Source organism: Streptomyces sp. CNX435 (assembly GCF_059570575.1).
The window spans coordinates 1-56326 of the sequence record NZ_JCANTA010000032.1; the positions used below are offsets into that span (position 1 = coordinate 1).

Sequence of the window (56326 nt, forward strand, 5' to 3'; positions counted from 1 at the left end):
CTGCGGCTGGTAAGTGCGAGCAGCCGCCGCAGTCCCCTGCCAGTGGTGAGGATGCCGAAGCCCCCCGGCATACCCCTGGTGACCGTGCGCCGCGCCTTCTGGCTGCGGCTGGTCAGCGTGAGCGACCGCCGCAGTCTCCCGCTGGCCGTAGCCGGACGGACCGCCAGCGCCATCGGCCGCGGGGGCCGTCCGGGACTCCCGGGAGCCAAGCGGGATTCGTACTTGCGCGATCCGCCCCGTACGGTACCGGTGATCGTCAAGGGCCTTTCGTTCACCGTCGGTTAGCCCCTGGCGCGCCTCAGGATAGCTTTTTCCGGCTGCCCAATCTTGGAATGTTCTTTGAGGGACGGAGTCGGGCCGGCTTTCTGCGAACTGTCCTATTGATGTGTCGTGGGCGGCGGCGGCCTCGATATAATCCCGCAGATGCTGCTGAATCCGGGCGATTTTTTCTGGGTGGCTAGGCAATGTTTGTGCATCTCCTTAGCTTGTGTCTTTTGTAGGGTTTTGCCCTGTTTCGGCGTACCGGTGTTCCCAAGCGAACTGAGGCCGGGTATCTGCAGGAGCCATGACACCCTCCACCGTGTTCTGGGCCTGACGCCGGGAAACCGGCCTCTTGCTCCGGTACTACGTGCTGCCCCTCCTCCCGGTTCAACCGGGACCGCAGGCGCTGCGCGGCACGGCTACGGCGGCGCACGCGGCGGGCGGCCACGACCCGTCGTGAGCTTCCTCCTTCCCCCCTGCGGCCGGACGTCAGCACGGGCAGCACGCCGCGTGCGGTCCGTGCCGCACGCCGGCCCGTGGCCTGTCTCCAAGTCTCGATCCGGGTGAGGGCGACCCCGCCGGCTGCGCGCCGTCTGGCTCGCGCCACAGCGGCAGACCAACGCCGCCGACGCGAGCGGCTCCGCCACGATGTGCAGGGGCCCGGAAGCTCCGGAGCCGGGGAGAGCGGCAGGCGACCGGCCGCACGATGGCGCAATGCCCGCGTTCCTCGGTCACGGTCAAGACAGATGACGTGACCAACGCGCCCGTTCCGGCGGACGGGATCGAGGACCGGCCGGAACCTCCCGAAAACGATACGGCGCCGGGGCAGTCCACGGCACCGACGGCGGCCCCTTCTGCACGGGTACGGACCGGGACCCCGGCCCGTACCCGCGGGGAACTCAGAGGTTGAAGACCTCGGCGAGCAGCTGGGCGTGCTCCGCCTGATGGCGCTTGGCCGAGCCGACCGCCGGCGAGGACGACGACGGGCGCGAGACCCGGCGCAGCCGGTCGGCGTTCGGCACCGGCCCGGAGCCGATGATCAGGTCCAGGTGGTCGACCAGGTTGAGCGCGATGAACGGCCACGCGCCCTGGTTGGCCGGTTCCTCCTGGGCCCAGACGAACTTCTCGGCGCGGGAGTACTTCGCCAGCTTCTCCTGGATCTCCGCGCCCGGCAGCGGGTACAGCCGCTCCAGCCGCACGATCGCGGTGTCCTGGACGCCGCGCTTCTGTCGCTCGGCGTCGAGGTCGTAGTAGACCTTGCCGGAGCAGAAGACGACCTTGCGGACCGCGGCCGGGTCGACGGAGCCGTCGCCGATGACCGGCCGGAAGCCGCCCGTGGTGAACTCGTCCGTCCGCGACGCCGCCGCCTTCAGCCGCAGCATCGACTTCGGGGTGAAGACCACCAGCGGCTTGTGGTGCGGGTTGTGGACCTGCCAGCGCAGCAGGTGGAAGTAGTTCGACGGCAGCGTGGGCATCGCGACGGTCATGTTGTTCTGCGCGGAGAGCTGCATGAACCGCTCGATACGGGCCGAGGAGTGGTCCGGGCCCTGGCCCTCGTAGCCGTGCGGCAGCAGCAGCACGACGCCGGACGTCTGGCCCCACTTCTGCTCGGCCGAGGAGATGAACTCGTCGACGACGGTCTGCGCGCCGTTGACGAAGTCGCCGAACTGCGCCTCCCAGAGCACCAGGGAGTCCGGGCGGGCCAGCGAGTAGCCGTATTCGAAGCCCATCGCCGCGTACTCGCTGAGCAGCGAGTCGTAGACGTTGTAGCGGGCCTGGTCCGGGGCGAGGTAGTTCAGCGGGGTGTAGTCCTCGCCGGTCTTCTGGTCGACGAGCACCGCGTGCCGGTGGCCGAACGTGCCGCGCCGGGAGTCCTGGCCGGCGAGCCGGACCGGGGTGCCCTCCATCAGCAGCGAGCCGAACGCCAGCGTCTCGCCCATGCCCCAGTCGATCGTGTCCTCCTCGACCATCGTGACCCGGCGCTGCAGCTGCGGCAGCAGCCGCGGGTGCACCGAGACCTGGTCGGGCAGGCTGACCTGGGAGTCGGCGATCCGCTTGACGACCTCCTCGGAGATGGCCGTGTCCATGGCGACCGGGAAGCCGGGCAGCGCGTGCGGCGGCACCTCGGCCGGGGCGGGCGTCTCGGTGGCGTCCCGTACCTCGGTGAAGACCTTCTCCAGCTGGCCCTGGAAGTCCTGCAGCGCCTGCTCGGCCTCTTCCATGGTGATGTCGCCGCGGCCGATCAGCGACTCGGTGTAGAGCTTGCGCACCGAGCGCTTCTTGTCGATCAGCTCGACCATCTGGGGGTTGGTGAACTGCGGGTTGTCGCCCTCGTTGTGCCCGCGGCGGCGGTAGCAGATGAGGTCGATGACCACGTCCTTGTTGAACGCCTGGCGGTACTCGAAGGCCAGCCGGGCGACGCGCACGACGGCCTCGGGGTCGTCGCCGTTGACGTGGAAGATCGGCGCCTCGATCATGCGGGCCACGTCCGTGGCGTACATCGAGGAGCGTGCGGACTCCGGCGGGGCGGTGAAGCCGACCTGGTTGTTGATGACGACGTGCACGGTGCCGCCGCAGCGGTAGCCGCGCAGCTGCGACATGTTGAGCGTCTCGGCCACCACGCCCTGGCCGGCGAACGCGGCGTCGCCGTGCAGCGCGAGCGGCAGCACGGTGAAGTCCGTGCCGCCCTTGCCGATGATGTCCTGCTTGGCGCGGACCACGCCCTCCAGCACCGGGTCGACGGCCTCCAGGTGGGAGGGGTTGGCGGTGAGCGAGACCTTGATCTGCTCGCCGTCCAGTCCGGTGAAGGTGCCCTCCGTGCCCAGGTGGTACTTCACGTCGCCGGAGCCGTGCATCGACTTCGGGTCGAGGTTGCCCTCGAACTCGCGGAAGATCTGCGCGTACGACTTGCCGACGATGTTCGCCAGGACGTTGAGCCGGCCGCGGTGCGCCATGCCGATGACGACCTCGTCGAGGCGGGACTCGGCGGCGGCGTCGATGACCGCGTCCAGCAGCGGGATGACGGACTCGCCGCCCTCCAGCGAGAAGCGCTTCTGGCCGACGTACTTCGTCTGCAGGAACGTCTCGAACGCCTCCGCGGCGTTCAGCCGGCGCAGGATGCGCAGCTGCTCCTCGCGCTCCGGGGTGTCATGCGGGCGCTCCACCCGCTCCTGGATCCACTTGCGCTCCTTGGGATCCTGGATGTGCATGTACTCGATGCCGGTGGTGCGGCAGTACGAGTCGCGCAGCACGCCGAGGATGTCGCGGAGCTTCATCATCGACTTGCCGGAGAAGCCGCCGACCGCGAACTCCCGCTCCAGGTCCCAGAGCGTCAGGCCGTGCTCGGTGACGTCGAGGTCGGGGTGCTTGCGCTGCTTGTACTCCAGCGGGTCGGTGTCGGCCATCACGTGGCCGCGGACCCGGTAGGAGTGGATCAGGTCGAAGACCCGGGCGGCCTTGGTGACGTCGTCGTCGTGGCTGGCGTCGATGTCGCGGAGCCAGCGGACGGGCTCGTACGGGATGCGCAGGGACTTGAAGACCTCGTCGAAGAAGTCGTTCTCGCCCAGCAGCAGCTGGTGCATGATCCGCAGGAACTCGCCGGAGGCGGCGCCCTGGATGACGCGGTGGTCGTACGTCGACGTCAGCGTCATCACCTTGGAGACGCCCAGCTTGTTCAGGGTGTCCTGGGAGGTGCCCTGGAACTCGGCGGGGTAGTCCATCGCGCCGACGCCGAGGATCATGGACTGGCCGGGCATCAGCCGCGGCACGGAGTGGACGGTGCCGATGCCGCCGGGGTTGGTGAGCGAGCACGTCACACCGGTGAAGTCGTCCATGGTCAGCTTGTTGGACCGGGCGCGGCGGACGATGTCCTCGTACGCCTGCCAGAACTCGAAGAAGTTGAGCGTCTCGGCCTTCCTGATGGCCGCGACGACGAGCTGGCGGTCGCCGTTGGGCTTGACCAGGTCGATGGCCAGGCCGAGGTTGACGTGCTCGGGCTTGACCAGGGTGGGCTTGCCGTCCTTCTCCGCGAAGGAGTGGTTCATCGACGGCATCAGCTTCATCGCCTGGACCATCGCGTACCCGATGAGGTGCGTGAAGGAGACCTTCCCGCCGCGGGCGCGCTTCAGGTGGTTGTTGATGACGATGCGGTTGTCGAAGAGGAGCTTCACCGGGACCGCGCGGACGGAGGTGGCCGTCGGCAGCTCCAGCGAGGCGTTCATGTTCTTGGCGACGGCGGCGGCCGGGCCCCGCAGGGTGACCAGCTCGGGGCCGGCGGCCGGGGCGGCGGCGGGCTTCGCGGCCGGCCGGGCCGGCTTGGCCGCCGGCGGGGCGGGTGCGGCAGTCGCGGGCTTGGCCTGCGGCGGCGCCACGGGCCGGCCGTCGGCGACGGGCGTCGTCGGCGCGGGGGCCGTCGGGGCGGGGGCCTGCTGCGGCGGCGCTGCGGGGGCCGCCGGCGCGGGCTGCGCCTGGGCCGGCGCGGCGGACTGCGCGCCGTCCGGCGACGGGGGCGCGGCGGGGGCGGGGGGCGCCGCCTCGGTCGCTGCCCCCTGCTTCCCGGCGGCGACGCCGGGCTTGTAGTCGGCGAAGAAGTCCCACCAGGCCCGGTCCACGGAGTTCGGATCCTGTTGGTACTGCTGATAGATCTCGTCGACGAGCCACTCGTTGGGACCGAACGCCGCGGCAGGGTCCCGGCCCTGGCTCGGCTCTTCGGTACGGACGCTCGACGAGCTGCTCTTAGGGGACTGTGACGACACGGCGGCAACCGCCCTCTTCCGCTTCACAAGGTGATGGACAGCGGAAAACAAGGCTACGCCCACTGAGCTGGTACGTGCAGGCCGCACCCGCTCGGGGTCGCGCAAGTCACAATGCGAACGTGGTTTGGGTCCGGGATTTGGCGGGAAAAGGTGAAAGTTTGGCCGCGCCCGGCATGCCAAGACCACTGCGGTGGTGCCGCGTCCCGCCGTCGTACGGGGCCGTTCACCGGCCGCTCTGTGCCCGCTCTGGGCCCGCTCTGTGCCCGCTCTGTGCTCTGCCGTGTCCCCACGCTCCGACAAGGTGAAGTGTAGGTCAAGTCACGAACGAGCGTTAACCCGGAAGGGTGAGCCTGATCCGGCAGCCGCGGGGCGATTCGGCCACACCGATCCGGCCGCCGTGCAGATCCACCGCCCAGCGCGCGATGGCCAGCCCCAGCCCGGTGCCGCCGCCGTCCGCTCCGTGGCCGAGCACCCCGGTCTCCCGGCCGCGGTTGAAGCGCTCGAAGACCCGGTGCCGCTCGGCGGCGGGGATGCCGGGGCCCTCGTCGAGCACCTCCACCTCCAGCGCGTCGGGCTCCGTGCCGGAGCGGGCCCGCACGGTGACCCGGCCGCCGGGCGGGCTGTGCTTCACGGCGTTGTCGATGAGGTTCGCCATCACCTGGTGCAGGCGCTCGGCGTCGGCCCGTACGACCAGCTCGGGCGGCCAGACGTCCAGGTGCAGCCGGACGTCGCCGCGCCCCGCGGGGCCGGGGGCGTCGGCGCTCGCCTCCGGGGCGTCGGCCGCGCCGTGGGCGCCGCTGCCGAAGTGCGCCTCCTTCAGCACCCCCGCGAGGTACGGCTCCACCGAGAAGCGCCGCAGCCGCAGCGGCACCACCCCGCTGTCGATCCGCGACAGGTCGAGCAGCTGCTCCACCAGCCGGCCCAGCCGCTCGGTCTGGCGCAGCGCCGTGCGCATCGTGTCCGGGTCGGCCTCGGAGACGCCGTCCACCACGTTCTCCAGCACGGCGCGCAGGGCGGCGATCGGGGTGCGCAGCTCGTGCGAGACGTTGGCGACCAGCTCCTTGCGGTGCCGGTCGACGGACTGGAGGTCGGCCGCCATGCGGTTGAAGGTCTGCGCCAGCTCGCCGAACTCGTCGCGGCGGCGGGTGGCCAGCCGGGCGGTGTAGTCGCCGTGCGCCATGGCGCGGGTGACGGCCGTCATCTGCCCCAGCGGCGACGTCAGCCGCTGGCCCACGAACTGGGTGATCAGCAGCGCGGCGATGAGTGAGAAGACCGTGATCAGCCGGACCTCGGTGGAGGAGCGGATCGCCACCCACACCAGCCCGGTGGCGATCACCACCGAGCCGATGACGAGGGCGCCCAGCGCGGCGTTCACCGACCGCATCGGGTCCAGCGGGCGCAGCGCGTCCCACACCCGGCGCCAGAAGCCGGGCTCCGTGCCGCTGTCCGCGGTCGTCATGTGGCCGGGGTCTCCAGCGCGTATCCCACGCCGTGGACCGTACGGATCCGCTCCGCGCCTATCTTGCGGCGCAGCGCCTTGATGTGGCTGTCGACGGTCCGCGTCCCCGAGGCGTCCTCCCACTCCCAGACCTCCACCAGGAGCTGCTCCCGGGAGAGCACCGCCCGCGGCTGGTTCGCCAGACACGCCAGCAGCTCGAACTCCGTCGGCGTCAGGTGTACGTCGTCCCCGCCGACCCGTACCCGCCGCTCGGTGTGGTCGATCTCCAGCTCGCCCAGGCGCAGCGTGTCGTCCCGGACGGTGCCCGCCGCCAGCGTGGCGCGCTCCACGCGGCGCAGGAGCACGTGCACCCGCGCGGCCAGCTCGCGCATGGAGAAGGGCTTGGTCATGTAGTCGTCGGCGCCGACGCCGAGACCGACGAGCATGTCCGTCTCGTCGTCCCGCGCGGTGAGCATCAGCACCGGCACGAGCCGCTCGGCTTGGACCCGGCGGCACACCTCCAGCCCGTCGAAGCCGGGCAGCATCACGTCGAGCACGAGCAGGTCGGGCCCCCACTCCGCGGCGGTGGCCACCGCCGCCGGGCCGTCGCCGGCCGTGCGTATCTGGAAGCCTTCGGCGCGCAGCCGCGCCGATATGGCCTGGCCGATGGTCGGGTCGTCTTCGACGACCAGCACCCTGCGCTGGGCACCGGGCGTCACCGTGGCCGCGTGGTCAGCGCGGCCGTTCAGGTGTCTGTCTGCCATTGGTTCGTGGCCCTCGCGTCTCTTCCCCGTAGGCCCTCCGGTTCTGCTAGCAGCGTATGGGGAGGTGACGCGACTCGGCTATGGGGAACGGACAGCCCCGCGGTGCGTTGTGTGCGCGGCGTTCGGTGGACGGACGGCGAGGTGGACGGCGTCGGGGGCGCCGCGGCGTACCGGGATCTCCTCGGTGCGTACGCCGGTGAAGCCGGCGGCGCGGAGGGCGTCCTCGAACTCGGGGGAGGGGCGGGCCGACCAGACGGCGAGGACGCCGCCGGGGGTGAGGCGGTCGCGGCAGGCGGCGAGGCCGGCGGGGGCGTAGAGGCCCGCGTTGCCGTCGGTGACGGTCCAGTCGGGGCCGTTGTCGATGTCGAGGCAGATCGCGTCGTAGGAGTGGCGGTAGGAGTGGCGGTGGGGGTGGGGGGCGGTGGTGAGGTGGTCGAGGAGGTCGGCTTCGACGAGTTCGACGCGGGGGTCGGCGAGGGCGGGGCCGCTGAGGCGGGCGAGGGGTGCGGAGCGTACGGCGGCCCCGGGTGCGGGGGCGTCGGGTGAGGGGGCCCTGGCTGAGGGGGCGTCGGGTGCGGGGGCGTTGGGCTCGTCGGCCGCGGGCGGGGCGGGCTCGCGCCCGGCGGTCGCGGGGTCCGTATGCCACTCGATGACCGCCGGCTCGCGCTCGACCACCGTGATCCGCCCCCAGCGCGGGTCCGCCGCCGCCTCGGCGAGCGAGAAGCCCACCCCGAGCCCGCCGATCAGCACGGCCGGGGCCCGGCCGGCGCTCCGCACGGCCTCCGCCGCGGCCCGGATCAGCAGTCGCTCGGAGCGGCCGTCCGAGGTGTCCATGAGGAAGACGCCGTTCGCGATGATCTCGTGGTGCGCGCCGCGCCGCCGCAGCACGACCTCCCCGTACGGGCCGGACCTGCGGTCGACCGTCGTCGCGTCGTCGTCGCTGCTCATGGCCCTATCCTGCACGATCGCTCACAGCGAACAGACGGCCGGGAACATCACGACCCCCCTTCGGGTTGAGCCCCTGTAACTCAACTTGCATGCCGAAGGGGAGATCAATGGCTACTGAGTCCGGCTCGAACACGCCGCTGGCCCTGCCCGTACTGCCGCTCGATTCCGCCGACCAGGACGTCGTGCTCCCCGGCATGGTCGTGCCGCTCGACCTCTCGGACCGCGAGGTGCGGGCCGCGGTCGAGGCCGCACAGGCCGCGGCACGCGGCAGCGGACACAAACCCCGGGTGCTGCTCGTTCCACGGGTCGACGGCACGTACGTGGGCACGGGTGTCCTCGGCCGTGTCGAGCAGGTCGGCCGGCTGGCCGACGGCGACCCGGGCGCGCTGATCCGCGGCGTCGCCCGGATCCGCATCGGCGCCGGCACCACTGGCCCCGGGGCCGCGCTGTGGGTGGAGGGCACCGAGATCGAGGAGTCCGTCCCCGATCCGGTTCCCGGCGCCGTCGCGGAGCTGATGAAGGAGTACAAGGCGGTCGCGACCGACTGGCTGCGCAAGCGCGGCGCCTGGCAGGTCGTGGACCGCGTACAGCAGATCGACGACGTCGGCCAGCTCGCCGACAACGCCGGCTACTCGCCGTTCCTCACCGCCGAGCAGCGCGTGGAGCTGCTGGAGACCACGGACCCGGTGGCCCGGCTCAAGCTGGCCACGCAGTGGCTGAAGGACCACCTGGCCGAGCAGGACGTCGCCGAGTCCATCGCCAAGGACGTCCAGGAGGGCGTCGACAAGCAGCAGCGCGAGTTCCTGCTGCGGCGTCAGCTGGAGGCCGTGCGCAAGGAGCTGCGCGAGCTGAACGGCGAGCCCGACGGCGAGGAGTCCGACGACTACCGTACCCGGGTCGAGGCCGCCGACCTGCCCGAGAAGGTCCGCGAGGCGGCCCTGAAGGAGGTCGACAAGCTGGAGCGCAGCTCCGACGCCTCGCCCGAGGGCGGCTGGATAAGGACGTGGCTCGACACGGTCCTGGAGATGCCGTGGCACGAGCGCACGGAGGACGCGTACGACATCACCGGCGCCAGGGAGATCCTGGACGCCGACCACGCGGGCCTGGAGGACGTCAAGGAGCGCATCACCGAGTACCTGGCGGTGCGCAAGCGCCGCGCCGACCGGGGCCTGGGCCTCGTCGGCGGCCGGCGCGGCGGCGCCGTGCTCGCGCTCGTCGGCCCGCCCGGCGTCGGCAAGACGTCGCTGGGCGAGTCCGTGGCGCGGGCCATGGGCCGCAAGTTCGTCCGGGTCGCGCTGGGCGGCGTACGGGACGAGGCGGAGATCCGCGGCCACCGGCGTACGTACGTCGGCGCGCTGCCCGGCCGCGTCGTACGGGCCGTCAAGGAGGCCGGGTCGATGAACCCGGTCGTGCTGCTGGACGAGATCGACAAGGTCGGCTCCGACTTCCGCGGCGACCCGGCCGCGGCCCTGCTGGAGGTCCTGGACCCGGCGCAGAACCACACGTTCCGCGACCACTACCTGGAAGTCGAACTGGACCTGTCCGACGTGGTCTTCCTCGCCACCGCCAACGTCCTCGAAGCCATCCCCGAGGCGCTGCTGGACCGGATGGAACTGGTCCGTCTCGACGGCTACACCGAGGACGAGAAGGTCACCATCGCCCGCGACCACCTGCTGCCGCGGCAGCTGGAGCGCGCGGGTCTGGAGGCCGGCGAGGTCGCCGTCGAGGACGACGCGCTGCGGAAGCTGGCCGGCGAGTACACCCGCGAGGCGGGCGTACGGAACCTGGAGCGCGCCCTCGCCCGGCTGCTCCGCAAGATCGCGGCGCAGCACGAACTGGGCGAGGCGAAGCTGCCGTACACCGTCGGCGTAGACCGGCTCCGCCCGCTCATCGGCCGCCCGCACCACACCCCGGAGTCCGCCACCGACCCGGCCGAGCGCCGCACGGCGGTCCCCGGCGTGGCGACGGGCCTGGCGGTGACGGGCGCCGGCGGCGACGTGCTGTACATCGAAGCGTCGCTGGCCGACCCCGAGTCGGGCGCGTCCGGGCTGACCCTGACGGGGCAGCTGGGCGACGTGATGAAGGAGTCGGCGCACATCGCGCTCTCCTTCCTGCGCTCGCGCGGGGCGGAGCTGGAGCTGCCGGTGGGGGACCTCAAGGACCGGGGTATCCACCTGCACGTACCGGCGGGCGCGGTCCCGAAGGACGGCCCGAGCGCGGGCGTCACCATGACGACGGCGCTGGCGTCGCTGCTGAGCGGACGGCAGGTGCGGACGGACGTGGCGATGACCGGTGAGGTGTCGCTGACGGGCCGGGTGCTGCCGATCGGCGGCGTGAAGCAGAAGCTGCTGGCGGCGCACCGGGCGGGGGTCAGCACGGTGATCATCCCGAAGCGGAACGAGCCGGACCTGGACGACGTGCCGGCGGAGGTGCTGGAGAAGCTGGAGGTCCACCCGGTCTCCGACGTCCGCCACGTCCTGGACCTGGCCCTGACCCCGGCCGACGCCACCGCCCCGGCCGACCGCGACCGCCCGGAGATCCCGCTGGCGGCCTGACCCCCCGTCTCCCGTCCCGCTCGCCCGGCCCAGCCCGGCCACAGGCACGGCCCCTCCCGACCACCCACCCGGGAGGGGCCGTTCGGCGTGGGCGCGGCGCGCAGGGCCGAGGTGACGGAACTGTCCGAGCGGTTGGTAGCGTCCTGTCATTCGACGTCCCCGAATCGCCACAGGAGCCGACGTGGTCCGCCCCCTCCGTTCAGCCACCCTCGCGGCGGTCGCTGCCGCGGCCCTGCTGGTCTCCGCGTGCGGGGGCGACGACTCCGGGTCGTCGGACGACAAGATCGAGGGCGCGGCGAAGAGCAGCCCGGCGACGTCGCCGTCCGCGGCTGAGGGCGATGCGGACGCGCCGGAGATCAAGCTGCCGGCCAGCGTGGAACTGGTCTTCGAGGGCTGGGAGTCGGAGGACCCGGAGGAGCAGGCGGTCCTGGACTCCGGAGCGCAGCGGCAGCGGGCCACGTACGAGGCGATCACCCAGGACCCGCCCAACCCGGACTCCGAGTACATCGCGCTCTACAACATGAAGGGCACCGGTGCGTGGACGTCGCTGCAGGACTGGGTCGGCGAGTTCAAGGACGCCAACGCCACCGTGGAGGGCACGTTCCGCTTCTTCGCCCCGGAGGTGAAGGTCGCCGACGACGGCGCCACCGCCACGCTCCGGTTCTGCTCCGACGAGCGCGACGTGGACCAGAAGAGCCGTGAAACCGGCAAGGTCCTGACCCAGTCGGACCCGTACGAATTCGTCGAGTACCGCACGACGCTGCAGAAGGGCGACGAGGGCGCGTGGCTGACGGCCGACGTCACCAACCACCGGGACGTGTGCGATGCGGGAGGGCTGTCGCAGTGAGGATCCGCAGACTCGCCACTCTCGCAGCCGCCGCGACTCTCCTGCTTTTGCCGCTGACGCAGGACGCCCTCGCCCAGGACGGCATCGGCTTGGAAGGTGACTCGGATCCCGACGACGGCACCATCAGCGCCACCGCCACCCAGGTCGTCGTCGAGCAGACCGGGGGCGGGGGGCAGGGCGGGCAGCCCATCAGCGCCGTGGACACGAACTGGACGCCGCCCGCCTGCTGGCACGAGCCCGTCGCCACTCCGCGGGAGCTGGAGCAGGCGGTGGAGGCCATCGAGAACGGCAACCTCGTGCCCGTCAGCTCCAGCCTGAACTGGGGCACCGACCTCATGCTCGAGCACTACCGCGACGGCGGCGACGGAAATCCCGAGAACTACGCCCTGGACCAGCAGGGCGAAGGGATGTGGTGGCGCGCAGTGCGCAACCCCAACCGGGAGGACGACTTCGAGTCGCGCGAATGCGACCAGCAACTGATGTTCTGGGCTGACGACGAAACCGCTCCCGACGTGCCCACGGCCATCACCCCCGAGATGCTCGCCGAGTACGCCTACGACTCCGTCAAGGTGCCCGACACCGAGATCGAGATGCAGCCCGGCGACGACCGGCTGAAGGTGAACCTGCCCACCTGGATCTGGCAGGAGCCCGCGGCGTTCGACGAGGTTTCGGTCAGGGCTTCGCTGCCCGGCACCGACCTGTGGGCCGAGACCACCGCCACGCCCACGAGCCTGCGGCTCGACCCGGGAACGGACGACGCCGTCGTCCACCCGGAGGGCGGGGAGTGCGCGATCGACGACGACGGCAGCGTCGGCACGAAGTACAGCGGCGACGCCGAGGCGGTCCCGGCGTGCGGGATCACGTACCACCGCTCCAGCGAGGCGGCCGGCGGCTCGTTCGAGCTGAAGGCGTCGATCACCTGGGAGGTCGACTGGACCGGCTCGGGCAATACGGGCGGTGACCTGCCGGACGGCGTCTTCGAGACGACGTACGACGTGACCGTGCAGGAGATCCAGACCGTGGTGCGCTGATCGTAGGGCTTCCGACCCAGCTCACTCGTCGGTGAAGACGAAGGCGCGGCCACCCCGGCCGCCATGGTCGTCGATCTGCGGCAGGTCCTCGTTGATGCCGGTTGTCTGCCGGCCGGGGCGGAGTGACCGCCGGTCTCTCCGGAGGAGCAGCTCTGGAGAGACCGGCGGGGGTTGGGGGCTGACGGGGGGTCAGCCGTTGGCCAGGGCCTTGAGGCGGTCCAGGGCGCCGTTGAACTTGTTGTGGTCGCCCACCGTGGGGCCGGTCGAGGTGTACTGCCAGAAGGTGTAGAAGCCCCAGCCGGACGGAAGGGTGCCCGGCGAGGAGGCGTAGCGGGCGATCCAGAGCGGGTGGTTGTTCGCGTAGCCGCCGTAGTTGCCCGTGCACTGGGTCCACCAGTTGGTGGTCGTGTAGATCACCGCGTAGCGGCCGGTGCGCTCGCGGTAGCGGTTGAGGAAGGAGGTGATCCAGCTCCGCATCGAGGACTGGCTGAGGCCGTAGCACGTGGAGCCGTAGGGGTTGTACTCGATGTCGAGTACGCCCGGCAGCGTCTTGCCGTCGCGGGACCAGCCGCCGCCGTTGCTGGCGAAGTAGTCGGCCTGGGCGGCGCCGCTGGAGGAGTTGGGCAGCGCGAAGTGGTAGGCGCCGCGGATCATCCCGATGTTGTACGAGCCGTTGTACTGCTGGGCGAAGTACGGGTTCTTGTAGCTCGTGCCCTCGGTGGCCTTGACGTACGCGAAGCGGTTGCCGGCGTTCCAGAGGGTGGACCAGTTGACGTTGCCCTGGTGGCTGGAGACGTCGACGCCCTCGACGGTCGCGAGCGGCCCCGCGTCTTCGCCGCCGGCGCCGCCCGCGTCGCCGGTGCCTTCGTGGAGGCGTACGCCCGCGCCCATGTACGCCTCGCCGCGTTCGATGTCGCGCGGGTCCGGGTTGAGCCGGTCGCCGCCGGCCGCGGCGGCGGGGGTGGTGAGGCCGGCGACGAGGGCGAGCGAGGTGGCGGTGGTGGCGAGGGCGGCGGCGAGGGAGCGGCGCGCGGTGCGCGGGCGGATACGGACTCGGGATGACATGGGTTCCTCCGGGTGTGGGGGTTCCTCGGTGATGCCGGTGGTTCCGGTGTGCCGGTGGTTCCGGTGTGCCGGTGGTGCCGGTGGTGCCGGTGGTGCCGGTGGTGCCGGTGTTCCGGTGGTGCCGTGGTTCCGGTGTGCCGGTGGTGCCGGTGGGCAGAGGTGTGGAAATGCGGCGGTGCTGAGGTGCCGGGCGTGCGGTGGTGTCGGCTCGGGGTGCGGCGGGAGCGGCGGGGCGGCGGTGGCCCGTCCTCGTACGCCGGCCGGGCCCTGGGCCCGGTGCTTGGTGTGACCATGTCACTACGTGCTGCGCCGACCGTAAGCGCAGAGCGTGAGCGAGCGAAAGAGGGCCCGGCGGGTGCCTTTGGTCTACGCCTGCGAAATACTGGGGGAGCTGCGGCTTCTGCCGCTTCTGAAGAAATCTTTCAGCCCGCGGAAAGCCGGAAAGGCCCCTGACGTGCACAAGGCCGAAACTCCCGGAGGCAAGCAGGAAAACGAGGAGAATGGTGTGGACCACGTCTTCCTCGATCTGGAGCGGGAGCTGGCGGTCTTCTACCGCCGGGCCCGCGGCATCGCGGCGGAAATGGCCCGCCAGGTGGACCCCGGGCTCGAACCCGGCGCGTACGCGATGCTGGCCCAACTGGAGGCCGACGGGCGGCGCGCCAGCGAACTCGCCGACTACTTCAGCATTGGCAAGGCGACCGTGAGCCGGCAGCTGCACGCTCTCGAAGAGCTGGGCCTCGTCGACCGCGAGCCCGACCCCGCCGACGGCCGGGCGGTGCTCGTACGGCTGACGGAAGAGGGACGGCGGCGGCTGCTGCGCGTACGCGAGGCACGGCACGCCGAGTACGTGCAGAGGCTGGCCGGCTGGGACCGCGACGAGGTCGCCGAACTGGCGCGGCTGCTGGGGCGCTTCAACGAGCTGGGGCGGTAGGGAGACCCGCGACCGGTCCCCCGTGCCCCGGCCGCGTCACCGCGTCACCGCGTCACCGCGTGACCCGTTCCCCGTCCCGGCCCCGGCGGCCGTCACGGGCTCCGGGCTGCCGGCTACAGCTCAACCAGCACCGCCGACGCGTCGTCGTGCACCTTCCCCCTGCGGTACCGGCTGCGGTCCGCGTCCGCGGCCTCCGCCGCCCGTACCTCGTCCACCACCCCCTGCGGGCCCGCCTTCCGCAGCCGGCCCAGCAGCGCCGCCCAGTCGCCGAGGCCGAACACCTCCGTCCAGCGCGTCACCCCGTCCGTCAGCGCCGCCAGCGCCGCCACCTCCGTACGCGGCACGCTGCCGACGACCGCACGGGCGGCGACCTCCGGGTCGGCGGCGGCGGTGAAGAAGCCGCCCTCGCGGTTGCGCATCTCCTCCGCCGGCCGGTCCCGCGGCAGCCGCGACAGCCGCAGGTCGAGCACCGGCCGCACCGCGCCGTCCGGACCCTCCAGCAGCAGCGCGGCGTCGCAGAGCACCAGGTGCTCCACCGTCTCGCCGTCCCAGCGCGCCGCCGCCACCGTGGCCTGCGGCGTGCGCCGGTGGGTCAGGTCGCAGGCCGGGCCGTGGGCCGCGGCGGTGCGGCGGACGGCGTCCGCCAGGCAGTCCGCGAGCGGGGCCGCGCGGGCGCCGGCCAGCTCCAGGAACGCGCCGCCGAGCCGCGCCACGAACCACGGCACCCCGTGGACGCAGCCGGTGTCCCCGTCCCGCGGCGGCGTCACGCCGTCCAGCACCACCAGCGCCCCGCCGGCGCCGGAGGCGGGGAGGGCCACGGCGGCGTAGTCCTCGTTCGGGGCGGGGGGAGCGGCGGGGTCGGTGGCCAGTTCGATGCGCATGATCCCAGTCTGCCCGTACGGGCCGTCCGCCCCCGACGCCGCGGGGGCGGCCCGGCGGCCCGCCGGCAAACAATCCTCACTCTTTCGGGTGAGCGCCGGGGCAAAGTCCGCATGCGCGGGACCCCTGCTGCGAAGGTCAACCAGCGAGACCGAGGCGCTATCGGACTCGATCGGAAACAGTCCGAAATGCAGGGACATGGCGACTCGGGCAAAGAGCTGAGGGAGGGCGATTGCGGACCCCCGTGGAGCCGTATCGGCAGGAGGGCAGGGGCGCCCGGCGGCACGGTGCGCGCACCGCGGCGCGTACGCCGTCGCACAAGCCGTTGTGTACGTCGCCGCGCGCCAGGGCCGCGTACCTCGTCGTCGGCGCCGCGGTGCTCGCGGCGGGCGCGCCCGGCCTGGCCGGCGCGGTCCGCGGCGTCCGCGCCCCGGATCCGGACCCGGAGCGGCGGGCGCAGGCGGCGAGCACGCTGCAACTGCACGGCGCGCTGCTGGCGTTGTGCGCGCTGCTGGCCGTGGGCGTCGTCGTCTACGCCGCCCGCGGCGGACGCGGCGCGGAAGGAGCGGGCGCGGAGGGCGCGGGCGCGGACGGCGGCGGCGCGGAGGGCGGCGGCGCGGGACGTACCAAGGCCGCGGCGGGCGCCGAGGCCGAACTCGCCGCCGTACGCGCGGAGCTGGCCGCGGCCAGGGAGCGCCACGTCGTCGAGCGCGACTCGCTGCTGCGCGAACGGGCGGCGCTCGCCGAGCGCATCGGCGGGCTGCAGGCCGGCGTGCAGGGGACGTTCGTCGGGCTGTCGCGCCGCACCCTGGGCCTGGTCGAGCGCCAGCTGTCGTTCATCGACGAGCTGGAGGCGCACGAGCAGGAGCCCGGCACGCTGGAGACCCTGTTCCGGCTCGACCACCTCGCGGCCTGCATGCGCCGGCACAGCGAGAACCAGCTCGTGCTCGCCGGCGCCGACCACCGCGGCACGCGGCGCGCGGACGTCCCGCTGATCGACGTGCTGCGCGCGGCGGTCGGCGAGATCGAGTCGTACCAGCGGGTGGTGCTCTCCCCGGACCTCCCGCAGCTGCACGTCACGGGCTTCGCCTCCGCCGACGCGAGCCACCTGCTCGCCGAACTGCTGGAGAACGCCATGACCTGCTCCCCGCCGGAATCCGACGTGCTGCTCACCGGGCGGCTACTGGGGACGGGCGACCTGCTGCTGATCGTACGGGACGAGGGCATCGGCATCAGCCCGCCGGGGCGGCTCGACGACCTCAACGCCCGGCTCGCCGACGCCGACCCGGGGCCGGCGCCGGGGGAGTCGCTGGGGCTGGGGCTGTACGTGGTCGCGCGGCTGGCGGCGCGGCACGGGGTGGGCGTGGAGCTGCGGCGCCGGGAGCGCGGGCTGGACGCGGAGGTGCGGCTGCCGGCGCGGCTGTTGGCGGACGCGGCGGGGGGCGGGGGCGGGGGAAGTGCGGGTGGCGCCGTGGGGGACGGGGCTGCGGCTGCGGCGGAGGGTGCGGGAGAAGGTGCCGGGTCGGTGGGTCGCGGCGGTGCGGTCGGGACGGCGGCGGGCGCGCCGGCCGGGGACGGCGGTACGGGGTACGCCGCGCCGTACCGCGGGGTGGCCGGAGCGGACGGCGGCCGGCCGGGCGGCAACGCCGGCGGGTGGCCGGGCGGCGGGTCGGGCGGCGGGTCGGGCGGCGGGTCGGGCGGCGGGTCGGGCGGAGGAGAGCCGGGTGCGCGCCCGGGTGCGGCCTCCGAAGGAGTACGGGACGGCGGCGGCGAGGGCGCGCACGGCCTGGCACTCGCGCCGGACGGCGACACCGGGGATGCCGCGCGTGGCATGGCACCTGTACGGGACGGCGGGCACGAAGGCGCGCATGAGGGCGCACCGGTACGGGACGACGACGGCGGCGCGGACGGGCGTGGCGCGTTGGCCGTACGGCTCGGGCCGCAGCGCTCAGCGCCGCCCGACGACGGCGGTGCACCGACGCTGGCGCAGCCGTACGCGGCGGCCCGGCCCGTGGCGACCCCGGGGACCGGGGGGTGGGTGCGCGCCGAGGCCGGGATGCTGCCGCGGCGGAAGCCCGGCGGGACGATGTCCGGCGGTGCGGCCCCGACCGGCGGCACGGCGGCGCGGCACGCTACGGCGGTGGGCGGCGGGGAGCCGTCGTGGGGCGCGGCGGAGCGCGGAGCGGCGAGGGGCCATGCGGCGCCCGGCGATGCGGCGCACGGCCGTACGCCGCCCGGCGATGCGGTGTCCGGCGATGCGGTATCCGGCCGTGCGGCGGCCGGTCCTGCCGAGCACGGTGCGTTGGCGCTCGGAGGTCCGGGGTCCGGCTCCGCCGCGTCCGGCCATGCGGTGCTCGGCGACCAGGCGGCCGGCGACGCGGCACCCGGCCACCCCGTGTCCGGCCACCCCGCGCCAGGCCACCCGGCGATCGGCGACCGGGCGGCCGGCGACCCGGCGCCCCGCCTACCGACACCCGCCCCTGCCGCGCCCGGCCGCGCGCCCATCAGCGATGTGCCGACCGGCACTTCGCCCGCCGTCCGCGGCGCTGGGCGGCGCGGCGCGCAGTCCTCCGGCAGCACCCCCGCCGCCGGCGCCCGGACCATGACCGCCGTGCCACCCGCGCCCTCCGGGTCTGCGGTGTCCGCCGTCCCCGCCATGCGCGCGCAGCCGTCGCGGCGGGCCGTCGACGCCCGCGAGGTGCGGCGGCTGCTCGGCGGGCTGCAGCAGGGCTCCCGGGACGGGCGGCGCGCCGCCGCCGCGGAGGCCGCGACGTGGGAACCGGGAGCGAGCACGTGAACAGCACAGAGGACAACCGGGCCACCATCAGCGGCCTGCGGTGGATGCTCGACAACTTCACCGCGGAGGTGCCCGGCGTACGGTCCGTGGTCGTCGTCTCCGTCGACGGGCTCCCCCTGCTCGCCGCCCCGCCGCAGTCCGCCGCGGACGGCGAGCAGTTGGCGACCGTGGTCTCCGGTATCGGTGGCCTCACCAACGGGGCCGCGGACGTCATGGACGGCGGCGGGGTGAAGCAGACCATGGTGGCGATGGAGGACGGCTGCCTGGTGGTGATGCAGGCGGGCGACGGCTCGTTGCTCGGCGTGCTGACCGAGCCGGACTGCGACCTGAGCGTCGCCGCCTACCACATGGAGCTGTTCGTCGGGCGCGTCGGCCACGCCCTCACCTCGGGGCTGCGCGGCGAGCTGACCGGCTGAGCGGGGGAGGGCGGGACGGAGGGGCTCAGCCGGGGCGTACGGCGCCGCGCAGGGGGCGGATGGTGACGGGTACGGCCCGTACCCGCTGGCCCGTGCGCGGCGCCTCCACCACCCGGCCGCTCCCCAGGTACAGCGCCACGTGCGAGGCGTCCCGGTGGTACACCACGACGTCCCCCGGCCGCATCTCGGCCGGCGGCACCCGGCGCAGCTCCCGCCACTGGCCCCGCGCCGTACGCGGAATGCGGACGCCCGCCCGCCGCCAGGCGCGCTGCGTGAGCCCGGAGGAGTCGAAGGCGCGGGGTCCGCCGGCGCCCGCGCGGTACGGCTTGCCGACCTGGTCGAGGGCGTGCGAGACGGCCCGTTGCCCGGCGGGGGATGGCTCCCGTTCGGTGGTGCCCCACGCGCCCGGCCGCCGGGCCCGTTCCGTACCGCCGGAAGACTCCCGGCCCTTCCCGCCCGACTTGCCGTCCGACGTGCCGCCCACCGACTCCGCACCCCGCGCCCCGCCCCCCGGCTCGCGCCCGCCCGGCCGGCCGTCGTCCGGGGCACCCGCACCGCCCGGCCCCATCAGCTCCCGCCGCTGGGCCTCCGCCCCCCGCACCTCCAGCCGGTCCAGCGCCGCCGACTGCCCCGGCGTCAGCTCCGCCAGCGCGTCCGCCACCTCCGCCAGCCGGTCGTCCACCCGGTCCCGGCGCCGCTTGCGCTCGCCGGCCAGCTCCCGCTGCCGCGCCAGCGCCTCCCGCGAGGAGCCCGTCAGCGCGTCGAGCCGCTTGGCGCCGGCCTCCAGCCGGGTCACGACGGCGGCCTGGTTGCCGACGGCGCGGCTGATGATCTGCTTCTGGTCGAGCGCGGTCTCGGTGTCGCGCGCGACGAGCAACTGGAGGTACGGGGCGAGTCCGGGACCCCGGTACTGGGCGCGCGCGATCAGCGCCGCCCGGCGGCGTGCGGTGGCCAGGTCGGCGCGGGTGCCGGCCAGGTCGCCGGCCAGCTCGGCGGTCTCGGCGCGCAGGTCCTTCAGGTCCTCCGCGGTGGCGTGGTACGCCTCGGTGGCGCGCTCGGCCTGCCCGTGGAGGGTCTGCATCCGGGTGAGCAGCTCGCCGAGCGGGGCGCCGGCGGGCGCGTCGGCGGGGTCGTCCGCGCCGTCCGCGCCCTCGACCGCGTTCGCGTTCGCGTCCGCGTCGCCCGGCTCACCGGCCTCTCCCACCTCGCCCGCCTCGGCGGCGTCCGGCCCCTCCGGGCCGTCCGGCACCGGGACCGCCTCGGCGGGCAGGGTCAGCACGGCGGCGAGGAGCACGGCGGAGGCGGCGGAGAGCGCGGAGCGGAGGGTGCGCGACATGTACGGAAGGCTGCCACCGCGATCGCCGCATTCCCCGTATAACCCTCAAAGCTGGGCGAAACCGAGTAATATCATCACCCGAGAGGATTGACGCCCCGTCAGCGCGACCACGGCCACTTGCGCCGCTCCGGCACGCCTTCCGGGTCGTACGTGTACACCCACCCCCGCGGCAGCTTCAGCCGCGGGCTGAGGTCGGCCGGCTCCAGCCGGTAGACGTACACCGCCGGCGGGCCGCCCGCGGGGTCCGGCACCGGCACCTCGTACACCTTCGGCGGCCGGCCCGTCGCGCCGACGTGCACGGCCAGCGTGCGGCCGTCCAGCGGGCCGCCGACGAAGGCGGTGTCCTCGGTGCGCACGGCGGTCAGCCCTCGCCGAGCAGATGACCGGCGTCGGGCAGGAACTGCGCGACGCGGCGGACGAGGTCGCCCGCCGGGCCGTCCGCGGTCTCCAGCTCCAGCGCCCTGCGCAGCACCCGGCCGCACTCCTCGTCGCCCGCGGCGGTGGCGACCAGCAGCGCGACGAAGTGGTCGACGAGCCAGCCGCGCAGCTCGGGCAGCGGCGGTCGCTTGCCCTCGTCGAGCCATATCAGCGACGCGCCCTCGACCGCGGTGATCCACGTGCGGATCATCATCAGCAGCCGGTGGCCCGGCTCGGGCACGCCGATGTGCAGCAGGATCTGCTCGGCGGCGGAGCGGCGGACCTCGTCCACGATGGCGGTGGTGCGGCTGGTCTGGACGACGCTCCCGCCCTGCAGCAGCGCCTTGAAGCCGGCGTCGTGCTCGTCGACGAACCCGAGGTAGCTGTCCAGGGCGCGGGTGAGGCGCCGGGTGAGGGGGCCGTGCTGGGGCTGGCGGAAGCACAGTTCCAGCTCGTCGGCCGCGCTGCGCAGGGCGGCCTCGTAGAGCTGCTGCTTGCCGCCCGGGAAGTAGCGGTAGACCAACGGGCGGGAGACCTCCGCGGCGGCGGCGACGTCGTCGAGCGAGACGTCCTCCGGGGCCCGGTGGGCGAAGAGGCCGAGGGCGGCCTCGATCAGCTGGCTGCGGCGCTGGGAGACGCTCAGCCTGCGGTACGCGACCGCCGGCTGGGGCGCGGCGGGCCGGGCTCCCCGGTCGGACGCGGTGCTCATGTCCGGCAGCGTAGCTGCCCGGGCGGGGCTCCGGCGGCCCTGCCCCGGGTGGGGGCCGTACGGGCCCTGTACGAGCCCCGTACGGCCTGCTCGTCCTGCTCGTCCTGCTCGATCCGTTCCATCCGCTCCGTCGAGCAGTCCTCTCCGACTTCGTACGCCCGCTCAGGCCAGCAGCCCCGAGCTTCGCCACAGCCGCCGTCCGACACCGCGCAGCACGCCGACGTCGTCGAGGAAGTCCGTCAGCCGCTTCGCCCCCGTCTGCATCACCTCGCGCCGGTGCGGGCTGGCCTTCACCTGCGCGACGGCCGCCGCGCGGTCGAGGCCCGCGTCCGCGTACACCTGCGGGTTGACGAAGGAGACGGAGAAGACCCGGGCGGCCTCACCGGAGGTGAGCCGGGTGACGTTCCGTTCCCAGCGCGGCGCGGTGAGCATCTGCCGGCGCAGCTCCTCGCGCGCGTACCGCACGTGCCGCGCCTCCTCCACGACGTGGATCCGGGTCACGCCGCGCACCAGTGTCTGGACCCGCTCGTCGGGGAAGACCAGCCGCTGCATCCAGTCGAGGATCTCCTCGCCGAGCAGGGTCGCGGTGAAGGAACCGGGGGTGGTGGAGACGGTCTTGAGGACGCGGGCGAGGTTGTGGTGGAAGCGGGAGACCGGGTACGGCTCGGCGCCGCCCTTGGTGATCATCCGCGCGAACATCATCGAGTGCCGGCACTCGTCGGCTATCTCGGTGAGTGCGTAGCGCACGTGGTTGCTCGTGACCGGCTTGTCGTAGATGTGCCGGACGAGCAGCTGCATGAGGATGATCTCGAACCAGATGCCCAGCGAGGCCAGCGACGCCGCCTCCAGCCGGGCCAGCTCCATCCGCTGCTCCTCCGGCATCCGCCGCCACATCGGGGTGTCGTAGAGGGAGACCAGCTCGGGCGGCCAGAACCACTTGCCCTCTTCGATCGGGGCGTCCCAGTCCAGCTCCTTGTCCGGGTCGAAGGAGTGCTTCTCCGACGCGGCGAGGAGCCGTTCCGCCACCTTCTCGCGGTCCTTGAGCGGGCCGAGGGCGTCCGTCAGCGCGAGGTGCCCCGTCGTCGTGGTCATCGCGTCTCCTGGGAGAGTTGCCGGCGGTCACCTCTTATGAGACTGCTTGTCAGCAAGCCTCGTCAATGCCCCGGACGCGTTCGGCCGACGCGTGGGTAACGTGAGCAACTGCGGGGCGACGGGCGTCACTCGACGGTGACGATGCACGTGATCTGGCCGTTGGAGCGCTCGGCCTGCTCCTCGCACTTCTCGCGGTTGGCGTCGCTGCTGGAGGCCAGGAGCCAGACCACGGCGCCGCCGACGAGCAGGAATATGAAGCCGATGACGATGCCGACCAGGATGTCCTTCACGCGGGACATCGTAGGAGCGCGCCCGGGGAGCGGTCCCGGTTCCCGTACGGAAGGCTGGGCGGGCGGCGTCAGCGCAGCGCCGCCCGCATGACCCCGCGGGCGATCGGGGCCGCGCTGCCGCCGCCGCTGATGTCCGCGCGGTCCGCGTCCGCGTCCTCGACGACCACCGCCACCGCCACCTCCGGCACCGCAGTGCCCGGCCGCTGCGCCCAGGAGATGAACCAGGCGTACGGGCTCTCCGAGTTGTCCACCCCGTGCTGCGCCGTGCCCGTCTTGCCGCCGACCGTCACGCCGTCGATCGCCGCCAGGCCGCCGGTGCCGTCCGTGACCGCGTCGATCATCATCTGCCGCAGCAGCGCCGCGGTGCCCGGGCTCATCGCCGGCTCCCCGGCCTCCGGCCGCGTCCGCGCCACCGTCCCGCCGTCGGCGTCGGCCAGCCGGTCCACCAGGTGCGGGCGCATCGACCGGCCGCCGCCCGCCACCGTCGCCGCGACCCGGGCCATCTGCAGCGGCGTCGCCCGCGTGTCGTACTGCCCGATGGCGGAGAGCGCGACCTGCGCCGGGTCCATCCGCGTGTCGACGTGGCTCGGCAGCACGGGGGAGGGGATCTCCAGCCCGTCCTCGTTGAAGCCGAACGCCTCCGCGGTCGCCACGATCTGCTCGGTGCCGACCGTCGCGCCGAGCTTCGCGAACACGGTGTTGCAGGACTCCGCGAACGCCTCCCGCAGCGGTGCGTCGGCGCAGCCGCTCGACTCGTTGCGCAGCAGGGTGGTGCTGCCGATGAGGCGGTACGGGCTCGGGGTGCGGGTCGGCGCGTCGATGTCGGTGACGATGCCGGAGTCCAGCGCCGCCGCCGCCGTGATCACCTTGAACGTGGAGCCGGGCGGATACGTCTGCCGGATCGCGCGGTTGAGAAGGGGCTGGGCGGGGTCGGAGGTGAGTCGGTCCCAGGCGAGCGCGGTGGCGGGGGAGTTGCCGGAGAGCAGCGCGGGGTCGTAGCCGGGGCTGCTGACGAGGGCGAGGATGCGGCCGGTGGCGGGTTCGAGCGCGACGACGGCGCCCTTGCGGCCGCGCAGCCCGCGGAACGCGGCTTTCTGGACGGCCGGTACGACGGTGGTGTGTACCTGGCCGCCGGGCTGGCGGCTGCGGGTGAGGTCGCCCCAGAGGGGCAGCGGGGCGAGCCGGGCGTCGGTGCCGGCGAGGATGCGGTCCTCGGCGTCTTCGAGGAGGGTGGCGCCGTAGAGCTGGGAGGCGAAGCCGGTGACGGGGGCGTAGGGGCGGCCCCGGGTGTAGGAGCGCTCGTAGCGCAGGTCCTGGCGGGTGTCGGCGGAGCCGGTGAGGCGGCGGCCGGCGGCGTAGATGTCGCCGCGGGGCTGGGCGTAGCGGTCGAGGGCGTGGCGGCGGTTGGCCGGGTTGGCGTCGTACTCGGGGGCGTTGAGGATCTGGACGCGGGCGGCGCCGAGGAGGAGGACGGAGAAGAGGAGGAGGCTGCAGGCGGCGGCGATGCGGGTGTTGCGGATCACGGGACGCCGCCGTCCGGGGCCGGGGCCGGGGTGTCGTTCGCGTTCGCGTTCGCTACGGGGACGGAGGCGGAGCCGGCGCCGGGTGCGGGGTCACGCCCGGGCGGTGCCGGTGCGGATGCGGGGTCCGGTGCGGGTGTCGGTTCCGTTGCCGTTGCCGTTTCCGTCGCCGTTGCCGTTTCCGTCGCCGTTGCCGGGGTCCCGGCCGGGCGGGGTGCCTCCGGTGGCGTACGTGCCTCGTCGCTGAGCCGTACGAGCAGCGCGACGATCACCCAGTTCGTCACCACCGACGACCCGCCCTGCGCCAGGAACGGCGTGACCATCCCCGTCAGCGGGATCAGCCCCAGCACCCCGCCGGCGATCACCACCACCTGGAGCGTGATGATCGCCGCGAGGCCGGCGGCGAGCAGCGCGCCGAACGGCTCGCCGATGGCGATCGCCGTGCGGTAGCCGCGGGCGACGAAGATCGCGTAGAGCAGGAACAGCGCGGTCAGCCCGGTGATCCCCAGTTCCTCGCCCGCGGTGGCCAGGATGAAGTCCGACTTGCCGGCGAAGCCGATGAGCAGCGAGTGTCCCTGCCCGAGGCCCGCGCCCAGCGCCCCGCCCGCCGCGAACGCGAACAGCGACTGCGCCAGCTGCCCCGGCCCGTGGCCCTCCTCGATCGCCCGAAACGGCGACAGCCAGTCCGCCACCCGCGTGTGCACGTGCGGCTCCAGCGCCCCCACCGCCGCCGCCCCCGCCGCGGCCAGCAGCAGCCCGATGGCCAGCCACCCGGCCCGCCCCGTGGCCACGTACAGCATCGCCACGAACAGGCTGAAGAACAGCAGCGAGGCGCCGATGTCCCGCTCCAGGATCAGCAGGACCAGGCTGACGCCCCAGACCGCGACGATCGGCCCGAGCACCCGCCACGGCGGCAGCAGCAGCCGGCGGATGCGCGGGCCGCTGGTGAAGGTGAGCGCGTGGCGGTTGGCGGCCAGGTACGAGGCGAAGAAGATCGCGAGCAGCACCTTCGCGAACTCGCTGGGTTGGAGGGACAGGCCGCCGATCCGGATCCAGATCCTGGCGCCGTTGACGGGATGGAAGAGGATCGGCGCGGCCATCAGGCACAGCGCGGTGAAGGCGTAGTTCCCGGCGCGGGGGCGCAGGTCGCGGTGGTCGCGCAGGAGGACGAGGACGGCGGCGAAGAGGACGACGCCCAGGGTGGACCAGAGGAGTTGGGTGGGCGCGGCGCGGTCGCCGGGGGTGCCCTGGTCGAGGCGGTGGATGAGGACCAGGCCGAGGCCGTTGAGCAGCAGCGCCACGGGCAGCAGCACGGGATCCGCGCACGGGGCGCGGAGCCGGACGACGACGTGCGCCGCCAGCGCGAGCGCGGCGAGGCCGCCGAGGTGGGTGGTCAGGTCGGCGGGCAGGGCGCCGGAGGTGGCGTGGCCGACGGCGGCGTACCCGTAGGCGATGACGGCGACGGCGCAGGTCAGCAGCCCGAGTTCGGCGCCGCGGCGGCGGGGGCGGGGCACCGGGGGCGGCGGTGTGGCCAGCCGCCGGGCACGGCCCGGCGGGCGGAGGGCCTGGGCCGGGTCGGTGGCGGTGGTCATGCGGGCAACGTAGCAAGCGGTGGGCGTTATGCCGGGTATGTCAGGCGAGGTGGAGGGGGACGGGTTGCGTGAGGTGCCGTTCCGGTGGGGCTCACCGGCGACGGACGTACCCCGGCGTCACATGACCTCGCGTGCTGCTCGGATCTGGCCGAGCCACTCCCTGCCCAGCCGGAGCCCGTCGGGGAGCTGGTCGCCTCGATCCCAGCGCCATGTGGTGATCATCGCCAGCATGAGGATCCGGCAGTCGCGCAGCACGTCTTGATCGACCCCCGGATAGTGCTCGCCGACCTCTTCGGGCGCATGGGCGAGGTCGAATTCGACGGGCCCACGGCAACACGTCTCAAGGTCTATGAACAGCGGCCCGTTCGCCGTGGTGAGCAGGTTGCCCGGGTGCGGCTCGCCGTGCAGCAGCTGCTCGGCGCCGCCGCGCTCGGCCACCGTTCGGCGCAGACTCCGCAACGTGTCGTCGAGCAGCTCCCGGTCCGCGTCGGCGAGCGCCGGAGTGCGGTCGCGGTTGGCCACGAGGTGCTGCGCCTGTTCGACCCGCTCGGTGAAGTGCGGCGCCGGGACGTCGAGCGTGCGCATGCCGGCGTGCAGCCGCTCAAGCGCGTGAGCGTAGTCGGCCGGTGAGACGTCGCGAGGCGTCAGCGGGTCGTAGTAGGTCCACAGCGTGACCACGAAGCCGTCACGTTCATGGACGCGTGGCTCCACACGTGGATCGAGGGCGGCCACGGGGCATCCGGCTTCGGCGAGCCGCTGAGCGAGCTCGACCTCGAACTGCGCGATCTGATCCGCCACAGGTGCCACCCGGGCCAGGACGTCGCACGGCAGCAGCCGCAGTGTGAGCTTGTTCGAGTCCTGGAGAACGATCGCGTCGTCGACCGCCAGGCCGAGTGACGAGGCGGTCGACGTGGCCGCGGCCACCGCACGCGGGACCTCTGACACCTGCATCGTCGCCCGGCCCCTCCCCTCGCTTGAGCACTGTTCCGGCTCTCCCAGCGGCGCAACCCGCGCACCCTACCCCTACCAAGGTGCCGAGGGAGAGCCGCGGTGTCGTGACGGGCAGGGCGCCTGCCCTCAGCCGTGCGCCTTGACCACCTGGGCGAAGCGGTGGGCGACCTGCCGCCAGACCGCTGCCGACTCCGGCTCGTCGCGGTCCGCCTCGGTACGGAGCCGGGCCGGGTCGAAGCCGCCGGCGCGGATGGACTCGTCGCTCCACGCCCGTACGCGGTCGGCGCCGGCCTCCGGGTGGAACTGCACGCCCCACGCGCGGGCGCCGTAGCGGAACGCCTGGTGCGGGCAGCGCTCGCTCTCCGCGAGCCACGCCGCGCCCGGCGGCAGCTCCGTGACGGCGTCGACGTGCCGCTGGACGGCCGTCACGTGCTGCGGGAGCCCGGCGAAGAGCGGGTCGGCCGCCGCCTCCGGGCGCAGTGTGATCCGCGTGCTGCCCAGCTCGGGCTCGCCGTGCGCGGCGGTGACCCGGCCGCCGGCGACGTGGGCGAGGAGCTGGCCGCCCTGGCAGACGCCGAAGACCGGGATCTCCCGCTCCAGCGCCTCGGCGACCAGCTCGCGCACGGCCGCCAGCCACGGCATCGCCACGTCGTCGTCGGGCATGGGGCCGCCGCCGAGCGGGAGGATCGCGGCGTGGCCGAGGCGCCGGGGCAGGGGCGCGCCGGCGTAGGCGTGGACGACGTCGAGGGTGAGACCCTGCTGTTCCAGCCACGCGCCGAAGCGCCGCGGGCCGCCGCCGGGGCCGTTCTGCACCACGAGAACCTTTGTCATGCGTGCGATTCTCCGACGGCTACGGGCGCGCGGCGCCGGCGGCGTCGGCGGGGGTGGTGGCGGGAGGGACCGCGTCGGCCGGTACGGCGTCGGCGGGTTCCGCGTCGGCGGGTTCCGCGTCGGCGGGTTCCGCGTCGCGTACCGCGTCGGCCGGGACCGCGTCCTCCGGCTCCGCGCCCGGCGCCGCCGTCTCGCCGAGAGCGATGACGACCTTGCCCGACGTGAGGTCTATCGGCCCGCGGGACGGGTCGCCAGAGCCGACGTCGTCCACGACCAGCTCCATCCGCTCCCGCTCCCGCCGCGCGTGCGCGGCGCCGGGCGCGAACAGTTCCTCGACGATGTTCATCCCCGCGCCTCCCGCGAGTCGGCTCCTTCCCTCAACGCCGCGGGTCGCCGAACCGTTCCCTCGTTCCCTCAGGCCGTCAGCCAGCCGCCCGACACGTCAACGTCCGTGCCCACGACCGGCGCAGCGGCGGACGAGCCCAGCCACATCATCACCGCGGCCATCTCCTCGGCCCGTACGATGCGCCGGATCGGGTAGTCCTGCGCGATCTCCTCGTACGTCACGCCGAAAGCCTCGGCAGCCCGGCGCAGCATCGGGGTGTCCACCGCCCCCGGCGCGAACGCCGTCACGCGCACGCCCTCCGGCGCGTACTCCAGCGCCGCCACCTTGGTCAGCGACGCCACCGCGTGCTTGCTGGCGTTGTACGGGGAGATGGTCGCGAAGCCGACCTCCGCGGAGATCGACGCGGTGTTGACGACCACGCCGCCGCCCTGCGCGAGCATCTGCGGGATCTCGTACTTCATACAGAGGAACGTCCCGGCGGCATTGGTGCGCCACACGTCTTCCATGTCGGCGAGCGTCTGCTCGTGCAGCGGCGCCGCGCGCGGGCTCTCGATGCCCGCGTTGTTGTACGCGACGTCGATGCGCCCGTACCGCCGCACGCAGCCGCGCACGAAGTCCCGTACCTGCTCCTCGTGGCGCACGTCGGTGCGCATGTACGTGGCCTCCCCGCCCGCGCGGCGGATGTCCGCCTCGATCTCGCGGCCGAGGTGGGCCCGCCGCCCGCAGAAGAAGACCCGGGCGCCGCGGCCGGCCAGCGCGCGGGCGGCGGCCTCGCCCATGCCGGAGGTGGCGCCGGTGACGAGTGCCACCTTGCCGTCGAACTCGTCGTCACCGGCGCGCTGTCCGCGGCCGGCGGCCGGCGCCGCGGCCCGCGCGGTACCGGCCCCCGCGGCTCCGGCGGCGAGTCCCGCGGCCAGGCCGGCGGTGCCGGTCCGGAGCAGGGCGCGTCTGGAGGCGGCGCGGCCGGACGCGGCGGCTGCGGTGCCGGATGTGGTGTCGGCTGCGGTACCGGATGTGGTGTCGGGTGCGGTCATGGGTGGGCTCCTCTCCGCGGTGCGGGCGGGGCCGCGTGGCCGTGCCCGCACCGGCCGGTGTTCCGGTCGGGATCCACCGAAACACCGGACTTCGGGGCGGGTCCAATGCCTGCACCCATACGCTTCGGGCATGGACGTGCGGCGGATGACCGGGGGCGCGGCCCCGGATGTGGACACGCGCGTGCTGCGCTACTTCCTCGCCGTCGCCGAGCAGCTGAGCTTCACCACCGCCGCCCGCGAGCTGTACGTCACCCAGCCCTCGCTGAGCCGGCAGATCCGCCGGCTGGAGGAGGACCTGGGCGCCGACCTGTTCGAACGCACCGGGCGCGAGGTGAGGTTGACCGCGGCCGGCGAGGCGCTGGTGCCGGCGGCGCGCCGGATCGCCGGCGACTGGGCGCGGGCCGTGCGCGAGGTCCGCACGGCCGCGGCTGCCGCCCGCAACGTGCTGCGGCTCGGCTTCGTCGCCACCGGCGCGGGGCCGCTGGGCCTCAGGGCGCGGGCGGCCTTCGCCGCGCGGCGGCCCCAGGCGGTGCTGGAGCTGAAGCGGTTCGACTGGGGCGGTGAGGCCGAGGGCCTGCGCCGGGGGCTCGCGGACGTGGCGTTCGTCTGGCTGCCCGCCGACCTGACGGGGCTGCGTGCGCGCACCGTCGCCACCGAGCGCCGCTGGGTCGCGCTCCCGCGCGCGCACCGGCTGGCCGCGCAGCCGGACGTGGGCATCGCGGACCTGGCCGACCAGCGACTGATGTGGACGCGCAGGGCGCCGCGGGCGTGGGTCGACTGGTGGGCGGTCAACCCGCGGCCCGACGGCTCGGAGCCGCTGTGGGGGCCGGAGAACGACAACGTCGAGGAGATGCTGGAGCACGTGGCGACGGGCGGAGCGGTGTGTCTCGCGGCGGAGTCGATGACCACGTACTACGCGCACCCGGAGCTGGTCTGGCGGCCGGTGCGCGACATCGAGCCGCTGCGGATCGCGGTGGCGTGGCCGCGGGAGCGGACGAGCCCGCCGGTGGCGGACTTCCTGGCGGCGGTACGGGAGTGCGTGCGCGACCCGGAGGCGTACGCGTAAGACCTCAGCCCGCCCGCGCCCCCCTGTGCAAGAAGGGCCGGATCACACCTGGACCCCTTGCGTGCCACCTCACCACCATGACCCCATGGCATCCCCCTGGGTCGGCAGCCGGGTACGCCTGCGCGCCGTGGAGCCGGGCGACTGGACAGCGCTCAGGCGCTTCTACGAGGACCACGACTACGAGCGGTCGATGAACATGCTGGAACCGCCCCGGCCCGCCGAGGAGTTCCGCGCTCTCGCGACCCGGCCGACCGGCACCGCGGCGGACGGCGGATCGTTCCAGCTGGCGATCGAGGCACTCGACACCGAGGAGATGGTCGGTACGGTCACCGTCCACAGCACGGACTCACGTGCGGGGCGGTTCGGCTTCGGCGTCGCGCTCGGTGCCGACCACCGGCGCCGTGGCTATGCCACGGAAGCCGGGCGGATCCTCCTGGGGTTCATGTTCACCGAACGGCGCCAGCACCGCTGTGAGGCGAGGCTCTTCGCGTGCAATCACGCGTCGCTCGCCCTCCTGCGCGGGCTCGGATTCGTCGCGGAAGGCCGCCTGCGGGACTTCGCGTTTATCTCCGGTCGGTACCGCGATCTCCTGGTGATGAGCCTGCTCGAAGACGAGTTCGCCGCGATGCACGCCACCCAAGGAGACTGACGCTCACCGCGGCCGGCCCGCGGTCCGGCTCAGCCCTGGCCCCCGAGTCGCGCCCTGATGCCGTCGCGCAGCGCGACCGTCCGCTCGTCGTCGTAGTCGGCGAGCAGAGCGAGGGACGTCTCCCAATGGTGGCGTGCCCGGTCCGGATCGCGTTCCCGGACCGCCGCGGCCAGGCCGCTGAGGGCGAGGGCCTCGTGCCAGGAGTCGCCGGTCTCGTGGAAACGAGAGGCGGCCTGGCGGTGGAACGCCGCCGCCTCGTCGTCGCGTTCGAGCGCCCGGTAGGTCTCACCGGTGCGGTGCCAGGCGAGCGCTTCACGGTTGCGGTCGCCGACACGGCGCTGGAGGACCACCGACCGGTGGTAGGTGGCCAGGGCCTCGCCGAACAGCCCGTTGGCCTGCTGGGCGGCTCCCAGGACCAGCAGGCGAAGGCCCTCCGACACGGACTGGCGGCGCTGGACGGCGATGTCCACGGCGCGCTGCGCCGACGCCAGGGCCGCGGCGGGCTGCCCACGCTCACGCTGAATGTTGCTCAGGCTGCGCAGTACGCTTCCCTCGCCGAGTTCGTCTCCCAGGTCCCGGTAGGCGGCGAGGGCTTCTTGAGCGCACTCGTCCGCACGTGCGAGGGATCCCGCCTCGTAGTGAGTGGTGGCGAGGTTGGACAGTTCGACGGCCGTCCATCGGGGCACGCCCAGCTCCCGGAAGAGTTCCAGCGCCTGATCGAAGTGGCTGACGGCGGCGCCGAGTCGCCTCCTGGCCAGAAAGACGAGGCCGAGCGAGTTCAGCGCGGTCGCCTCGCCCGTCCGGTCTCCCAGCTCACGGCGGATGGCGAGAACCTGGCGATGGCATTCCTCCCCTTCCACGAGACGGCTGTTGCGGACGTGCGCCTCGCCCAGGCACCGCAGCATCCATGCCTCGGCGAACCGGTCGTGAAGGGCGCGACTCGACGCCAGCCCGAGGCCGGCCGTCTCGGACCATTCCGCGGTGGGTGTGGAGTGGTTCGAACTGCGCCACTGCACGACGGGAAGCAGCCAGGCGATGTCGTCGAGCCCCGCCCCCGCCGCCGCCCGGGTGGCGGCGTAGATGTTGAGACGCTCGCGTTCGATCCAGTCCACGGCCGCGTCGTGGTCCGTGAAGGACAGGGGGGACGCGCCGTCGTCGGGCGTCGGGACAGGCAGCTCGATCCCGTCGGGACGGACCCACTGCCGCGCCGACTCGGTGGTCAGCAGGTACCACGTCAGCACCCGCCTGAGCGCGGCATCCCGATCGTCCTGTGCCACCTCCGCGTGCGCCTGGTCGGTGGCGTACGCACGCAGCAGATCGTGGAACTCGAACCGGTCGGGAGCGGTCTGCTCCAGCAGATGGACGCCGACGAGGGTGTCGAGAAGCTGCCGGGTCCTGCTCACGGAGTCGGCGGCCAGCACGGAGACCGCCGCGAGGCTGAAATCCGGCCCCGGGTGCAGGCCGAGAAGCCGGAACAGCCGGGCCTCCGGCTCCGGCAGCGCGCGGTAGGACCAGGCGAAGACCGTACGCACGCCATCGACATCCTCGTCGTCTCCCATACTCAGGGCTTGCCACAGCGACGACCTGTCCCGCAAGTCGTCGATCAGATCGCCGAGGCGCAGGTGCGGACGGCTGACCACCCGCTCCGCCGCGACCCGGAGAGCGAGCGGGAGGCTGGCGCAGAGCCGTGCGAGTTCCGTCAGCTCGGGCGGGTCGTCCTCGACGCGACGCCCCGCCGTGGCGGCGCGAAGCAGCGCGACCGCATCGGGCTCGGACAGGGGGCGCACGGTGAGTTGGTACGCGCCGTCGCGTACGGCCAGGCTGCCGAGCCGCCTCCGGCTGGTGACGAGGGTCAGGCAGTCTCCGCCCGCGGACTGCAGGGGGCGGACCTGCGCGGCGGAGGCCGCGTTGTCCAGCACGATCAGCACCCGGCGGCCGACGAGATGGGAGCGGTACAGCGCCCCCGCGGCGTCCGGGTCTGCGGGGATCGCCTGGGCGGGGACGCCGAGGGCGGTGAGCATCCGGTGCAGCACTTCGCCGGGCTGCAGCGGCAGGCCGGGGTCGTAGCCGCGGAGGTTGACGTAGAGCTGCCCGTCCGGGAAGCGTGCCGCGATCCGGTGGGCCCAGCACAGGGCGAGAGTGGTCTTGCCGACACCGGCCGTACCGGCGATGACGATCAGGGGGTGCTCGGGCGGTGCCTCCTCCGTGCTGCCGAGAATGCCGTCCAGTTCCCGCAGCTGCCCGGTCCGGCCGACGAAGACACGGGGTGCGACCGGCAGTTGGCGGGGAACCGGAACTCCGCTATCGGACGATCGGGAGTCCGCCTGATGGAAGTGCACACCGCCGGTCACGTCCCGGGCCTGGAGCACGGCGCCGGCGCTTCCGGACATCTCGGACCTCGTGTTGCCCGAGCGATCGCCCGCGTCCGACGGGTCGTCGTCCCGCGGCGCCTGTCCTGCCGGGGAGTTCACGTCGGCACGTGCCCCTCGGCCGGCGCGCCTGGTCGACGCACCCGACGTTCACGTGTCATGCGTCGGGTATGCCCTGCTTCGCCGACCGGAGGGTGACGCCGGGGATGACGACGAGGCGTTCCCCGGGGGCCAGCCTGACGTCGTCGGGCAGGCGCCGGCGGTATGCCTCGGTCAGGTCCTGCCCGATGACCGCCACGTCGCCGTTGTCCAGAAGCCACATGTCCGGGCAGTGGTCCGGCGCGGAGGAGACGTCGAGTTCCTTGGGGGACTTCCCGGGGCGGCGGGCGAAGCCCGCGGCCGGATCCGCCTTCCAGTCCTGGCTCATGCACTTCCCTCACGCTCGAAGGGTGATGCCTTGAAGGTTGATGGCTTCGAGCGTGAAGGTGTCAAGCGAGCTTGGCCAGGCCGAATCCAGCCTTTTGGGGCTCGTCCGCGGCGACGGACAGCGGGCGCGAGGCTCCGTCCCTTCCGGCGCGCCTCCGGCCGGTGTCTTGCCCTGCCGCGTCACGGCGGGGCCAGGACGCAGAACTCGTGGGCGTCCGGGTCGGTCAGGCACGTCCACGGGACGTCGCCCTGGCCGAGGTCGAGGTCCGTCGCGCCGAGGGCGCGCAGCCGGGCGACCTCCGCCGCCTGGTCGTCGCCGGGGTACGGCAGCAGGTCGAGGTGGACGCGGTCCGGGACGGTCTTCGCGCCGGGGACGCGGAGGAATTCGAGGTACGGGCCCGTGCCCGCGGGGGAGCGCAGCGACGCCTGGGCGGCGGTCGCCTCGTGCACCGTCCAGTCCGTCGCCCCGCCCCAGAACCGGGCCATGGCGCGGGGGTCCGCGCAGTCGACCACGACCGCGGCGACCGGCCCGGCGTCCCGGTAGACCTCCCGCGGCTCCAGCACGCAGAACTCGTTGCCCTCGGGGTCGGCGAGGACCGTCCACGGCACCGCGCCCTGGCCCACGTCGGCGGGCGTCGCGCCGAGCGCACGGAGGCGGGCGACCAGCTCCGCCTGGTGGGCCGCGGAGGTGGTGGCCAGGTCGAGGTGCACGCGGTTCTTCGTCGGGGTCTTGGGTTCCGGGACGGGGACGACGTCGATGCCGAGGACGGCCGGGTCCGGCCAGACGAGACCGCCGGCGGGGCCGACGTAGACGGTCGCGCCGGGCGCGTAGGCGCGCCAGCCGAGCGCCTCCGCCCAGAACCGGCCGACCGCCGGGGCGTCGAGGGCCTTGATGTTCACCTGGACGGGTCGCAGCGCCATGCGGCGATCCTATGCACCCCGGTTGCGCGTCGATGCTCGCTTCTCGAAATCGAACACACGTATGATAGCGAGGGTGAGCGACTACGAGTTTCCGGAGGAGTTGCTGCGGGCGAAGCGGGAGTGGTTCGCCGTCGCGCAGCGGTTGGAGGAGTTCCCACTGCGCCCGTATACGGACAGTGCGGGCGTCGAGCACCGGGCGGACAGCGGTTGGACGCCGGAGCTGGACCGGCAGGAGACGGTGCTGCGCAAGAGGTTCCGCGAGCTGTCCATCGAGATATCGATCCACCCGTTCTGGGAGACGTTGAACGGCGGCGCGGTCGCGGCGCGGATGGCGCTGCGCGAGGCGGCCCGGCGGTCGGGTGGCTGAGGTGCGGGTGGCTGGGGTGCGGGCGGCGCGCCGGGCGGCGGTGATCCGGGTGCGGACAGCGGTCCGGGGCGGGCGGTGGGACCGCCCACCCCGGGGGTGGTTCGACCGGTTACGTGTGCCGGGGCCGGGTCAGCCGCGTACCGGCCCCGGCGTGAGTGACGTGTTCCCGTCGGTCGCGGTCGCGGTGGCGTCCACTGACACCGGCTCGTTCGCCGGCTCGGCCCCCTGCTCGTCCGCTGGCTCCTGCGGTGCCTTGCCCGTGGGCGGGACGTGTTTCAGGAGACGGACCGCCAGGACCGCCACCCCCGCCAGCAGCACCGCCGCGATCACCGCCGCCACGTGCATCCCGCCGACGTACGCCTCCCGCGCCGGCGCCAGCAGCGCGTCCCCCGCCCGGGCCGGCAGGTCCGCCGCCGCCGTCGCCGCGCCGGTGATGCCCTCGCGGGCGCTGTCCGCCGCGGGGCCCGGGGTGCCCGCCGGGACGGCGTCCTCCATCCGGCCGCGGTAGACGAGCGCGCCGATGCTGCCGAGGGCCGCGATGCCCAGCGCGTAGCCGAACTCGCCGCTGGTCTCGTTCAGCGCCGCCGCCGAGCCGGCCTTCTCCGGCGGCGCGGAGCTGACGACCAGGTCGGTGCCGAGCGTCACCAGCGGCCCCGCCCCCAGGTTGATGAGCGCGAACCCGGTGACGACGTACGGCAGCCCGCCGTCGGCGTCGGCGAGCACGAGCAGCAGCAGGCCGGCGACCGAGACGCACAGCCCGCCGCCGATCAGCCGGGCCGGGCGGACCGATCGGGCCGCGACGGGGGCGAAACCGAAGCTGATGCCCGAGGCCGCCACCGCGGGCAGCATCCACAGGCCCGCCTTGAGCGGGGTGAGCCCCTGCACCAGCTGCAGGTACTGCGTGATGAACAGCATCAGTGCGCCCATCAGGAACGTGCCGGCGAACATCCCGCCGAGCGCGGTGCAGAAGGCCCGGTTGCGGAACAGCCGCAGGTCCATCAGCGGGTGCTCCAGCCGCTGCTGGCGGCGTACGAAGACCGTCCCGAACGCCCCGCCCGCCGCGAGCGCGGCCAGCGGCACCGGCGCCCAGCCGTCCTTCGCCAGCTCCTTCAGCGCGTACACCAGCGGCAGCACCGCCGCCAGCGACAGGCCCACGCTGGCCAGGTCCAGCCTGCCGGCCCCGGTGTCGCGGTACTCGGGCAGCACGATCGGGCCCAGGACCAGCAGCAGCACCATCGCGGGCACCCCGAGCAGGAACGCCGAGCCCCACCAGAAGTGCTCCAGCATCGCCCCGCCGACCAGCGGGCCGATCGCCGCGCCGCCCATGAAGCACATGAACCAGATGCCGATGGCCGCCGACCGCTGCCGGGGGTCCCTGAACATGTTGGTGATCAGCGCCAGCGTCGACGGCGCCAGCGTCGCCCCCGCGATGCCGAGCAGCGCCCGGGAGGCGATCAGCATCTCCGGGCCGGTGGAGTACGCGGCGACCACCGAGGCGACGCTGAACGCCGCCGCGCCGGTGAGCAGCAGCCGGCGGCGGCCGATGCGGTCGCCGAGGGTGCCCATCGTGACGAGGAAGCCGGAGAGCATGAAGCCGTAGATGTCCATGATCCACAGCTGCTCGGAGCTGCTCGCGCCCAGGTCGGCGCTGAGGTGCGGGAGGGCGAGCAGCAGGACGAAGACGTCGATGGAGATGAGCAGAACGGGCAGCGCGAGCACCGCGAGCCCGATCCACTCCCGCCGCCCGGCCCGGGTCGCGATGTCGGTAGCCATGGGATGTGCTCCTTGTCGGAAACAACGTCCGGCGCCCCCTTGGGCGCCTCTCACCCGTGCGTCGAGCGGGCGGGACGGATTTCGACACCGGAGCGGAAGAAATCCTCGATGTGACACGTGTCACATGAGACGGTGGCCCCTCAGAGGCGTACCGCCGCGCCCGTGACGTGGACCCGGGGGTCGTCCGCGCGCAGCTCGACCTCCAGCAGCGAGGGGCGGCCCATGTCGTGCCCCTGGTGGAGGGTGAGCCGGGCGCTCGCGGCGGCGAGGCCGAGTTCGCGGGCGTACGCGCCGAAGGCAGCCGCCGCCGCACCGGTGGCCGCGTCCTCCACGACGCCGCCGACCGGGAACGGGTCGCGCACGTGGAAGACGTCGGGGGACTCGCGCCAGACGAGCTGGACGGTGGTGAGGTCCAGCCGCTCCATGAGCGCGCGCAGCCGCTCGAAGTCGTAGTCGAGGTCGGCGAGACGGGCGCGGGTGGCGGCGGCGAGGACGAGGTGGTGCGCGCCGGCGAAGGCGATGCGCGGGGGGAGGGCGGGGTCGAGGTCGGCGGCGGGCCAGCGCAGGGCGGCCAGGGCTTCCGCGACGTCGGCGTCCGCGGCCTCGCGGACGGACGGCTCGACGCTGCTGAGCGTCGCCTTCAGCACGCCGTCCGCCTCGGCCACCGCGACCGGCACCCGGCCGGGCGGGGTGTGCAGGGCGAAGCCGCCGGGGCCGAGCCGCTCGGCGAGCGCGACGGCGGTCGCGACGGTGGCGTGGCCGCAGAAGGGGACCTCGGCGGCGGGGCTGAAGTAGCGGGCGGTGAACGACCGCCCGGCGCCGGCCTCGTCCGCCGGGCCGGGGGTGAGGAAGGCGGTCTCGGAGTAGCCCACCTCGGCCGCGATGGCGGCCATCCGCTCGTCGGTCAGGCCGGCGGCGTCGAGGACGACCCCGGCCCGGTTTCCGCCGGCGGGGTCGGTGGTGAAGGCGGTGTAGCGCAGCACGTCGGTCATGCGGGGTGAACCCGCGAGGCCGTGTTCGATGTTCCCGCAGGTACGCGGCGGTCGGCCCGCGTCACCACTTCGCGACGACCGGCGGGCCCGGTTCGTGCCGCCGCCAGGCATCGGCCAGACGGGTGAGGCGGACGGGGGCGGCGATGCCGCGCACCAGCGCGATCTTTCCGCCGGCGAGGTCGAACGTCACGGCGCCGACGACCTCGTCGCCGACCACGAAGACGAGGGCGGGGGCGCCGTTGAGGAGCGCGTAGTGGACGGCGGGCGTGTCGCCGGCGAACTGCTGTTTCACGCGTGTGGAGGTGAAGCCGGTCCGGGCGATCGCGGCGATGCGCGGCGGGGTGTCGTACCGCAACATCGTCCTCGTCAGGCCGGCGCCGTCGGAGATCGCGGTCGCGTCGTCGGTGAGCAGGGCCACCAGCCGTTCCGTACGGCCCGAGGCGGCGGCGGTGAAGAACTCCTCGACGATCCTGCGGGCGGACGCCGGATCGACCTCGCCGCCGCGGCGCCGCGCGGCGGTGATGCGGCGGCGGGCCCGGCGGAAGTGCTGCTGGCTCGCGGATTCGGTGATGCCGAGGATCCCGGCGATCTCCGCGTGGCCGTAGGAGAACGTCTCGCGCAGGAGATAGACGGCCCGCTCGACGGGTGACAGTCGCTCCATGAGGGTCAGCACGGCCAGGGACACCGATTCGCGCTGCTCGAACGTGTCGGCCGGGCCGAGCATCGGGTCGCCGTCCAGGAGAGGTTCGGGCAGCCAGGCGCCGACGGTGCGTTCGCGACGGGCGTGTGCCGAGCGGAGCCGGTCGAGGCACAGGTTGGTGACGACCCTGGTCAGCCAGGCTTCCGGCACCTCGATCCGGCGCCGGTCGGCGGCCTGCCAGCGCAGGTACGCATCCTGCACGGCGTCCTCGGCGTCGGCGGCTGAGCCCAGCATCCGGTACGCCAGCGAGGCCAGCCGGTTCCGGCTGGCCTCGAACAGCGCGGTGTCGAAGCGATCGGTGGCGGTCCCGTCCACGTGAACGACTCTAGGCGGCGGATGTCGTCCCGTCGGACACCTCCCACGAGGGACCAGGCGCGGCCTCCGGCCCGCCCTCCGGCCCGGCGGCCAGGCGGCGCCTGAGCCTGGGCAGGCCGTAGGCCGGGTGCGCGGTGGCCCACAACGACCCCCAGACGATGCCCGCCTTGACCCGTGCGGCCGTCCGGCCGCCCACGTACCGGGGCCTCGCCCGCGCCTCGTCGTCGACCCACTGCAGGAGCCCGTCCCGCCGCCCGAGGCTGATGTGGTTGAACGTGTAGACCAGCTTGGTGTAGCCGATCCTGCGGCCGGTCAGGCGTCCCACGACGGCGTCGATCGCCTGCCTGCCGGTGTAGCCGGCCGAGCCGCAGGACATCGGCAGCTGCCTGCCGTTGTCGCCGATGGCGCAGACGCTGTCGCCGACTGCGTAGACGTCCGGGTGCGAGACCGACCGCATGGTGCGGTCGACGGCCAGCTGCCCGTTCTCGGTGACCTCCAGCCCGGCGGCGGCGGCGAGCGGGTCGACTACGAACCCCGCCGCCCACACGGTCGCGTCGGACGCCGGGGCGGTGCCGTCGTCGCACCGCACCCGCGTCGCCTCCACGGCTTCCATGCAGGTGTGCTCCAGGACGTCGATGCCCAGCCGTTCGCAGGCCCGGCGCAGGTGGGCGCGGGCGCCGGCGGAGAGCCGGGCGCCCAGCTCGCCGCGGGCGACCAGCGTCACCGACAAGCGGGGCCGGGCCTCGGCGATCTCGGCGGCGGTCTCGATGCCGGTCAGCCCGTCGCCGACGACCGTCACGCGCCCGCCGCCCCGCACGTCCAGACGGTCCAGGCGCTCGCGCAGGCGCAGCGCGGCGGGCCGGGCGGTGACGTGGAAGGCGTGCTCGGCCGCCCCGGGGACGCCGTGGTCGGCGACGCGGCTGCCGAGCGCGTAGACGAGCGTGTCGTAGCCCAGCTCGCCGCCCCCGTCGGCGTCGGCTACGGCGACGATCCGGCTCTCCGGGGCGACGGCCGTGACCCGGGCCACGCGCAGCCTGATCCCCGTGCCCGCGAAGACGTCGGCGAGCCGTGGGGCGGCGATCTCCCCGCCGGCCGCGAGCCGGTGCAGCCGCAGCCGCTGGACGAAGTCCGGCACCGCGTTGACCACGGTGATCTCGGTGTCCGCCGGGGACAGCCGGCGGGCCAGGTTCCCGGCCGTGTAGGCCCCGGCGTAGCCGGCGCCGAGGACGACGATGCGGTGCTTCATGGCTGCTCCTGTCGTTTGCTCGCTCTCGATGACTGAGCGGGGCAGCGGCCCGATTGCTGACAGGAAGTGCACGTGACGTGGGTCACAGGGCTACGGGAGCGGGGGCGCCGCGGTTTGCGGTCGGGTTCGCCGGCGCCGAAGATCCTAGGGCTCGACCCCGCCCCGGTCCTCCGCCCGGCCGCGCAGCCGCTCCATCTCGCGCCGGTCCCGCTTCGTCGGCCGGCCCGTGCCGCGGTCGCGGCGGGCGACCGGGGCGGCCATCTCGCGCGGCGGCGGGGGCGGGCTGTGGTCGGCGTAGCACTCGACGGCGACCGGCGCGCCCACCCGCTTGCGCAGCAGCCGCTTGACCACGACGATCCGGTCCCGCCCGGCCAGGCGCACCCGCACCTCGTCGCCGACCCGCAGCGCCTGCGCCGGCTTCACCCGGTCGCCGTTGACCCGGACGTGCCCCGCCTTGCAGGCGGCAGCCGCCGCGGAGCGGGTCTTGGTGAGCCGTACGGACCAGATCCAGCTGTCGACCCGAACGGTCCCGTCCTCTCCAGCCATGTCACCGACTCTACGGGCCCGCGCGGAGGAATAATCCCCTCGGACCGACCTTGGAAGGGGATCATGAAAGCGATCGTCACGGACGGCTACGGCGGAGCGGACAACCTGCGGCTCCTTGAGGTGCCCAAGCCCAAGGTGGGCCCCGACCAGGTGCTGGTGCGGGTGAAGGCGGCCGGGGTCAACCCCGTCGACTGGAAGGTCGCGGCGGGCGGGCTCGATTCCATGATGCACGTCCACTTTCCCCTCATCCCCGGCTGGGACGCGGCCGGGGTGGTGGAGGAGCTGGGCGCGGACACCCCGGAGTTCGCCGTGGGCGACGAGGTGCTGGGGTACGTGCGCCGCGACGAGGTCGGGCACGGCACGTACGCGGAGTACGTCGCCGCGCCCGTACGGACCCTCACCCGCAAGCCCGCCGAGCTGAGCTGGCAGCAGGCCGCGGCGCTGCCGCTGGCCGGGCTCACGGCGCTGCGCGCCATGGACCGCGTGGGCCTCGGGGGCGGCGAGACGGTGCTCATCCACGGCGGCGCGGGCGGGGTCGGCTCGTTCGGCGTGCAGCTGGCGGCCGGGCGCGGGGCGCGCGTCATCGCCACCGCGAGCGAGCGCAACCACGAGTTCCTGCGCTCGCTGGGCGCCGAGCCCGTGACGTACGGCGACGGCCTGGCCGGCCGGGTGCGGGAGATCGCGCCGGACGGGGTGGACGCGGCACTGGACTTCGCCGGGGGCGGGGCGGTGCACGTCTCGCGCGAGGTGCTGAAGGACGCGGCGCGGTCGGCGTCGGTCGCGGACGGGGACGTGAAGAAGCTCGGCGGGCAGGTCGTGTGGGTACGCCCGGACGCCGAGGGGCTGGCGCTGCTGGCGGCGCTCGTGGCGGCGGGGGAGCTGACGGTGCACGTGGCGGCGGTGCTGCCGCTGGCGGAGGCGGCGGAGGCGTTCCGGCGCAGCGAGTCGGGGCGTACGCGCGGGAAGCTGGTGCTGGACGTGTCGTAGCGGGCCGCCTCCGGCGGGGCGGCGGAGCGCGGCGCGTCGGCGTACGACCGGCGTGTACGTACCGCGTTGCCTCTGCCACCAGCCGCAGCGCCACCGCGCCACCGCGGCTCCGCCCCGTGCGTCGCCCCGCGTGCCCGGGCGGCAACCCCCGCCCCGCACACGGGGGTTGCCGCCCGGGTAGACCGCTCAGCGCGAGCCGACGTCCGCCGTCGCCTCCGGCGGCCGCGTGTCCTTCGACGCCGCCGCGGATTCCGCGCCCTCCGCCGGGCCCTCCGGGTCCGAGCCCAGCGACTCGATCAGCGCGTCCTGCTCCGCCCCGCCCTCGGGCCGGAGCAGCCCGATGCCCACGTACAGCGTCAGCGACGTAAGCAGCGGCAGCCCCACGAGCGCCGCCTGCGAGGTGTCGTCCAGACCCCAGTGCAGCACCGCCCACAGCCCCAGGCCGCCGGCCCACGACACGATCGCGGCCGTCGGCCCGCAGCGCCGGAACCACGGCAGCATGCCCAGCATCAGCGGGATCGAGATCGGCCCCATGGTCGCCGCCACCAGGTCCACGACCACGTCGAGGACGAAGCCCTCACCCCCGGTCGCGATGGCGATGATCATGCTGACCGACACGAACGACACCGTCGTCACCCGGGCGAACGTCAGCTGCGCCCGGTCGGTCAGCCGCCGTACCCGCGGCACCAGCACGGGCGCCATGTCCCGGGTGATGACCGCCGAGATGACGTTGGAGTCCGAGGCGACCATCGCCATCGTGTGGCAGAAGAACCCGGCCAGCACCAGGCCCGTCAGCCCGGCCGGCATCAGCTCCTTGGACAGCTCGATGTACGACTCCTCGCTGTTCTCCAGCCCCGGCACGATCAGCGGCGCGGCGAACATCGGCAGGAAGAGGATGAACGGCCACACCAGCCACAGCCCGCTGGACAGCAGCGCCGAGCGCTTCGCGGCGGAGCCGGACGGCGCGGCCATGTAGCGCTGCGCCAGGTTCCACATGCCGCCGTTGTACTCGAAGGTCTTCACCAGCAGGAACGCCAGCACCAGCGTTGTCGTCACCGGCCCCGTGACCGGGTCGTGGTGGCTGTCCGGCAGGTCGTCCCACATCGTCCACAGCGAGTCGATGCCGCCCAGCTCCGCCATTACCGCCACGAACATCACGACGCCCGCGAGCAGTTGGATGAGGAACTGGCTGAAGTCCGTGAGCACGTCCGCCCACAGCCCGCCGACCGCCATGTACGCCATGGTGGCCACGCCGGTGAAGAGGATCCCCCACTCCAGCGGCACGTCCGCGAACCCCTGCAGCAGCACGGAGATCGCCACCCACTTGGCCGCGATGTCGACGACCTTCAGCAGCGCGCCGCTGTACGCCAGCACCTGCTGGGTCGGCAGGTTGTACCGCTTCGCCAGGTACTCCAGCGGCGAGGCCACGTCGTGCTTCGCCCGCAGCCGCGCCCAGCGGGGCGCGAAGAGGAACGCGCCGACCCCGATGCCGAGGCCGATGGTCAGCGCCCACCACACGTACACCGTCAGCCCGTGGTCGTAGGCGACGGCGGCGAACGCGACGAACATTACCGCGCTGTAGCCGGACATGTGGTGCGAGATGCCGGACAGCCACCACGGTATGCGGCCGCCGGTGGTGAAGAAGTCCTTGACGGTGTGGATGCGGTTCTTCGACCACCAGCCGATGCCTACCATCACGCAGAAGTAGGCACCGACCATGATCCAGTCAGCGATGGCCATAGCGGCTCCTGCACATGTCGGGTGTTGGGGGACGTGGGGGGTGGTGCACGTGCCGCGTGCGCTGCGCTCACCAACGGGCCCGCGCGGGGGAGCAGCCGGGGCGGAAGCGGCGCAGGTACGCGGTGTCGGCGCGGCGCCGAACGCCGCGCGTCTCGTACTGCTCGTACTGCTCGTGCGGTACGGCCGGCGCGTCGCGGTCCAGCTCGACGCCCGGGCCGGGCCCCGGCGGCAGGGGTACGGCGCCGCCGCCGGCGAAGGTGAGGGCCCCGGGGGTGATCACGTTCTGGCCGTCGTCGGTGACGGTGATCTCGCGGATCCGCGGCGCCGGGGTCATCGCGCCGCCCCGGCGATCTCCAGGCCCGCGGAGACGAGCAGCTCCAGCTCCGCCAGGTGCTTGGGGTGCGGGTCCACCAGCGGTGGCCGTACGCCGCCCACATCCCGGCCGCGCAGCCGGACGCCGGCCTTGACCAGCGACACCGCATACCCGGGGACCTCGTTGCGCAACTGCACGAGGGGAATGTAGAAGCCGCTCAGCAGCCGCCGTACGCGCTCGTCGTCGCCCTCGGCGAGCGCGCGGTTGAAGGCGAGCGCCACCTCGGGGACGAAGCAGAAGACCGCGGACGAGTACAGCCGGGCGCCCACGGCCGCGTACGCCCGGACCGAGACCTCGGCGGTGGGCAGGCCGTTGAAGAAGGTGAAGTCCTCGGCCGTCCCGCCCTGTTCGCCGAGGACGGTGTGCACGGCGGGGATGATGCGCTGCATCAGCTCGACGTCGCCGAGACCGTCCTTGAAGCCCGTGACGGCGGGGATCCGGGCGAGTTCGGCGGCGCCCGCGGGGGTGAAGCGGGCGTTGTCGCGCTGGTAGACGACCAGCGGCAGGCCGGTCGCGGCGGCGACCTCGCGCACGTACGCGATGAGCCCCGCCTCCGGCGCGGCCACCAGGTACGGCGGCATCAGCAGCACCCCGTCGGCCCCGGCCTCGGCGGCGGCCCGGGCGCACGCGACGGCGTGCGGCAGCGGGCCGCCGGCGCCGGCGAGCACCGGCACCCGGCCGGCCGCGGCGGCCACGGCGGTACGGACCACGCGGCGGTGCTCGGCGCCGTCGAGGGCGTGGAACTCGCCGGTGCCGCAGGCGGCGAAGACCGCGCCCGCGCCGTGCGCGACGCCGTCGGCGACGTGGGCGGCGAGCACGTCCTCGGGCACCGAACCGCCGCCGTCGAAGGGGGTGATGGGGAAGAAGAGGACGCCGTCGAGCCGCACCGGAACCTCGATTCATGTATCTGAACAAGAGATATGAATCTGAATTCGTGCCGGAAACGTAGAACCGGGGGCGAGGGCCGTCAAGGGGGTGCGCGCGGTTTCGGGCGGCGGCGGTCGCGGCGGCGAACGGCGGTGTCAGTGCGGCCAGATGGGCGGGTCGGTGCAGAACGGGCCGCCCAGGTTCGCCTGGTCCGGCGCGTCCGGGTCGTCGGGCCCCAGCTCGGCGAGCAGCTTGTCCGCGTAACGCTCGGAGTCGTCCTGCGGGTCGTAGCCGAGTGCCCGCGCCGTGCCGAGGTCCCACCACACGCGGGTGTTGGCGGAGCTGCCGTAGACGACGGTGTGGCCGACGTCCGGGGCGGTCAGCGCGGCGTGGAAGAGCCGGGCGCCGTCGGCCGGGCTGAGCCAGAGGGAGAGCATGCGCACGCTGGTCGGCTCGGGGAAGCAGGAGCCGATGCGGACGGAGACGGTCTCGATGCCGTGCCGGTCCCAGTAGAGCTGCGCCAGGTCCTCGCCGAAGCACTTGGACAGGCCGTAGAACGTGTCCGGGCGGTGCGCGGCGCCGACGCCGATCAGCTCGCCGGCGGGGACGCGGCGGGCGTGGCGGGGGCGCGGGTGGTAGCCGACGGCGTGGTTGCTGGAGGCGAAGACGACGCGCGGGACGCCCTCGGCGCGTACGGCCTCGTAGAGGTGGTACGTACCCTCGACGTTGGCCCGCAGCACCTTCTCGAACGTCGACTCCACCGAGATCCCGGCGAGGTGGATGACCGCGTCGACGCCGCGGACCGCCTCGCGCAGCGCTTCGCTGTCGGCGGAGTCGGCGAGGTCGGCGGTGAACACCCGCTCGGGGCCGGGGTCGACGGCGACGCGGTCGAGCAGGCGCAGCTCGTAGCCGTGGGCGGGCAGCAGGCCGCGCATCAGGGTGCCGACGCCGCCGGCGGCGCCGGTGAGCAGGACGGTGCGCGGGGGGTGGTGGGTAGACATCGTGGGTGGCTCCTCGGTGGTTCGGGGGTGTTCGGGCGCGTGGGTCGGGCGGCGGGGACGCGGTCTTGACGGTGCGTCGGGGCGGCTCTAGCGTGCCTGTTCACCAATATGGACGCCGGGCAGAAATGTGTACACCCTGATGATGACACCTCGTGCTTCGGTCTTTCTGTATCCGTGGGACGTCATCGGCGACCCCGCCGCGCCGGGCCGCCTCAAGGAGTTGGGCGTACGGCTGGTGACGCTCGCCGCCGCGTACCACTCCGTCCGCGCCGTGACCCCGCGCCACCCCCGCCACCGCATCGTCACCGCCCGGCACTCCGCCGTGCTCTACCCGCCGGACGAGCGCAGGTGGGCCGGGCAGGCGCTGCGCCCGTACGCCCAGGACTGGGTCGACGCCGCCGACCCCTTCGGCGTGGCGGCGGAGGCGCTGGCCGGGGCGGGGGTGGAGGTGCACAGCTGGGTGGTGCTCGCGCACAACTCCCGCCTGGGCGCCGAACATCCGGACACGTCGGTGGTCAACGCGCACGGCGACCGCTACCCGTGGGCGCCGTGCATCGGCCGCCCCGAGGTGCGCGACTACCTCGTCCGGCTCGCCGCGGAGGCCGCGACCCGGCCGGGCGCGCGGGGGTGCGAGCTGGAGTCCTGCGGGTGGTACGGGCTGGCGCACCTGCACGCGCACGACAAGATCGCCGGGGTGGCGCTGGACGCGGCGGGGCAGTTGCTCATGTCGCTGTGCTTCTGCGACCGCTGCCGCGACGGCTACGCGGCGTACGGCGCGGAACCGGAGGACCTGCGGGCGGCGGTCACGGCGGCGCTGGAGCCGTACTGGGACGGGGCGCAGGCGGCGGACGCGGCGTCGGCGGAGGCGGCGGCGTCGGCGGGGACCTGGGCCCGGATCGCCGGGCTGCTGGGCGCCGAGCGGGCGGCGGCGGTGCTGGGCTGGCGGCGCGCGGCGGCGACCCGGCTGCAGCGCGAGGCGGTCGCGGCGGTACGGGCGGAGGCGCCGGACTCGGCGTTCCGCGTGCTGCTGCACGCCAGCCCGGAGCCGTACGCCTGCGGCGCGAACGCGGGGGTGGACCCGGCGGAGGTGCTGACGTTCGCCGACGGCCTGGTGCTGCCCTGCACCGGAGGCCCCGCGGCCCGCACCGCCGCCCTGGAACCCTGCGTTCCGCACCGCCGCCCGCACACGACGCTGGCCGCGAACCTCACGGTGGTCTCCGGCATGGGCGGCAGCCCGGCGACGCTCGCGGAGGACGCCGCCCACGCGGCGGAACTGGGCGCGGACGAACTGCGCCTGTACCACGGAGGGCTGGCGTCGGCGGCGGACCTGGCGAAGGTGGCGGAGGCGCTGGGGGCCTGAGCGAGACCTCGTGTTGACGGGTGAGTCACAGCACGGGTGCCCGGGCGGGCTGGCGCCCAGCGGGTAATGCGACGATGCCGTGATGCGCGAGCTGTCCGAGTTGATCGACGTAGAAGATCCTGCGTGGCCCTTGCTGCAGCGTGCTCTCGACGCCGGTGCGGCGCAGGTCGACGTGCTGCCCGTCGATGCCGGCCGGGGACGTGCCGCGCTCCTGCAGCTACAGATCACGGCCAGGTCGTACCTTGGCGCGATCGTGTTGCGCACCGGTGGCCTGCTCGTGGACCACGGCTGGCTGCGCGTCTTCGGCAGTCCCGCCGCCGACGATGCCCAGGAACTGCCCAGCCTGGCTCAGGTCAACCGGTTCCCGGCGACACCCGATATGTCCTGGCGGCCGGGCGACGGACTGATCGTGGCCCATGACCTCCTCGGTGGCGTCTTCGCGCTCAACGGCGCGTCCCCCGATGAGGCGGGACGCCCAGGAGAGCCGGGCGAAGTGGTCTACTTTGCGCCGGATTCGTTGCGCTGGGAGGCGCTGGGAGTCGGCCATGGCAAGTGGCTGTCCTGGCTTGTGTCCGGGGCGCTGGAGCAGTTCTACGAGGATCTGCGCTGGCCCGGGTGGCAGGACGAGGTCGAAGGCTTGGCAGGCTCCCAGGGGTTGTCCGTGTTCCCGTCGCTGTGGTCCGCCGAAGCGCGCCGCGACCTGCCTGCCGCCAGTCGCCGCGCAGTCCCCATGGCGGAGCTGCTGGGTCTGAGCCGCGATGCGTCCCGCCAGTTCGACGGGCCGGATCCGGGTTTTCTCGGTGCGGTCTGACCCAGGTCGCCTGTCCCGGAGCCGGTAGCAGATGAGGTGCTGGCGATGCCGACGAAGGCCGAGGAAGTGCTCGGCGTTGCGCTCGTAGCGCCGATGTGGCCGGCGGCAGCCATGACGCGGGGCCGTTGCCGGCCTTAAGCACGACTGCACCGAAGCCCCGGGCGGTAGCCGACGACGAACGCCGTGGGCCCCGGGTGACAGGGCGATCACGGCGTTGGCCGCTCTGCCGGCTCGTCGGGTGCACAGGCTTGTCAGAGGGTCAGGTCCCAGATGCGTACGACGCCATCCCGACCGGCTGTCAGGGCGACCGCGCGATCCTCCATCGTGGTGACGACCACAGCTTCAACGCTCCAATCGTGGCCGGTCAGCGGCGGCCCGACTTGTCGGCCGTTAGCAAGGTCCCAGATCCGCACGGTTCCGTCCTCGCCGCCGGTCACCGCGACCGCACGGTCGCCGACCAGGGCGGCATCTACGGCGTTGATGCCGCCCTCGTGACCGGTGGACGGTTCGTGGATCGGATCGTCGTCTTCGTCCCCGGACAGGTCGAATACGTACACCTTTCCGGAGTCCGTGCCCGCCACGACGACCGGACGGCCGTCGAGCCGGGAGAATGCGACGGCGTATGCCCTCTGCTCGTCGTCCACGTAGAACGACGCGACCTGCTCGCCATTTGCCGCATCCCACACCTCCACCCCTTCTTCCCCGCCCCCGGCGATAAGCGAGCGGCCGTCGACCCTTGCGGTGGCGAGACCCCAGATGGAGCCGGCGTCCAGCTCCACCGCAGACTCCTTGCCGGACAACCCCAACAACCGGACTCCGTCCCAGTGGACCCCACTACTTGCCACGAACAGCGGCGGTCCCTCGCCTGTCACCGTGGCGACGGACGAGATGTAGGGCTCGCCGTAGGTCGTCCCGCGGAGCAACTTGCCGCTGGCCAGGTCCCAGATGGCCGCTCCCTGTTCGTCGCCGCCAGCGGCCACTACCACGCGCCCGCCGGAAACAGCCACGGCAACCGAGTCGATATCGTTCTCGGCATCCGGGTACTCGGCGGCGAGTGGGTCCTCGGCGAAGGCGTACGTCAACGGCCTCTCCTGCCACTCGTCCTGCAACGGGGCCCAGCTCCACAGCGTGTAGAAGCCGGTGCACACCACCAAAGGCGCCCCGTCCACGTCGACTACGGCAAGGTCGTCGATCCGGTGTTTGCCAGGCGCTGCGCTGCTCAGAATCAAACGTTCGTCAGACATCCGGGCAGGATAGTCGGCGCGTCCGACAACCCGGATCACTCAACAGCTGTACGCAGGGCGAAACGGCAGGCCAAGGGCGGCAGAGGCTCCTGGACCGCAGCCAGGTGACCGGGCGCTACGGGCGAGTGGCTCCACCAGCACCGCCACCCCCACCCGCCATCAGGCCTGAAATGCCACACGTCTACCGGACCTACTCGGCATCACCTGACGACTTTGCCGGAGCCCTGGGATCGGAGGGATGCCGCGCTATGTGGAGGCCTTTACAAGGAGGGTTCCGACGCCTTGTCCTTCAGGAGGAGAGATGACCTCAGCCTTGGGGTTCGAGTACCCCGAAGAGGTCAGAAGGGCTGACCACTCTTCTGGGCAGTAATCCCACCTGGTTACTGCCCTGGCCTCTCTCAGAGTGCCTACCGGCTCCATTCCTTCAGCCGGGGGCTTGTGGGAGAAGGCCAGCACGCCACCAGGGGAAAGCCTCCTACGGATCAGGGGGAGGAGCTGCTCGGGGTCCGTGAACCAGACGGGCCCGAAGATGGAGAGAACCACGTCGAAGGGGCCGTCTGTGTGGGTCAGGTAGTCGGTCACCTCCGCCGTGTGGAAGGTGAGGCCGGGGAGGTGCCCCCACCGGGCGACCGCCTTCTTGCGCTGGCTGGGTGCGATGTCCACGCCGGTACAGGTGGCACCCAGGGTGGAGAGATGGGCCAGGTTGCAGCCCGTACCGCTGCCCAGTTCCAGGACGGTCCGACTTTGAAGCTCTCCGAGGATCGATTCATTGGGGCCGTGGTCCGGGTACTGCGTCCAGTTCAACCACGTGTGGGCCCCGGAGTCGTTGGTCCGCCTCCGTGGTGTCCGTCCCAGGGCGTATCGCTCCCAGGCATCAACGACCTCCATGCAGAACCTTTCCATGCGAGGGCAACGTCGGTCGTGCTCAGATGACTTGTTGAGCCAGCAGCAGAGCCAGCGGGCCCCCCTGGAGCAGGAAGCGCCCTTCCGTGACCGCCCGGAGTGTGTCAGCCATGGGCCACCACATCAGCTTGAAGTCCGCCTCGCTGGGCGTGAGCTGCTGCGGGCCGAGGGTGAGTCCTTCGGCCAGGAAGAGGTGGATGCGGGCGGTGGAGTCGAGGGTGATGGCGTACGAGCCGAGGGAGCGCCAGGTTTCGGCGGTGACGCCGGCTTCCTCGCGCAGCTCGCGCCGTGCGCATTCTTCGGCTGTCTCCTCGCTTTCCCGGCGCCCCCCGGGCAGGAATAGGTACGCGCCGCCGTGCCGGGGAAAGTCGGAGGTCAGGACGGCAACTTTGCCGTTCGCGTCACGGGCCACGATGACGGAGGCGTCGCATCGAGCCCTACGATCGGGTGCGGTGCTCATGGCCCGTAACTGTAGCTGTCTGCTGTGACACGCCGCGGTCGTCCGGCGTACTGGGTCGCGCAGGATTGTCAGACGAGGATCTGCGGCGGGACCACAGTTCGGGCCCGCTCGTAGAGCGTCCGGGCCGCGTGGTTGCGCGTGTGGGGACGAATGAGTGCCTGCATGTTTCTCATACGCTGGTCAGCGCGGCCGGACTGCACCAAGGGGTATTCATCCAGCACCTTGTTCCAGGTGGCGCACGCCTCCTCTAGGCGACCAACCTCCAACTGGCGTTCCGCCAGAAGCGCGTTATAGCGGATACCTGTTCGCCGATAGTGAGCGTCCCGGGATTTTTCAGCTTCAACGAGGGACGTCACCGCCCCGACCTTATCTCCTAGTTCGTAGCGGACCTGAGAGTTGTGATACGCCAACGAAGATGGGTCGTAGCTCCCGAAAGCTTTCGCGCGACTCTCCGCGCGCTCCATGGCTACTTCCGCTTCTTTCATGTAGAGAAGTGCGGTCTGTCGGTCCCCGGCGGCAGCGTAACAGTGTGCCTGTTGCCCGGCTAGAAACGCACGCATGCGGGGGCCTGCTGCCGGGGACGCTGCGGCGGCTGCATCCGCGAGCCGAGTTGCGTGTGAGACGTGTCCAAGGTCAACCGCTTGGAGGCTCATTCCCCGCAGCGTGGTGCAGTACGTTAGGTGATCTTCAGCGGCCCCGGCCAGTTCCAGAGCCTTGACGTAGTACCGCTGCGCCAGTCCGTGAAGCCCTTCGTCTACGGCCATATACCCCGTCAGATAAAGAAGATCCGACGTTGTGGCCAACAAGTCTTTGCGTACATTCTCCGGAGAATCGGCCTGAAGGTGCGGAACAACTGTATTCACCAAGAACGCGGCAGCCAGCGGCCTGGCGTGGCGCCCGCCGAACTGGTCGTCTAGCTCGGACAGCTTCTCCGTCATTGCCGCTACCGTATCAACTTCGGCGTAGCCGATACGGCGACTCCGCCCAGTCTGTACGGCCTCCATGCGGCCAACGACCTCCGGCCAATCCGGAACGGTCATAGCGACGGAGAACAATCCGGCGGATAGAACGCTCCTGCGCGACGGGTCCATGTCGCGCCTCCCGAGATCAAGTAAACTCTCTGTTGTGCTGGCGGGTTGAGATTGTTGATCCGTGGAGGGCGGGATTCCTGCTTCTTCGTGTGTGACTGGTCGGCCAAGTCGTCTGGACAGGACTTCCAGGATGATCGGTCGTACTGGCTTGCGAGGCCGGGTCCCGTTCAGCCAGTGCGCCACCGCTGATTCGTCGTACCGCAGGGGCGTCCCTGTCTCCCTACCGGCGTGGTTTACGGCGTGGGCGAACTGACTGTAGGTCCATCGTGTCTCGACCAGCAGACGCCCCAGTCGGGCATTCGGCTCGCGCTCCGCCACCGTCACCAACTCCCTGCCGCGCATGGACTTTCAAGGCTTTCAAGTTCCGGCGCTGCCTCAACGGTACCGCCGGGGGGTGCCACACGGTTGCGTAGACAGTGATCGAGTGATCAGTCCCCCGCGACCGCGCGAACGGCCCGGGGGCGTGGCCACCAACCCCACGGAGGTTGACGACGTGATTCACGCTACCGCGAGACTGTTCGGGCTGTTACTGCGGCTGTTGCCGTCCGGTTCTGGCCGTCATCGGTCGGCCGGCTCAGGTCCCGAGGCGACCTTCGTGGAAGTGTCCACGGCGCGGTTGCCACGTGTGGACTGCCGGAGCGTGGACGTGGCGCTTGTGCGGCCGTGTGCGGTGGTGCATGAGGAGCGTGAGAGGGCTCGTCGGCAGCGTGCTCGGCGGCGGGTGCTGTGGCTTGCGGTGCGCGGGGTTGATGTGGGACCGCGGTGGATTCACGGGGTGGAGGTGCCCGCATGAGTATGTGGCCGGAGAACGACGCTCCCCGGGGAGTGGCGGGGTGTGGTGACTGCGGGCGGCTTGCGCAGATGCTGCTGAACGCGCGGCAGCGGTACGACTGGAGCGGGGTGACGGACGCACGGGTGTTGCAGCGGCGGCACCTGCGGGACGCTCACGCGGACGCCACCGGCAACGAGGGGGACCGGTCGTGAACGGGTCCCTGTCAGCGATGCGGCTGTTGCCGTGGACGCCACCGGCGGAGGCGTTCGGATGAGCGCACCGGACGGCACCGCTGCGGTGAGGGCGCGGTGGGGGTCCGCCTCGTGGACGCTGGCCACGGACGGCGCAACGGGGCTCACGCACTCGGCGGCGTGCACCACGTGTCCGGCAGCCTCCGGTGCACATGACGGGTGGGTGCCGGTGCAGGACTGGTGCGTTGCGCATACCGGTCGGGCTGGGCACACCCGCTTCCATACCGCGGTGACGGGCGTGCTGGTCGCCTCCCCGACCGACGCGGTCGGGCCGGGGAACCCACAGTCGTAGCCAGCCAACCGAACCGCCCGCCCCGCCTGTCTGCCGTTCCCCTCGGCAGACAGGCGGGGCATCCTGCTGCTCGGAGACCACGGGCGCAGGCCTTCGGCAGTCGCGCACCGCGGCACGGTGCGGGGCGCGCTGCGCGCGCCGCGCCGTCGATGCGCGGCTGGGTCGCCTCCGGCACGGAGGGCCTGCGGGCGGGCTTTCGGCAACCGGTCGTCGTCCGGTCACCGCGGCCTCCGCGTATGCGGCGCTGCGTCGGTCGTCAGCCGGACTCCGCCGTCCCCGGACTGTGCGGGATCACGTGTACCTTCGGGCCGCCGCCCGCTCCCTCCGGGCGGTCGCCCGCGAGGGCCGCCGCCACCCCGTCCAGGCCGACCGTCGCCGCCACCAGCGGGCGCGGGTCCACCGCGCCCTCCGCGTACGCCGCGATCGTGGCCGCCAGGCCCGGGGACGCGCTCAGGATGCCCACCGCCGTGGCGTCCTTGAGGGCCAGGTTGCGGGTGTCCAGCAGGCTCGGGGTGCCGGCGAGGCCGATGAGGACCACCCGGCCGCCCGGCTCCACCAGCTCCACCGCCCGCGCCGGCAGCGAGTCGGCGTTGGAGGCGTCGACCACCGCGTCGTACGGGACGGAAGGCAGCGACTCCGCCGTCCAGCACCGGTCGAAGCCCAGCGACGCCGCGAATTCCAGCGTCGCCGGGTCGCGGCCCAGCACGTGCACCTCCGCGCCCGCCCGCCGGGCGAACATCGCCACCAGCAGCCCGATCGTCCCCGGTCCGGCCACCAGCACCCGGTCGCCCGCCGCGACCCCCGCCGCGCGCGCGGCGCGCAGGGCGTTGCCGCCCGGCTCGACGAGCGCGCCCAGCGCGTCGTCGACCGTGTCCGGCAGCGCGTGCAACGACCATGCCGGGACGGCCAGTTGTGCGGCCAGCGCGCCCGCCCGGCCGCGGATGCCGACCTCCTGGCGGTCCTCGCACAGGTGCTGCCGCCCGCCCCGGCAGCGGCGGCAGGCGCGGCACCCCAGCATCGTGTCGCCCGTCACCCGCCGCCCCACCCAGCCCGGGTCCACGCCGGCGCCGACCGCCGCGACCCGGCCCGACCACTCGTGCCCGGGGCGTACGGGGAAGCGCGCGCGGCCGTCGCGGAGGTACTGCAGCTCGCCGGAGAACAGCTCCACGTCCGTGCCGCAGACGCCCACGCGCGCGACGTCCACCACCGCCTCGCCCGGCCCCGCCACCGGCGGCTCGACGTCCACGACCCCCGCGTCCCGGGGGCCGTGCAGCACGAACGCCCTCAAGACCGGATCTCAGTGCGACTCACGGCTCACCTCGGAACCGGACGAGCCGACCAGGAAGTCCAGGTCCGCCCCGGTGTCCGCCTGCTGTACGTGGTCCACGTACAGCCGCTCCCAGCCGCGCCGCGGCGCCGCGTAGCCCGCCACCGTCGCCTCGTTGGGCGTACGTGCCGCCAGCTCCGCGTCCGGCACCTCCAGGGTGAGGCTGCGGCCCTCGACGTCGAGGCTGATCCAGTCGCCGCTGCGCACCAGCGCCAGCGGCCCGCCCGCCGCCGCCTCCGGTGCGACGTGCAGTACCACCGTCCCGTACGCCGTGCCGCTCATCCGGCCGTCGCAGACCCGCACCATGTCGCGTACGCCCCGCTCCAGCAGCTTGCGCGGCAGCGGCATGTTCGACACCTCCGGCATGCCGGGGTAGCCGCGCGGGCCGCAGCCGCGCAGGACGAGCACCGAGTCGGCGTCGACGTCGAGGTCCGGGGCGTCGATGCGGGCGTGGAAGTCCTCGATGCTGTCGAAGACCACCGCGCGCCCGCGGTGCCGCAGCAGCTCGGGCGAGGCGGCGGCGGGTTTGATGAGCGCGCCGGACGGGGCGAGGTTGCCGCGGAGCACGGCGATGCCGGCGGCGGGCTGCAGCGGCGCGTCGTGGGTGCGGATGACCTCGGGGTCCCAGATGCGGGCGTCGTCGAGGTGGTCCACCAGCGGCCGGCCGGTGACGGTGAGCGCCGCCGGGTCGAGGAGGTCGCGTACCTCGTCGAGCACGGCGGCGAGGCCGCCCGCGCGGTAGAGGTCGTCCATCAGGAACCGCCCGGCCGGCTGCAGGTCGACCAGCAGCGGCACGTCCGCGCCGATGCGGTCGAAGTCGTCGAGGCTCAGCTCCACGCCGAGCCGGCCGGCGAGGGCGAGGAGGTGGACGACGGCGTTGGTGGAGCCGCCGGTGGCGGCGAGGGCGACGATCGCGTTGCGGAACGAGCCGGCCGTCATGACGCGCGACGGGGTACGCCCCTCGCGTACCAGGTCGACGGCCAGCTTCCCCGACTCGTGCGCCGCCTCCAGCAGCCGGCTGTCCGGCGCCGGCGTGCCGGCCAGGCCCGGGAGTACCATGCCCAGCGCCTCGGCGAGCACGGCCATCGTGGAGGCCGTGCCCATGGTGTTGCAGTGCCCGCGGCTGCGGATCATGGACGACTCGGAGCGGGTGAACTCCCGCTCGGACATGGTGCCCGCGCGCACCTCCTCGCTCAGCCGCCACACGTCGGTGCCGCAGCCCAGCGGCTTGCCGCGGAAGGTGCCGGTGAGCATCGGCCCGCCGGGAACGACGAGCGCGGGCAGGTCCACCGAGGCGGCGGCCATGAGCAGCGCGGGGATCGTCTTGTCGCAGCCGCCGAGGAGCACCAGGCCGTCGACCGGGTTGGCGCGGAACATCTCCTCCGCCGCCATCGCCGCCATGTTGCGCCACAGCATCGCCGTGGGGCGCACCTGGGTCTCGCCGAGCGAGACCACCGGCAGCTCCAGCGGGACGCCGCCCGCCTCGTGCACGCCGTCGCGCACGGAGCGGGCGACCTCGGTGAGGTGGGAGTTGCAGGGGGTCAGATCGGAGGCCGTGTTGGCGATCGCGATGTGGGCGCGGCCGGAGAAGGCGTCGTGCGGCAGGCCGCGGCGCATCCACGCGCGGTGGATGTACGCGTTCCGGTCCGAACCCCCGTACCACTGGGCGCTTCGCAGCTCGGCAGCCATATACCGTCCTTCGGGTCGCAGGAGACACCCGCACCGTAAACGGTTGCCGCGCGCGCTGCCTATACGTCGTCGCCGGACCGGCCACAAGGCTGGTGGGCGGTGGCTGAGCGGGACCCGTTCGGGGGGCGCTCCCCGGGCGCGACGCGGAGTACGGTTTCCCGGTGTCGAGGTCGAATTGGAGCCAGCCTGCGACACCCCGCTGACGACCACACCGGCGCGCGGATCGCCGACTACCGCAAGATTCGCCACATGACACAGCAGGCCCTGGCGCAACAGGCCCACCTGTCGGGCGACCATTCAGCGGCCAGCGACGCCAACGTCCTCATCCGCCGGCACCCCCACTGAACCCCGCGCCTGGCGTCCGTGCCGGTCAGACGGCCCCTGAACGCCGACGTCACGTGAACCCCGAATCAACCAACGGCGTCCCGGTGGGCGGGCCGGGACGCCGTTGCCGTCAGCCGCTGCCCGCGCTGCCGTCGCGGGTGTGCGGCGCGGTCAGCGCCAGCGCTGGATCGAGCGGACGCCGTCCGGGTAGTCCTTTCCGTCCGGCAGGATGAAGCCGGCCGGCTCCTGGCACCCGGGCTCGGCGAAGGCCATCACCAGCTCCGGCGGACCGTCGTTGCGCAGTTGCGCGCGGATGGCCGGCAGATCGCCGAGCTGGACGTCCTGGCACTCGTACGTGGTCGGGACGGTGCGGGACTCCCCGTTGGGGTAGGCGAGGCCGACTCGACCGGGCCGGCGACCGCGGCCTGGGCCGGCATGGCCAGGGCGATGCCGGCGGCGGCCACGAAGGTCGTGGATGCCCAGCGGGCGAGAGAACGCACCGGCCGTCACTCCTGTGCGAACACCCCCAGCGCGTCGTACGCGATCCACGACCCGCTCGTCTTCCGCAGCGTCAGCACGTTCTCCCCCGCCGTGAACAGCTCCGCCGCCAGCGGCAGTTCGTACGACGACGGCTTCAGCATGCTGCCGGACCGGGCCGCG

51 protein-coding genes (1 of these 51 cut by a window edge) are annotated in these 56326 nt (G+C 73.2%); 14 read left to right on the forward strand and 37 right to left on the reverse strand.

From position 1 onward, the window contains the following. Nucleotides 1-1160: 1160 nt before the first annotated feature. The 4 genes from T328_RS32840 to T328_RS32855 all read right to left on the reverse strand — a co-directional run bounded on the left by T328_RS32840 (nucleotide 1161) and on the right by T328_RS32855 (nucleotide 8165). Nucleotides 1161-5015: a multifunctional oxoglutarate decarboxylase/oxoglutarate dehydrogenase thiamine pyrophosphate-binding subunit/dihydrolipoyllysine-residue succinyltransferase subunit gene (locus tag T328_RS32840; RefSeq protein ID WP_496499894.1), complete on the reverse strand. Its 3855-nt coding sequence runs from the start codon at nucleotides 5013-5015 to the stop codon at nucleotides 1161-1163. A gap of 331 nt (nucleotides 5016-5346) precedes the next feature. Beyond that, nucleotides 5347-6474: a HAMP domain-containing sensor histidine kinase gene (locus T328_RS32845; protein ID WP_496499895.1), complete on the reverse strand. Its 1128-nt coding sequence runs from the start codon at nucleotides 6472-6474 to the stop codon at nucleotides 5347-5349. Continuing rightward, nucleotides 6471-7217, reverse strand: coding sequence for a response regulator transcription factor (locus T328_RS32850; protein ID WP_496499896.1), 747 nt, complete (start codon nucleotides 7215-7217; stop codon nucleotides 6471-6473). Before T328_RS32850 ends, T328_RS32845 begins: the two co-directional genes overlap by 4 nt. A gap of 78 nt (nucleotides 7218-7295) precedes the next feature. Beyond that, on the reverse strand, nucleotides 7296-8165 hold the full coding sequence (locus T328_RS32855) for a spermidine synthase family protein (RefSeq protein WP_496499897.1): 870 nt from the start codon (nucleotides 8163-8165) through the stop codon (nucleotides 7296-7298). Between the two features lie 107 nt (nucleotides 8166-8272). Here T328_RS32855 and lon point away from each other — a divergent pair, with 107 nt between their 5' ends. The 3 genes from lon to T328_RS32870 all read left to right on the forward strand — a co-directional run bounded on the left by lon (nucleotide 8273) and on the right by T328_RS32870 (nucleotide 12598). After that, on the forward strand, nucleotides 8273-10720 hold the full coding sequence (gene lon / locus T328_RS32860; protein ID WP_496499898.1) for an endopeptidase La: 2448 nt from the start codon (nucleotides 8273-8275) through the stop codon (nucleotides 10718-10720). 181 nt (nucleotides 10721-10901) lie between these two features. Next, entirely contained in the window at nucleotides 10902-11567 is a 666-nt protein-coding gene (locus T328_RS32865; protein WP_496499899.1) for a hypothetical protein, read from the forward strand. Nucleotides 11568-11614: 47 nt separating this feature from the next. Then, on the forward strand, nucleotides 11615-12598 hold the full coding sequence (locus T328_RS32870) for a hypothetical protein (RefSeq protein ID WP_496499900.1): 984 nt from the start codon (nucleotides 11615-11617) through the stop codon (nucleotides 12596-12598). A 189-nt stretch (nucleotides 12599-12787) separates the two neighbouring features. Here the strand turns inward: T328_RS32870 and T328_RS32875 are convergent, their stop codons facing one another. Continuing rightward, nucleotides 12788-13663, reverse strand: coding sequence for a lysozyme (locus T328_RS32875; RefSeq protein ID WP_496499901.1), 876 nt, complete (start codon nucleotides 13661-13663; stop codon nucleotides 12788-12790). 505 nt (nucleotides 13664-14168) lie between these two features. On the opposite strand from T328_RS32875, the gene T328_RS32880 reads away from it, so the two are divergent. Continuing rightward, nucleotides 14169-14594 carry a MarR family winged helix-turn-helix transcriptional regulator gene (locus T328_RS32880; protein WP_496499902.1) on the forward strand — a complete coding sequence of 142 codons (426 nt, stop codon included), beginning with the start codon at nucleotides 14169-14171 and terminating at the stop codon, nucleotides 14592-14594. A 113-nt stretch (nucleotides 14595-14707) separates the two neighbouring features. Here T328_RS32880 and T328_RS32885 read toward each other — a convergent pair whose 3' ends face one another. Then, nucleotides 14708-15475, reverse strand: a complete 768-nt coding sequence (locus tag T328_RS32885; RefSeq protein ID WP_496499903.1) for a protein phosphatase 2C domain-containing protein — start codon at nucleotides 15473-15475, stop codon at nucleotides 14708-14710. A gap of 230 nt (nucleotides 15476-15705) precedes the next feature. On the opposite strand from T328_RS32885, the gene T328_RS32890 reads away from it, so the two are divergent. Together T328_RS32890 and T328_RS32895 are read left to right on the forward strand one after the other, a co-directional pair. Then, entirely contained in the window at nucleotides 15706-18270 is a 2565-nt protein-coding gene (locus tag T328_RS32890; protein WP_496499904.1) for a sensor histidine kinase, read from the forward strand. After that, on the forward strand, nucleotides 18267-18686 hold the full coding sequence (locus T328_RS32895; RefSeq protein WP_496499905.1) for a roadblock/LC7 domain-containing protein: 420 nt from the start codon (nucleotides 18267-18269) through the stop codon (nucleotides 18684-18686). Before T328_RS32890 ends, T328_RS32895 begins: the two co-directional genes overlap by 4 nt. A gap of 25 nt (nucleotides 18687-18711) precedes the next feature. On the opposite strand, the gene T328_RS32900 is transcribed toward T328_RS32895, so the two are convergent. The 11 genes from T328_RS32900 to T328_RS32950 form a co-directional block, all read right to left on the reverse strand. Beyond that, on the reverse strand, nucleotides 18712-20022 hold the full coding sequence (locus tag T328_RS32900; protein WP_496499906.1) for a C40 family peptidase: 1311 nt from the start codon (nucleotides 20020-20022) through the stop codon (nucleotides 18712-18714). Nucleotides 20023-20120: 98 nt separating this feature from the next. After that, the gene (locus T328_RS32905) at nucleotides 20121-20378 is read right to left on the reverse strand and encodes a DUF8847 domain-containing protein (protein WP_496499907.1); all 258 of its coding nucleotides are present in this window, start codon (nucleotides 20376-20378) and stop codon (nucleotides 20121-20123) included. Between the two features lie 5 nt (nucleotides 20379-20383). Further along, a complete protein-coding gene (locus T328_RS32910) occupies nucleotides 20384-21148 on the reverse strand; it encodes a TetR/AcrR family transcriptional regulator (protein ID WP_496499908.1) in 765 nt (254 codons plus the stop codon). A 162-nt stretch (nucleotides 21149-21310) separates the two neighbouring features. Continuing rightward, nucleotides 21311-22240, reverse strand: a complete 930-nt coding sequence (locus tag T328_RS32915; protein ID WP_496499909.1) for an AurF N-oxygenase family protein — start codon at nucleotides 22238-22240, stop codon at nucleotides 21311-21313. 125 nt (nucleotides 22241-22365) lie between these two features. Continuing rightward, nucleotides 22366-22530 carry a hypothetical protein gene (locus T328_RS32920; RefSeq protein WP_496499955.1) on the reverse strand — a complete coding sequence of 55 codons (165 nt, stop codon included), beginning with the start codon at nucleotides 22528-22530 and terminating at the stop codon, nucleotides 22366-22368. Nucleotides 22531-22598: 68 nt separating this feature from the next. Next, nucleotides 22599-24053 carry a penicillin-binding transpeptidase domain-containing protein gene (locus T328_RS32925; RefSeq protein WP_496499910.1) on the reverse strand — a complete coding sequence of 485 codons (1455 nt, stop codon included), beginning with the start codon at nucleotides 24051-24053 and terminating at the stop codon, nucleotides 22599-22601. Further along, a complete protein-coding gene (locus T328_RS32930) occupies nucleotides 24050-25642 on the reverse strand; it encodes an FtsW/RodA/SpoVE family cell cycle protein (protein ID WP_496499911.1) in 1593 nt (530 codons plus the stop codon). Before T328_RS32930 ends, T328_RS32925 begins: the two co-directional genes overlap by 4 nt. Before the next feature lie 117 nt (nucleotides 25643-25759). Then, nucleotides 25760-26593, reverse strand: a complete 834-nt coding sequence (locus tag T328_RS32935) for a phosphotransferase enzyme family protein (RefSeq protein ID WP_496499912.1) — start codon at nucleotides 26591-26593, stop codon at nucleotides 25760-25762. Between the two features lie 126 nt (nucleotides 26594-26719). Next, nucleotides 26720-27424 carry a type 1 glutamine amidotransferase gene (locus T328_RS32940; RefSeq protein WP_496499913.1) on the reverse strand — a complete coding sequence of 235 codons (705 nt, stop codon included), beginning with the start codon at nucleotides 27422-27424 and terminating at the stop codon, nucleotides 26720-26722. Between the two features lie 19 nt (nucleotides 27425-27443). After that, entirely contained in the window at nucleotides 27444-27770 is a 327-nt protein-coding gene (locus T328_RS32945; RefSeq protein ID WP_496499914.1) for a DUF6191 domain-containing protein, read from the reverse strand. 68 nt (nucleotides 27771-27838) lie between these two features. Beyond that, nucleotides 27839-28804 (reverse strand): SDR family NAD(P)-dependent oxidoreductase, encoded by a 966-nt coding sequence (locus T328_RS32950; RefSeq protein ID WP_496499915.1) that lies wholly within the window; start codon nucleotides 28802-28804, stop codon nucleotides 27839-27841. 130 nt (nucleotides 28805-28934) lie between these two features. Between T328_RS32950 and T328_RS32955 the strand changes: the two genes are divergently transcribed. Together T328_RS32955 and T328_RS32960 are read left to right on the forward strand one after the other, a co-directional pair. Continuing rightward, nucleotides 28935-29870, forward strand: coding sequence for a LysR family transcriptional regulator (locus tag T328_RS32955; RefSeq protein WP_496499916.1), 936 nt, complete (start codon nucleotides 28935-28937; stop codon nucleotides 29868-29870). 85 nt (nucleotides 29871-29955) lie between these two features. After that, complete coding sequence (locus T328_RS32960; RefSeq protein ID WP_496499917.1) at nucleotides 29956-30519, forward strand: GNAT family N-acetyltransferase; 564 nt, start codon at nucleotides 29956-29958, stop codon at nucleotides 30517-30519. A 29-nt stretch (nucleotides 30520-30548) separates the two neighbouring features. On the opposite strand, the gene T328_RS32965 is transcribed toward T328_RS32960, so the two are convergent. The 3 genes from T328_RS32965 to T328_RS32975 form a co-directional block, all read right to left on the reverse strand. Then, nucleotides 30549-32909: an ATP-binding protein gene (locus tag T328_RS32965; RefSeq protein ID WP_496499918.1), complete on the reverse strand. Its 2361-nt coding sequence runs from the start codon at nucleotides 32907-32909 to the stop codon at nucleotides 30549-30551. A gap of 136 nt (nucleotides 32910-33045) precedes the next feature. Beyond that, entirely contained in the window at nucleotides 33046-33315 is a 270-nt protein-coding gene (locus tag T328_RS32970; RefSeq protein ID WP_496499919.1) for a hypothetical protein, read from the reverse strand. A 179-nt stretch (nucleotides 33316-33494) separates the two neighbouring features. Then, nucleotides 33495-34235 (reverse strand): VOC family protein, encoded by a 741-nt coding sequence (locus T328_RS32975; protein WP_496499920.1) that lies wholly within the window; start codon nucleotides 34233-34235, stop codon nucleotides 33495-33497. Between the two features lie 73 nt (nucleotides 34236-34308). On the opposite strand from T328_RS32975, the gene T328_RS32980 reads away from it, so the two are divergent. Next, the gene (locus T328_RS32980) at nucleotides 34309-34602 is read left to right on the forward strand and encodes a DUF8825 domain-containing protein (protein WP_496499921.1); all 294 of its coding nucleotides are present in this window, start codon (nucleotides 34309-34311) and stop codon (nucleotides 34600-34602) included. Between the two features lie 129 nt (nucleotides 34603-34731). Here the strand turns inward: T328_RS32980 and T328_RS32985 are convergent, their stop codons facing one another. The 5 genes from T328_RS32985 to T328_RS33005 form a co-directional block, all read right to left on the reverse strand. Beyond that, on the reverse strand, nucleotides 34732-36375 hold the full coding sequence (locus T328_RS32985) for an MFS transporter (protein ID WP_496499922.1): 1644 nt from the start codon (nucleotides 36373-36375) through the stop codon (nucleotides 34732-34734). 140 nt (nucleotides 36376-36515) lie between these two features. Then, the gene (locus T328_RS32990) at nucleotides 36516-37367 is read right to left on the reverse strand and encodes a PhzF family phenazine biosynthesis isomerase (protein WP_496499923.1); all 852 of its coding nucleotides are present in this window, start codon (nucleotides 37365-37367) and stop codon (nucleotides 36516-36518) included. 61 nt (nucleotides 37368-37428) lie between these two features. Next, entirely contained in the window at nucleotides 37429-38382 is a 954-nt protein-coding gene (locus tag T328_RS32995; protein ID WP_496499924.1) for a sigma-70 family RNA polymerase sigma factor, read from the reverse strand. 10 nt (nucleotides 38383-38392) lie between these two features. Beyond that, nucleotides 38393-39628, reverse strand: a complete 1236-nt coding sequence (locus tag T328_RS33000; RefSeq protein ID WP_496499925.1) for an NAD(P)/FAD-dependent oxidoreductase — start codon at nucleotides 39626-39628, stop codon at nucleotides 38393-38395. 144 nt (nucleotides 39629-39772) lie between these two features. Further along, on the reverse strand, nucleotides 39773-40174 hold the full coding sequence (locus tag T328_RS33005; RefSeq protein ID WP_496499926.1) for an RNA-binding S4 domain-containing protein: 402 nt from the start codon (nucleotides 40172-40174) through the stop codon (nucleotides 39773-39775). Nucleotides 40175-40237: 63 nt separating this feature from the next. On the opposite strand from T328_RS33005, the gene T328_RS33010 reads away from it, so the two are divergent. Beyond that, nucleotides 40238-41161 carry an NADP-dependent oxidoreductase gene (locus T328_RS33010; RefSeq protein ID WP_496499927.1) on the forward strand — a complete coding sequence of 308 codons (924 nt, stop codon included), beginning with the start codon at nucleotides 40238-40240 and terminating at the stop codon, nucleotides 41159-41161. 186 nt (nucleotides 41162-41347) lie between these two features. Here the strand turns inward: T328_RS33010 and T328_RS33015 are convergent, their stop codons facing one another. The 4 genes from T328_RS33015 to T328_RS33030 all read right to left on the reverse strand — a co-directional run bounded on the left by T328_RS33015 (nucleotide 41348) and on the right by T328_RS33030 (nucleotide 45142). Further along, nucleotides 41348-42901 (reverse strand): sodium:solute symporter family protein, encoded by a 1554-nt coding sequence (locus tag T328_RS33015; RefSeq protein ID WP_496499928.1) that lies wholly within the window; start codon nucleotides 42899-42901, stop codon nucleotides 41348-41350. 67 nt (nucleotides 42902-42968) lie between these two features. Further along, nucleotides 42969-43235: a hypothetical protein gene (locus T328_RS33020; RefSeq protein ID WP_496499929.1), complete on the reverse strand. Its 267-nt coding sequence runs from the start codon at nucleotides 43233-43235 to the stop codon at nucleotides 42969-42971. Further along, a complete protein-coding gene (locus tag T328_RS33025) occupies nucleotides 43232-44161 on the reverse strand; it encodes a 5-dehydro-4-deoxyglucarate dehydratase (RefSeq protein WP_496499930.1) in 930 nt (309 codons plus the stop codon). Before T328_RS33025 ends, T328_RS33020 begins: the two co-directional genes overlap by 4 nt. A 135-nt stretch (nucleotides 44162-44296) precedes the next feature. Further along, nucleotides 44297-45142 (reverse strand): NAD-dependent epimerase/dehydratase family protein, encoded by an 846-nt coding sequence (locus tag T328_RS33030; protein ID WP_496499931.1) that lies wholly within the window; start codon nucleotides 45140-45142, stop codon nucleotides 44297-44299. A 139-nt stretch (nucleotides 45143-45281) separates the two neighbouring features. Here T328_RS33030 and T328_RS33035 point away from each other — a divergent pair, with 139 nt between their 5' ends. Together T328_RS33035 and T328_RS33040 are read left to right on the forward strand one after the other, a co-directional pair. Beyond that, nucleotides 45282-46502: a hypothetical protein gene (locus tag T328_RS33035; RefSeq protein ID WP_496499932.1), complete on the forward strand. Its 1221-nt coding sequence runs from the start codon at nucleotides 45282-45284 to the stop codon at nucleotides 46500-46502. Nucleotides 46503-46584: 82 nt separating this feature from the next. Further along, a complete protein-coding gene (locus tag T328_RS33040; protein WP_496499933.1) occupies nucleotides 46585-47313 on the forward strand; it encodes a DUF2625 domain-containing protein in 729 nt (242 codons plus the stop codon). Between the two features lie 251 nt (nucleotides 47314-47564). Here T328_RS33040 and T328_RS33045 read toward each other — a convergent pair whose 3' ends face one another. The 4 genes from T328_RS33045 to T328_RS33060 form a co-directional block, all read right to left on the reverse strand. Further along, nucleotides 47565-48557, reverse strand: a complete 993-nt coding sequence (locus T328_RS33045) for a WD40 repeat domain-containing protein (protein WP_496499934.1) — start codon at nucleotides 48555-48557, stop codon at nucleotides 47565-47567. A 246-nt stretch (nucleotides 48558-48803) separates the two neighbouring features. Beyond that, the gene (locus T328_RS33050) at nucleotides 48804-49445 is read right to left on the reverse strand and encodes a class I SAM-dependent methyltransferase (RefSeq protein WP_496499935.1); all 642 of its coding nucleotides are present in this window, start codon (nucleotides 49443-49445) and stop codon (nucleotides 48804-48806) included. Between the two features lie 37 nt (nucleotides 49446-49482). Next, on the reverse strand, nucleotides 49483-49920 hold the full coding sequence (locus T328_RS33055; RefSeq protein WP_496499936.1) for an NUDIX hydrolase: 438 nt from the start codon (nucleotides 49918-49920) through the stop codon (nucleotides 49483-49485). Between the two features lie 68 nt (nucleotides 49921-49988). Beyond that, the gene (locus T328_RS33060) at nucleotides 49989-51329 is read right to left on the reverse strand and encodes an NsdA family TPR-like regulatory protein (protein WP_496499937.1); all 1341 of its coding nucleotides are present in this window, start codon (nucleotides 51327-51329) and stop codon (nucleotides 49989-49991) included. 471 nt (nucleotides 51330-51800) lie between these two features. Here T328_RS33060 and T328_RS33065 point away from each other — a divergent pair, with 471 nt between their 5' ends. Together T328_RS33065 and T328_RS33070 are read left to right on the forward strand one after the other, a co-directional pair. Further along, nucleotides 51801-51995: a hypothetical protein gene (locus T328_RS33065; RefSeq protein ID WP_496499938.1), complete on the forward strand. Its 195-nt coding sequence runs from the start codon at nucleotides 51801-51803 to the stop codon at nucleotides 51993-51995. 58 nt (nucleotides 51996-52053) lie between these two features. Beyond that, complete coding sequence (locus T328_RS33070; RefSeq protein ID WP_496499939.1) at nucleotides 52054-52326, forward strand: DUF7848 domain-containing protein; 273 nt, start codon at nucleotides 52054-52056, stop codon at nucleotides 52324-52326. A gap of 256 nt (nucleotides 52327-52582) precedes the next feature. Here the strand turns inward: T328_RS33070 and T328_RS33075 are convergent, their stop codons facing one another. From T328_RS33075 to T328_RS33090, 4 genes are all read right to left on the reverse strand, one after another. Next, nucleotides 52583-53614, reverse strand: a complete 1032-nt coding sequence (locus tag T328_RS33075; protein WP_496499940.1) for a zinc-dependent alcohol dehydrogenase — start codon at nucleotides 53612-53614, stop codon at nucleotides 52583-52585. Between the two features lie 9 nt (nucleotides 53615-53623). Continuing rightward, nucleotides 53624-55342 carry an IlvD/Edd family dehydratase gene (locus T328_RS33080; RefSeq protein ID WP_496499941.1) on the reverse strand — a complete coding sequence of 573 codons (1719 nt, stop codon included), beginning with the start codon at nucleotides 55340-55342 and terminating at the stop codon, nucleotides 53624-53626. 495 nt (nucleotides 55343-55837) lie between these two features. Next, nucleotides 55838-56176, reverse strand: coding sequence for a hypothetical protein (locus T328_RS33085; RefSeq protein ID WP_496499942.1), 339 nt, complete (start codon nucleotides 56174-56176; stop codon nucleotides 55838-55840). Beyond that, nucleotides 56173-56326: the 3' end of a polysaccharide lyase family protein gene (locus tag T328_RS33090; protein ID WP_496499943.1), read on the reverse strand. The gene runs 710 nt beyond the window's last position; only the last 154 of its 864 coding nucleotides appear in the window; its start codon lies beyond the right edge, outside the window — the gene reads right to left on this strand; the stop codon is at nucleotides 56173-56175. Before T328_RS33090 ends, T328_RS33085 begins: the two co-directional genes overlap by 4 nt.

Bases quoted from the DNA above. Each gene is read 5' to 3' on its own strand.
- T328_RS33065 (WP_496499938.1), top strand. From the start codon at position 51,801: ATGAGTATGTGGCCGGAGAACGACGCTCCCCGGGGAGTGGCGGGGTGT.
- T328_RS32940 (WP_496499913.1), bottom strand. From the start codon at position 27,424: ATGACAAAGGTTCTCGTGGTGCAGAACGGCCCCGGCGGCGGCCCGCGG.
- T328_RS32990 (WP_496499923.1), bottom strand. From the start codon at position 37,367: ATGACCGACGTGCTGCGCTACACCGCCTTCACCACCGACCCCGCCGGC.
- T328_RS33010 (WP_496499927.1), top strand. From the start codon at position 40,238: ATGAAAGCGATCGTCACGGACGGCTACGGCGGAGCGGACAACCTGCGG.
- T328_RS33055 (WP_496499936.1), bottom strand. From the start codon at position 49,920: ATGAGCACCGCACCCGATCGTAGGGCTCGATGCGACGCCTCCGTCATC.
- T328_RS32950 (WP_496499915.1), bottom strand. From the start codon at position 28,804: ATGACCGCACCCGACACCACATCCGGTACCGCAGCCGACACCACATCC.
- T328_RS33045 (WP_496499934.1), bottom strand. From the start codon at position 48,557: ATGTCTGACGAACGTTTGATTCTGAGCAGCGCAGCGCCTGGCAAACAC.
- T328_RS33015 (WP_496499928.1), bottom strand. From the start codon at position 42,901: ATGGCCATCGCTGACTGGATCATGGTCGGTGCCTACTTCTGCGTGATG.
- T328_RS32965 (WP_496499918.1), bottom strand. From the start codon at position 32,909: ATGTCCGGAAGCGCCGGCGCCGTGCTCCAGGCCCGGGACGTGACCGGC.
- T328_RS33020 (WP_496499929.1), bottom strand. From the start codon at position 43,235: ATGACCCCGGCGCCGCGGATCCGCGAGATCACCGTCACCGACGACGGC.
- T328_RS33050 (WP_496499935.1), bottom strand. From the start codon at position 49,445: ATGGAGGTCGTTGATGCCTGGGAGCGATACGCCCTGGGACGGACACCA.
- T328_RS32845 (WP_496499895.1), bottom strand. From the start codon at position 6,474: ATGACGACCGCGGACAGCGGCACGGAGCCCGGCTTCTGGCGCCGGGTG.
- T328_RS32885 (WP_496499903.1), bottom strand. From the start codon at position 15,475: ATGCGCATCGAACTGGCCACCGACCCCGCCGCTCCCCCCGCCCCGAAC.
- T328_RS32960 (WP_496499917.1), top strand. From the start codon at position 29,956: ATGGCATCCCCCTGGGTCGGCAGCCGGGTACGCCTGCGCGCCGTGGAG.
- T328_RS32850 (WP_496499896.1), bottom strand. From the start codon at position 7,217: ATGGCAGACAGACACCTGAACGGCCGCGCTGACCACGCGGCCACGGTG.
- T328_RS33035 (WP_496499932.1), top strand. From the start codon at position 45,282: ATGATGACACCTCGTGCTTCGGTCTTTCTGTATCCGTGGGACGTCATC.
- T328_RS32910 (WP_496499908.1), bottom strand. From the start codon at position 21,148: ATGAGCACCGCGTCCGACCGGGGAGCCCGGCCCGCCGCGCCCCAGCCG.
- T328_RS32945 (WP_496499914.1), bottom strand. From the start codon at position 27,770: ATGAACATCGTCGAGGAACTGTTCGCGCCCGGCGCCGCGCACGCGCGG.
- T328_RS32970 (WP_496499919.1), bottom strand. From the start codon at position 33,315: ATGAGCCAGGACTGGAAGGCGGATCCGGCCGCGGGCTTCGCCCGCCGC.
- T328_RS32900 (WP_496499906.1), bottom strand. From the start codon at position 20,022: ATGTCGCGCACCCTCCGCTCCGCGCTCTCCGCCGCCTCCGCCGTGCTC.
- T328_RS32930 (WP_496499911.1), bottom strand. From the start codon at position 25,642: ATGACCACCGCCACCGACCCGGCCCAGGCCCTCCGCCCGCCGGGCCGT.
- T328_RS32915 (WP_496499909.1), bottom strand. From the start codon at position 22,240: ATGACCACGACGACGGGGCACCTCGCGCTGACGGACGCCCTCGGCCCG.
- T328_RS32975 (WP_496499920.1), bottom strand. From the start codon at position 34,235: ATGGCGCTGCGACCCGTCCAGGTGAACATCAAGGCCCTCGACGCCCCG.
- T328_RS33000 (WP_496499925.1), bottom strand. From the start codon at position 39,628: ATGAAGCACCGCATCGTCGTCCTCGGCGCCGGCTACGCCGGGGCCTAC.
- T328_RS33030 (WP_496499931.1), bottom strand. From the start codon at position 45,142: ATGTCTACCCACCACCCCCCGCGCACCGTCCTGCTCACCGGCGCCGCC.
- T328_RS32875 (WP_496499901.1), bottom strand. From the start codon at position 13,663: ATGTCATCCCGAGTCCGTATCCGCCCGCGCACCGCGCGCCGCTCCCTC.
- T328_RS32855 (WP_496499897.1), bottom strand. From the start codon at position 8,165: ATGAGCAGCGACGACGACGCGACGACGGTCGACCGCAGGTCCGGCCCG.
- T328_RS32985 (WP_496499922.1), bottom strand. From the start codon at position 36,375: ATGGCTACCGACATCGCGACCCGGGCCGGGCGGCGGGAGTGGATCGGG.
- T328_RS33040 (WP_496499933.1), top strand. From the start codon at position 46,585: ATGCGCGAGCTGTCCGAGTTGATCGACGTAGAAGATCCTGCGTGGCCC.
- lon (WP_496499898.1), top strand. From the start codon at position 8,273: ATGGCTACTGAGTCCGGCTCGAACACGCCGCTGGCCCTGCCCGTACTG.
- T328_RS33070 (WP_496499939.1), top strand. From the start codon at position 52,054: ATGAGCGCACCGGACGGCACCGCTGCGGTGAGGGCGCGGTGGGGGTCC.
- T328_RS33005 (WP_496499926.1), bottom strand. From the start codon at position 40,174: ATGGCTGGAGAGGACGGGACCGTTCGGGTCGACAGCTGGATCTGGTCC.
- T328_RS33080 (WP_496499941.1), bottom strand. From the start codon at position 55,342: ATGGCTGCCGAGCTGCGAAGCGCCCAGTGGTACGGGGGTTCGGACCGG.
- T328_RS32955 (WP_496499916.1), top strand. From the start codon at position 28,935: ATGGACGTGCGGCGGATGACCGGGGGCGCGGCCCCGGATGTGGACACG.
- T328_RS32935 (WP_496499912.1), bottom strand. From the start codon at position 26,593: ATGCAGGTGTCAGAGGTCCCGCGTGCGGTGGCCGCGGCCACGTCGACC.